Genomic DNA, 57,303 nt, shown 5'->3' with positions numbered 1-57,303 from the left:
TCATGCTGCAAGAGATCGCCGCCGAAGGCGGGCCGATTCCCATGCCCACCTCGGTGGCCAATCATCATGCCCACGAAGACTACGCCGGCATGGGCTGGGGGATGTTGGAGCTGGACATCTCGCCTTATCTGGGCAAGACCGAGAAGGTCAATGTGACCTTGCCCGGTTATGTCATCCAACGTATTGACCGGTATGTGCGCGAGCACAAGGTCAAAAGCCGCTCGTCATTTCTGGCGGACGCGGCTTTGGAGAAGTTGGTGCGTTCCTGAATTGAACCCACAGGTATTGCGTTTATGCGGCTACCGGAGCGGCTTCACGGGACGCGCTCAAAAAGCGCAACAACGCCACCAGCGGGAATGCGCTGCCCACCAGCATCACCCCCAGCCAGCCGCCGTGTTCGTACACGCTGCTGGCAATCGCCGAACCGAACGCACCGCCGATGAAGATACTGGTCATGTACAGCGCGTTCAGGCGGCTGCGGCTGTTGGCGTCGAGGGCGTAGATGGCGCGTTGGCCGAGCACCATGTTCATCTGTACGCAGAAGTCCAGCACCACGCCGGTGACGGCCAGGCCGATCACGCTGTACAGCGGGTGCACAAAGGCTGGCAGGAAGCTCAACGCCGCAAACAGCATGGCCAGCAGCGAGGCGCGGTGGGTGTGGCCGGCATCTGCCAGGCGGCCGGCGATGGGCGCGGCGATAGCGCCCAAGGCACCCACTAGGGCAAACAGCGCGATCTCGCTTTGGCTCAGGCCGTGGTTACGCGCCAGCTCCAGCGGCGCGGCGGTCCAGAACAGACTGAAGGTGGCGAACATGCAGCCCTGGTAGAACGCCCGCTGGCGCAGCACCGGCTGGCTGCGCAACAAGGTGCCCAGTGAGCGCAGCAGTTGGCCATAGCTGGCGCTGTGGTCGGGTTGGCGCTTGGGGATGGTGATCAGCAGTACCACGCTGATAAACGCCATCAACGCAGCAGCGGCCATGAACATTGCACGCCAGCCGAAGTGATCCGCCACCACGCTGGACACCGGCCGCGCCAGCAGGATGCCCAGCAACAGGCCGCCCATGATGCTGCCCACCACACGGCCACGGGACTCGGCCGGGGCCAGGTGCGCGGCCAGCGGGATCAGGATCTGCACCGACACCGAACTGAAACCGATCAGCAACGACACCAGCAGGAACAGGTTCGGCTGCTCGGTAAACGCCGCGCCCAGCAGGCTGGCGATGGCCAATACCGTGGTGGATATCATCAGCTTGCGGTTTTCCAGCAGGTCACCCAGCGGCACCAGAAAGAACAGGCCCAAGGCATAGCCGATTTGCGTCAACGACACGATCAGGCTGGCCATGGCCGGTGTGAGGCCGATGTCCGGCGCGATCAGCTCGATGATCGGTTGCGCGTAGTAAATGTTGGCAACGATGGCGCCGCAGCAAAACGCAAACAGCATCACCATGCTCCGGGTCATGGTGGTTGTAGCGTGGGACGTAGCGTTCATGGTGTTCTCATAAAAGCGAAGGAAAGTGGGGCGAGCCTAAAGACAACACCGTAGCCCGGGTAGGCCGCTGGCAGTGATAACACTCATGCCCGGTAATGATGAGTGAATCGTTAACTTTCTGCGCGAAGGCTGATGATACATTCAGACATAACTGCCGAAACAGGAAAACCATTGCGATGAAGATCACGTTGAACAAGATGCTCCTGGCGTCAACCCTCGCCGCCGCCATGGCCATGGGCCTGGCCCAGGCTGCCGACGCGCCGCGTGTTGGGGTACGGGGTGCCATCACCGCCATCGACGGTGATGCAATGCAGGTCAAGGTCAACAGCGGTGAGGATGTCACCGTGCACCTGACAAAAGACACCCAGGTGCGCGCCGTCACCCTGGCCAAGATCGATGAAATCAAGCCCGGCAGCTACATCGGCTCCGCCGCCATGCCCAGCGCCGACGGCACCCTCACCGCCTTGGAAGTGCACGTGTTCCCACCGGCCATGGCCGGCACCGGCGACGGCCATCGTGCATTCGACCTCAAAGAAGGCAGCAGCATGACCAACGGCACCGTCGGCGACCTGTTGGTGAGCAACGGGCGCACGCTGACCGTGAAGTACAAAGGCGGCGAGCAGAAGATCGTGGTGCCGGAGGATGTGCCGATCGTCAACCTGGAGCCAGGGGATCGCAGCTTGCTCAAGCCGGGGGTGAAGGTGGTGTTGTTTGCGGCGAAGGGGGCGGATGGAACGATTACGGCCCAGGCGATCTCAGCGGGCAAGGATGGCGTGACACCGCCGATGTGACGACCGTTTAGTATCGGCCGATTCCTATGCTGTTTTCGGAGTTGTCTGGCAAGTGCGCTCGATTGGCTTCTCCTAGATTCGACGCCTGCATCATTGCAGGCTGAATCAGGACGGGAAAGTCGCCATGCCTATTTTCAATAGTTGGATGCTGTTGGTTTTAATGCTGGGGATCACGGGCTGCACAACGGCACATACGCAAACGCGGCTCAGTAATGCTGCGTATGTCAAACGGATGGCCGCCGCCAGCGCAACTGCCTGGCCGAAGTTGGCGACAATCGAGCGCTTGAGAAAACAGACCGGCTTCTATGCCCACGCGCAAATCCTGGTTTACGACGGAGTCAATGCCTGGATGGTTGATGCAAACGGCTATCGGCCGGTGTCGGCGGGGCCGGTACAGGCGCTGGGCCTGTCATCACACTACAAGACCTTTGAGAAGCTGTCGTGGGAAGGACGGCCTACCGTTTATATGGGGCTGGGCCAGGCGTTGCCCGAACAAGAGGCGCAACGCATGCTCGGCAATCCAGCCGCTGTGCCTGAGTTGTTTGCACTGGCAACCCACGAAGCCTTTCATTTTTTTGGGCAGGCACAGTGGCAGTTGAATTCGGGGTCACGTGCCGTGCGTTATCCTGCGCAGCCGCAGCCCAGGCAGTACCGGCAGCACTTGATCAGCGCATTGCATGGCGCTTTGCGCGGCGAAGCCGACGCGTTAGGCAAGGCTCGCTATTGGCATGATCGTTGGCAGCTTGAGTTCGCCCAGGAAGCGCAGGAAATCAGCTATTACGACATTGTCGAAGGCACCGCCGAATACATCGAGGGGCTCGCCCGAATCCTGGCGAGTGGCGCGGCGGATGAACCGAAAACCTGGGCGAAGACCCAACTGGAGCGCTTTCCGAGCACCGCCTTCTTGCCGTTGGACGGTGAAAGCTACGCACTGGGCGCTTTGGCCATTTACCTTCTGGATCGGAAGGACCCCGATGGGTGGCAGGCAATCATCGCGGGGCAGACCCCAGCTCAACGTTTACTCGCGTCCGTGCCCGCAATCGTCGATGTTCCAGATCCAGCGCTCAATCAACGTATCGCTGGCGCTGTCACCGAGGGTAATCGGAACCTGGAAAGCGTCATTGACCCGTTGATCACCCAGTTGAACCATCCCGGAACCCGGCGTCTATTGGTGCCGATGGCCTCAATTGTCGGGTCCATCGGCATGGGCGGCAGCTACCAGGTGGAACAGGCGCCTGGAGAGGTCTTCGTGGAATTCATGGCGCAGTTTTCGCCATCGGGAGGGCGCATCACCTTTGAAGGGGCAGCAGTAGCACTGACGATCAGCCAGTCCTGCGGCGAGGAAAGCGGTTTTGTAGTGGTGCCCATCGCGGCTGAGGAATTCCCGGACGGCCAGGTGGAGCGTCTGCAACTGCAAAAGATGGGAATAGAGATTGATGTGCCGTTTCCAGTGAAAGGCACGGGCAGTGAGAATGTCTGGTGTCTCCGTGCCTAAAAGGAAAAGCCCCTGAATGCAGGGGCTTTTAATGTAGCGTCAGGGTTTACTGCCCGCTGTAGATCTGGTCAAACACCCCACCATCATTGAAGTGGGTTTTCTGCACGGTGCGCCAGTCACCAAAGGTCTTCTCCACCGACAGGAAGTCGACTTTCGGGAAACGGTCGGTGTATTTGGCCAGCACCTTCGGGTCACGTGGGCGCAGATAGTTGTTGGCCGCAATTTCCTGGCCTTCTGCCGACCACAGGTACTTCAAGTAGTCTTCGGCTACTGCGCGGGTGCCTTTTTTCTCGACAACCTTATCAACCACGGATACCGGTGGCTCAGCCTCGGCGGAAACGCTTGGGTAGATCACTTCGAACTGATCACGGCCGAATTCACGGGCGATCATTTCGGCTTCGTTTTCAAACGTCACCAGCACGTCGCCGATCTGGTTGGTCATGAACGTGGTGGTTGCTGCGCGGCCGCCCGTATCCAGCACCGGTGCTTGCTTGAACAGTTTGCCAACAAAGGCCTTGGCCTTGTTTTCGTCGCCGCCGTTTTTCAGCACATAGCCCCAGGCCGACAGGTAGGTGTAGCGGCCGTTACCCGAGGTTTTTGGGTTAGGCACAATCACTTGCACGCCATCCTTGAGCAAGTCCGGCCAGTCTTTCAGGGCTTTGGGGTTGCCTTTGCGCACGATGAAGACGGTGGCGGAAGTGAACGGCGCGCTGTTATTCGGTAGGCGCGTCACCCAGTTGTCCGGCACCAGTTTGCCGTTGTCCACCAGGGCGTTGATGTCGGTGGCCATGTTCATGGTGATCACGTCAGCCGGCAGGCCGTCGATCACCGAGCGTGCTTGTTTGCTGGAGCCGCCGAAGGACATCTGCAGGGTCAGCTTGTCGTTCGGGTGCTCGGCTTCCCAGTGCTTCTGGAAGGCGGCGTTGTAGTCCTTGTAGAAATCGCGCATCACGTCGTAGGAGACGTTGAGCAGTGTGACGGGGGCGGCCTGGACGGCGCCCGCCAGGGCAAGGCCGGCGGCCAGTAGAGAGGCACTAACGAGTTTTTTCACTGCTCATTCCTTGTTGTTCGAGAGTCGGTGTAAGGCACAATGCCAGCGACTATAGCCGGGGGCGCATAGTCACTTAAAGATTAAAAAGAACTTTGCTTATTCCACTTTCTTGAAAAGCCCATTGCCACAGCGTGAGCAGAACGCGGCATTGGGCTCATGGGTGTTTTTCTTGCACACCGGGCAGTCATGTTGCAGTTGCTCGCCGCGCATGGCGCTGGCCAGTTCGGCGGTAAAAATCCCGGTAGGCACCGCGATGATCGAGTAACCGGTGATCATCACTAGCGACGAAATCACCTGGCCCAGCGGGGTCTTGGGCACGATATCGCCAAAGCCCACGGTGGTCAGGGTCACGATGGCCCAGTAGATGCCTTTGGGAATGCTGGTAAAGCCATGTTCCGGGCCTTCGATCACGTACATCAGCGTGCCAAATACGGTGACCAACGTGCACACGCTCACCAGGAACACCACGATCTTCTGCTTGCTACCCCGCAGTGCGGCCATCAGGTAGTTGGCCTGCTTGAGATACGGGCTGAGCTTGAGCACGCGGAAGATGCGTAGCATGCGGATGATGCGGATGATCAACAGGTACTGCGCATCGCTGTAATACAGGGCCAGGATGCCGGGCACGATGGCCAGCAAGTCCACCAGCCCATAAAAGCTGAAGGCGTAGCGCAAGGGCTTGGGCGAGCAATACAGGCGCAGGCCGTACTCGATCAAAAAGATGACGGTGAAGCCCCACTCGATATAGGCCAGCACATCGGCATAGTCGCGGTGCACCTGGTCGATGCTGTCGAGCATCACGATCACCAGGCTGGCGAGGATGATCAACAGCAGGATGCCGTCGAAGCGCCGCCCGGCCACCGTGTCGCTTTGGAAAACCATGACGTAGAGCCGCTGGCGCCAGTCGTTGTTGCTGTCCATAAATCCCGCCTGAAACGAATATCGAGCAAGCCTAGGGGGATTCGAAGGGGCTGTCCATGCGGGGATTCCTGAGGATTCGGCGGCCGGCGTGAACCAGCCAGCAGGCGAGGATAAATGGCGCAGTGAGTACGGGCAGATGCAGGGCGGTGAAGCCCGGCGTAAGGATGATCGCCAGCAACATGCCGAGCAGCGGTAGCCAGGGTTGGCGAGGCATTTGGCTCAGGGCCAGAGCCGCCAGCGCTGGGTTGTAACTGTGCAGGCCGAGCAGGGCGCCGGTGGGTTCGCCCAGCAGCAGCGCGACCAACATTCCAGCACTGGCCCCCGCCAGTGCCCATAAGGCGGCGCGTCGGTTGGCCAGCCACAGGCCAACGGCGATCAACGCCCCGGCCAGCGGCTGATCCAGCAGTATGATTTGAGCGAGTCCGGTGAAGGGTGCCATGAGGATCGACAGCGTGTCCGGCTCGGTCAGGGCAAACGTACTGTTTGGTGCCGTGCCCAGCAGCAACCAGCCAAGCCCCACAAACGGCGCGGTGTAGGCGGGCAGGTCATCGGGGCGGCTTGCGTGTTTCAACCATTGGCGCGTGAGCATTGCCGCCAGGCCGCCGCACGCCAGGATCAGCGGTGGCAGCAGCGCCGACCAATCGAAATGCTGGCTGATTAATAAGCCCAGCAGCACGCCGTTGTAGCTGTACAGCCCGGCCTGGCGCTCGGCCTTGGGATAGCCCCGGCGTTGAGCCGTGAGCAGGCCCGCTACGCCACCCAACAACGCCCCGCCGAACAAAGCCGGGGCGCCGATCAGGATGGCCAGCAGGCACAACAGGCCGCACAGCGGCTGGCGCTGCAGAAAGATTTGGCTGAAGCCGTTGAGCAGGGCTTCGGCCCAGTCGGGGCAGGTTGGGTTGTGCATGGATAGCTCCCTGTAGGAGCGGGCTTGCCCGCGAAAAACCTGAGAGCGCCGCGGGCATCCAGGATGCCCGCGTCATCGTTGACGTTCTTCGCGAGCAAGCTCGCTCCTACAGCAGGGTTTCGATACGCAGCGAGTTGGTCGACCCCGGCTGCCCAAACGGCACCCCCGCGGTAATCACCAAGGTATCCCCGCGCTGCGCCATGCCCTGGGCCTGGGCAATCTCCAAGGCGGTGGAGCACACCTCATCCACCTGGCGCAGCCGGTCATTGACCACCGAGTGCACCCCCCACGCCACGCTCAAGCGCCGGGCGGTGGACAGGTTGGGCGTAAGGTTGAGGATCGGCGCCACCGGCCGCTCCCGTGCGGCGCGCAGGCTGGAGCTGCCGGACTCGCTGTAGTTCACCAGCACCGCCACCGGCAATATGCTGCTGATACGGCGGATCGCACAGCTGATGGCGTCCGACACCGTCGCATCCGCCTTGGGCCGGCTCACGTCCAACTGCGCCTGGTAATCCGGGCCGTTTTCCACCTGACGGATGATCTTGCTCATCATCTGCACGGCCTCCAGCGGGTACTCACCCGACGCCGTTTCGGCCGACAGCATCACCGCATCCGCGCCTTCGGCCACCGCGTTGGCGACATCAGTGACTTCGGCACGGGTGGGCGCCGGAGAGAAGCGCATGGACTCCAGCATCTGCGTCGCCACTACCACCGGCTTACCCAGTTGGCGGCAGGTGCTGATGATGTCTTTCTGAATCTGCGGCACGCTCTCGGCCGGCACTTCCACCCCCAAGTCGCCGCGGGCCACCATGATGGCGTCGCTCAGCTCGGCGATTTCCTGCAGGCGCTGCACGGCCGAGGGTTTCTCGATCTTGGCCATCAAAAATGCACGGTCGCCGATCAGTTCGCGGGCTTCGCGAATGTCCTCCGGGCGCTGTACGAATGACAGCGCCACCCAGTCCACTCCCAGCTCCAGGCCAAAGCTCAGGTCGCGCCGATCCTTGGCGGTCAATGGGCTGAGCTCCAACAATGCTTGTGGGACATTCACGCCTTTGCGGTCCGACAATTCGCCGCCATTCAGTACGGTGGTGTCGATGGCATCGGCGTGCTTGGTGATGACCCGCAGACGCAGCTTGCCGTCATCCAGCAGCAGGTCCATGCCCGGCTCCAGCGCCGCGATGATCTCCGGGTGGGGCAGGTTGACCCGGCGTTCATCGCCGGGCGTTTCGTCCAGGTCCAGGCGTAATGCCTGGCCGCGCACCAGTTGCACCTTGCCCTCGGCAAAGCGCCCGACCCGCAGCTTCGGGCCTTGCAGGTCCATCAGGATGCCCAGCGGGTAATTGAGCTGGTGCTCGACCTGGCGAATCCACTGGTAGCGCTGGGCGTGGTCGGCATGGTCGCCGTGGCTGAAATTGAGGCGGAAGATGTTCACCCCGGCCTGCACCAGCTCGCGGATGTCGTCGATGCCGTCGGTGGCCGGGCCCAGGGTGGCGAGGATTTTGACCTTTTTGTCAGGCGTCATGTGGCGGGTTCCCAAGGATCAGAATGGCGCGAAAATCGTTGACGTTGGTGCGCGTCGGCTCGGTGACGATCAGCCCGTCGAGGGCGGCGAAATAGCCGTAGCCGTTGTTGTTGTCCAACTCATCACTGGCCGACAGGCCAAGGGCTTCGGCACGGGCATAACTGCACGGGGTCATGAGGGCGCCGGCGTTGTCTTCGGAGCCGTCGATGCCATCGGTGTCGCCAGCCAGGGCGTACACGCCGGGCAGGCCCTTGAGGCTGTCAGTAAGGCTCAACAAGAACTCGGCGTTGCGCCCGCCACGGCCATTGCCGCGCACGGTCACAGTGGTCTCACCACCGGAGAGAATCACGCACGGCGCCGCCAGCGGCTGGCCGTGCTGCACGATTTGCCGGGCGATGCCGGCGTGCACCTTGGCCACGTCCCGCGCCTCGCCTTCGAGGTCGCCGAGGATCAGTGGGCTGAACCCGGCCTGGCGGACTTTTACTGCGACCGCTTCCAGGGATTGCTGGGGGCGTGCGATCAGTTGGAAGTGGCTGCGGGCGAGCACCGGGTCGCCGGGTTTGACCGTTTCCGAGGCGGGGTTCAGCAACCAACTGCGTACCGAGGCAGGGGCGTCGATGTGGTAGCGCTTGAGGATCGCCAAGGCCTGGGCCGAGGTGCTTGGGTCGCCGACGGTGGGGCCGGAGGCAATTACCGTGGCCTGGTCGCCCGGCACATCGGAAATCGCGTAGGTGTACACCGTGGCCGGCCATGCGGCCTTGGCCAATCGGCCGCCCTTGATCGCCGAGAGGTGCTTGCGTACGCAGTTCATCTCGCCAATGGTGGCGCCGGATTTGAGCAGGGCTTTGTTAATGGTTTGTTTGTCGGCCAGGGTGATGCCTTCGGCCGGCAGTGCCAGCAGGGCCGAGCCACCGCCGGAGAGCAGGAAGATCACGCGGTCGTCTTCGCCGAGGTTGCTGATCAGCGCCAGCACGCGCTGGGCCACGGCCAGTCCGGCGGCGTCGGGCACGGGATGGGCGGCTTCGACCACTTCGGTTTTTTTGCAGGGCGCGCCGTGGCCGTAACGGGTGACCACCAGGCCGGTGACTTCACCTTGCCAGCAGTTTTCCACGACAAGGGCCATGGCGGCGGCAGCCTTGCCGGCGCCGATCACGATCACACGGCCGCTGCGGTCGGCAGGCAGATAAGGTTCAAGGACTTGCCGGGGGTGGGCGGCGTCGATGGCTGTGGCAAACAGCTCGCGAAGCAGGTGTTGCGGATCGACCGACATAAGCGGGCTCCCGGGGGATTCTTGTTATTAGGGATGTGGCAATTGGAATGCGATCAAATGTGGGAGCGGGCTTGCTCGCGAATGCGGTTTGACATTCAACATCCATGCTGACTGACCCACCGCTTTCGCGAGCAAGCCCGCTCCCACATTCGACCGCATTTCAACTTGAGATTTACTTGTCGCGGATGGAGAAGTTGGCCATGTGCTCCAACCCCTTGATCAGCGCCGAGTGGTCCCAATTGCCACCCCCAATCGCCGTGCACGTGCTGAACACCTGCTGTGTACCCGCGGTGTTCGGCAAGTTGATCCCCAGCTCCTTGGCCCCGGCCAGCGCCAGGTTCAAGTCTTTCTGGTGCAGGTTGATGCGGAAGCCTGGATCAAAGGTGCCCTTGATCATGCGTTCGCCATGCACTTCCAGAATCTTCGACGAGGCAAACCCACCCATCAGAGCCTCACGCACCTTGGCCGGGTCGGCGCCGTTCTTGGCGGCGAACAGCAACGCTTCGGCCACCGCTTGGATGTTCAGTGCAACGATGATCTGGTTGGCCACCTTGGCGGTCTGGCCGTCACCGTTGCCGCCCACCAGGGTGATGTTCTTGCCCATGGCCTGGAACAGCGGCAGGGCGCGTTCGAAGGTCTGCGGCTCGCCGCCGATCATGATGCTCAGGGTGCCAGCCTTGGCGCCGACTTCACCGCCGGACACGGGCGCGTCGAGGTATTGCGCGCCAGCCTGGTTGATCTTGGCGGCAAACGCCTTGGTGGCGGTGGGGGAGATCGAACTCATGTCGATCACCACTTTGTTCGGCGACAGGCCAGCGGCCACGCCGTCGGCGCGGAACAGTACGTCGTCGACCTGCGGGGTGTCTGGCACCATCACGATGATGAACTCGGCTTCCTGGGCCACTTGCTGCGGGTTGGCCAAGGCGATGGCGCCAGCGTCGATCAGCGCTTGCGGGGCCTTGCCGTGGTGTTCGGAAAGGAACAGTTGGTGACCTGCTTTTTGCAGGTTGGCGGCCATGGGTTGGCCCATGATGCCGGTGCCGATAAATCCGATTTTAGCCATGATTCAATCCTCTTTTTGTTAGATGGCATTGTGGCTTTTGAGCCAGCCCAGACCCGCTTCGGTGGTGGTCAGCGGCTTGTACTCACAGCCCACCCAACCCTGGTAACCAATACGATCCAAATGCTCGAACAGGAACCGGTAGTTGATCTCGCCCGTGCCCGGCTCATTACGCCCAGGGTTGTCCGCCAACTGGATATGGTTGATCTCATCCAGGTGCGCGGCCATGGTGCGGGCCAGGTCGCCTTCCATGATTTGCATGTGGTAGATGTCGTATTGCAGGAACAGGTTGGCGCTGCCCACCTGCTCGCGGATCGACAGCGCTTGCGCGGTGTTGTTCAGGTAGAAGCCCGGAATGTCGCGGGTGTTGATCATCTCCATCACCAGCTTGATGCCCGCCGCTTGCAACTTGTCGGTGGCGTATTTGAGGTTGGCGACGAAGGTTTTTTCCAGGGTGGCATCGTCCACACCCGCAGGGCGAATCCCCGCCAGGCAGTTGATCTGGGTATTGCCCAGCACTTGTGCGTAGGCAATGGCCAGCTTGACCCCGGAACGGAATTCCTCAACCCGGTCCGGGTGGCACGCCAGGCCGCGTTCGCCGTTGGCCCAGTCGCCAGCGGGCAGGTTGAACAGCACTTGGGTCAGGCCGTTGGCGTCCAGGTGTGCCTTGATTTCAGCTGAGCTGAACTCGTAGGGGAACAGGTACTCCACGCCTTCAAAGCCCGCATCGGCGGCCGCTTTGAAGCGAGCGAGAAAGTCCTGCTCGGTAAACAGCATGGACAGGTTGGCGGCAAAACGCGGCATAGGGTTCTCCTTAATCGAGCAGGGAAATGGCGGTCGGTGCGTCGTTGCCTACCAATGCCAGGTCTTCGAATTCGTTGACGGCGTTGATCTCGGTGCCCATGGAAATATTGGTCACGCGCTCCAGGATGATCTCGACGATCACCGGCACCTTGAACTCTTCGATCATTTCCTGGGCCTTGCGCAATGCCGGCTGGATCTGGCCTGGTTCGAACACCCGCAGGGCCTTGCAACCCAGTCCTTCGGCGACGGCCACATGGTCGACGCCATAGCCGTTCAGTTCCGGTGCGTTGAGGTTGTCGAAGGACAGCTGCACGCAGTAGTCCATTTCAAACCCGCGCTGGGCCTGGCGGATCAGGCCGAGGTAGGAGTTGTTCACCACCACGTGGATGTAGGGCAGCTTGAATTGCGCGCCCACGGCCAGTTCTTCGATCATGAACTGGAAGTCATAGTCGCCCGACAGCGCCACCACCTTGCGGCTCGGGTCGGCCTTGACCACGCCGAGGGCTGCCGGAATGGTCCAACCCAAAGGACCTGCCTGGCCGCAGTTGATCCAGTGGCGCGGCTTGTACACGTGCAGGAATTGCGCGCCGGCAATCTGCGATAGGCCGATGGTGCTGACGTAGCAGGTGTCTTTGCCGAACACCTGGTTCATCTCTTCGTAGACGCGTTGCGGCTTGACCGGCACGTTGTCGAAATGGGTCTTGCGGTGCAGGGTGGCCTTGCGCTGCTGGCAGTCATTGAGCCAGGCGCTGCGGTCCTTGAGCTTGCCGGCGGCTTTCCACTCGCGGGCCACTTCGATGAACATCGTCAGGGCTGAACCGGCGTCGGAGACGATACCCAGGTCCGGGGTGAATACGCGGCCGATCTGGGTTGGTTCGATGTCGACGTGGATGAATTTGCGCCCTTCGGTGTACACCTCCACCGAACCGGTATGGCGGTTGGCCCAGCGGTTGCCGATGCCCAGCACCACGTCCGACTTGAGCATCGTTGCGTTGCCATAACGATGGGACGTTTGCAGGCCGACCATGCCCACCATCTGCGGGTGATCATCGGGGATCGTGCCCCAGCCCATCAGGGTCGGGATCACCGGGATGCCGGTCAATTCGGCGAACTCTACCAGCAGGTCACTGGCATCGGCGTTGATCACGCCGCCGCCGCTGACCAGCAACGGGCGCTCCGCTTGATCGAGCAGGGCCAGGGCTTTTTCCACCTGGATACGGGTGGCCAGGGGCTTGGCCAATGGCAGGGGTTGGTAAGCGTCGATGTCGAATTCGATCTCGGCCATTTGCACGTCGAACGGCAGGTCGATCAGCACCGGGCCTGGGCGGCCGGAGCGCATTTCATAGAAGGCTTTCTGGAACGCGTAGGGCACTTGGCCGGGTTCGAGCACGGTGGTTGCCCACTTGGTCACCGGCTTGACGATGCTGGTGATGTCCACGGCCTGGAAGTCTTCCTTGTGCATACGTGCACGGGGGGCTTGGCCGGTGATGCACAGGATCGGGATCGAATCCGCCGAGGCGCTGTACAGGCCGGTGACCATGTCGGTACCCGCCGGGCCAGAAGTGCCGATGCACACGCCGATATTGCCGGCCTTGGTGCGGGTGTAGCCCTCGGCCATGTGGGAGGCGCCCTCAACGTGGCGAGCAAGGACGTGATCGATGCCACCCACCTTCTGCAAGGCCGAGTACAGCGGGTTGATCGCAGCGCCTGGGATACCGAAGGCGGTGTCCACGCCTTCACGGCGCATTACCAGAACGGCGGCTTCGATTGCTCTCATTTTGCTCATGGTTTTGGTGCCTCTTGCGTTTTGTAATTGTATACAAGTGGTGTCTGGACAAAGTGTATTCACGGCGAGCGGCGTAGGTCAATCCATTTTATTGGCAGGCCTTTGCGTTCGTCTGAAGGCATTTTTTCGACGTATGGAAGCTTTGTGCGAAAATATTGTATACAAAAACAAATGTCATTGTGTTCTATTTGTTTGATCGAGCATCTGATCAAACAGACCTCCACCGCTTTCCCAATAACAAAAGAAGGACGGCACCATGAGCGCTTTAACCTTGAAAATTGCCACCCAACTGGCCAGCCACGCGCTAACCGCAGGCCGCACCATTTCTGCGGCGCCGCTGACCATCGCGGTACTCGACAGCGGCGGCCACCTGGTCACCCTGCAACGTGAAGACGGCGCCAGCCTGCTGCGCCCGCAAATCGCCATCGGCAAGGCCTGGGGCGCGATTGCCCTGGGCAAAGGCTCGCGCTTGCTGGCATTGGACGCGCAGCAGCGGCCGGCGTTTATCGCCGCGCTGAACAGCCTGGGGCAGGGCAGCGTGGTGCCGGCGCCGGGTGGGGTGTTGATCCGGGATCAGCAGGGCGTGGTGCTGGGGGCGATTGGGATCAGCGGGGATACGTCGGATATTGACGAGCAGTGCGCGATCACGGCGATTGAGGGGGTGGGGTTGTTGGCGGATGCGGGGGTTTCGGCTTGATTCTTGGGTGACTGATAGGGCCTCTTCGCGAGCAAGTCGAATCGTCGCACCGCCGCTCCCACAGTTTGACTGCATTCCAAAGTTGGAACTCGGTCAAAATGTGGGAGCGGGCTTGCTCGCGAAAGGGGCAACTCGGTCCCAGCTCTAAACCCAAATAGCGTCCCACAGCGGATAGTCGCCAATGCGCTCCACCAACCCCGCCCGCAGAGGATTGGCCACCACATACCGAGCCATTTTCACCAAGTCATCTTCCTTGCGCACTGCCCGGTCATGAAAGCTGGTTTGCCAAAGACGACCTTTACGGCCCGTAGCGCCGTTCACGGTTCGAGTGCTTTTGGATTTGACCTGGCACATCAGGTCGCCGAGTGAGCCCTTTTGCAGTTCGACCAGCCAGTGGAAATGGTCAGGCATCACCACCCACGCCAGAGAGTTAGCCACTCTTTGATACTGCGCGAGTCTGAATTGCCAGACCACCAGGCGACCCAGATGAAAGTTGCTGAATATCGGCACGCGTTCATGGGTGTTGGTGGTGATCAGGTAGATGCGGTTGGGTTCGCTGAACCGCCCGATGCGCAGGCGGTGTGATGTGGCTAGTTCAGGCATTCCATGGCCTCTCTTCAGTGGGGGTTCTGAGAGGCTAGATCTCGGTGGGTGATGTTGATTGGCAGGCTTTTGGCAGGATGTGTCTGGGAGGACGCTTTCGCGAGCAAGCCCGCTCCCACAGTGGATTGGCGATGTTCATACATTGTGTGTCTGGCACAAAACCCCTGTGGGAGCGGGCTTGCTCGCGAATGGCACAGGCACCGCGGTGTATCAGTCCGGCTCGCACCCCTTCAACACTAACCGGATGATGGTCAACGCCGCCGCTTCATAATCTGCCTCATCCAACTTGGCCTTCCCGGTCACCGCCGAAATCTGCCAGTCAAAATCGGCATAGGTCTGCGTCGCCGCCCAGATGCTGAACATCAGGTGATTGGGGTCAATCGCCGCAATCAGACCACGATCCACCCAGTTCTGGATGCAGTCGATGTTGTGCTTGGCCTGGGCGTTCAGTTGTTCAACCTGCTCGGCGCTCAGGTGCGGCGCGCCGTGCATGATTTCGCTGGCAAACACCTTGGAGGCAAACGGCAGGTCGCGGGAGATGCGGATTTTCGAGCGGATGTAGTTGCTCAATACTTCTTTGGGTTCGCCATCCGGGTTGAACGGCGTGGAGGCGGCGAGGATCGGCTCGATGATACTTTCGAGCACCTCGCGGTAGAGGTTGTCCTTGGACTTGAAGTAGTAATACACGTTGGGCTTTGGCAGCCCGGCCTTGGCGGCGATGTCACTGGTTTTGGTCGCGGCGAAGCCTTTGTCGGCAAACTCCTCGCTCGCCGCCCGCAGGATCTTTTCTTTGTTGCGCTCGCGAATGCTGCTCATAAACCTGGGAGTTCCTTGCCAAGACTGGCGGTTGCGCATGGTAGCACCGGCTATCTGCGGGCCTCAACAATGCACCCGCCAAGCCCTGTGCCGCGCTATGCTCGGTTTATCCCCCCTTACGGAAGACCGGTTCATGGCAGGTAGCAGCTTGTTGGTATTGATCGACGATATCGCGGCAGTACTCGATGACGTTGCGCTGATGACAAAAATGGCCGCGAAGAAGACGGCCGGCGTGCTGGGCGACGACCTCGCACTCAATGCCCAGCAGGTTTCCGGTGTGCGCGCCGAGCGGGAAATTCCTGTGGTGTGGGCGGTGGCCAAGGGCTCGTTCGTCAATAAGTTGATCCTGGTGCCCGCCGCGTTGTTGATCAGTGCGTTTGCGCCCTGGGCCGTCACACCGTTGTTGATGCTTGGCGGCGCCTACCTGTGCTTTGAAGGCTTCGAGAAACTCGCCCACAAATTCCTCCACAGTAAGGACGACGATCAGGCCGAGCACGCGCAGTTGGTCGAAGCGGTGGCCGACCCGGCGACCGACCTGGTGGCCTTCGAAAAGGACAAGATCAAGGGCGCGATCCGCACCGACTTCATCCTCTCCGCCGAAATCATCGCCATCACCCTCGGCACCGTGGCGGATGCACCGCTGATGCAGCAGGTGATCGTGCTTTCGGGTATCGCCATCGTCATGACCGTGGGCGTTTATGGCCTGGTCGCCGGCATCGTCAAGCTGGATGACCTGGGCCTGTGGCTGACCCAGAAGCCCGGCCAGATCGCGCGCAGTATCGGCGCAGCCATCCTGCGGGCGGCACCGTACATGATGAAGAGCCTGTCGGTGATCGGCACGGCGGCGATGTTCCTGGTGGGCGGTGGGATTCTCACCCACGGCGTGCCGGTGGTGCATCACTGGATCGAGACGGTCAGCCAAAGTGCAGGTGGGGTGGCCTGGCTGGTGCCGGTGCTGCTGAATGGGGTGGCGGGGGTTATTGCGGGGGCGGTGGTGCTGGCGGTGGTCAGTCTGGTGAGCAAGCTATGGAAAACCGCGAAGGCTTGATCCCGAGGCAATAAAAAAGGCCATTCAAACGAATGGCCTTTTTTTGTGGCGCTTGTTTACTCGGCAATCTGCAGCTTGCGCGATTCGGTATAGATGTAGCGCACCTTTTCATACTCAAACGGCGAGTTCATCTGACCATAACGGAAGCTGGTCTGATAACGCTTGTCCACCGCGCGCAGCGCCCAGATTTCCGGGTGGTTGGAGCTGACTTCGGACACGTTGAGGAAGTTGATCTGGGTTTCGGCACCGTAGTCGACGATCAGGCCGGTGGTGTCGCGCAGGTTCGACGGACCGAAGACCGGCAACACCAAATACGCGCCACCCGGTACGCCGTAGAAGCCCAGGGTCTGGCCGAAGTCTTCGCTCTGGCGCGGCAGGCCCATGGCGGTGGCCGGGTCCCACAGGCCGGCGATGCCGATGGTGGTGTTGAGCAACAGGCGCCCGGTGGTTTCCAGGGAACGATGCCCCTTGAGTTGCAACAGGCTGTTCAGCAGGTTGGGCACGTCGCCCAGGTTGTTGAAGAAGTTGCTCACGCCGGTGCGTAGGAAGCTTGGGGTCACGTAGGTGTAGCCGTTGACCACGGGCAGGAACACCCATTGATCGAAGCGGTAGTTGAAGTGGTACACGCGACGGTTCCAGGCCTCCAATGGGTCGTAGACGTTGAGGGCGGTGAGCGACGAGCGCTCGAACTCACGCTGGTCCATGCCAGGGTTGAACTTGAGTTTGGACAACGGTTCCTTGAAACCATCGGAGCCCTGCACCACAGGTTCGTGAGCCTTGCTGTTGTCGGCGTTGGCCACGCCCGCGCACATCAAGGCGGCGAGCAGCAGAAGATATTTAGCCACGGAAGAACTCCAGCATGGCGTCGGCGTTGACGCGGTAATTGAGGTTGCCGCAATGGCCGCCCAGCGGGTAGACGGTCAAGCGATCGCCGAAGGTTTTACGCAGGAAGCCCAGGTCGCCAGGGCCAAGGATCACATCGTCGGCATTGTGCATCACCGCGATTTTCGGGCTGTTGTGCAGGTAGTCCTTGAGGGCGTACAGGCTGACCTGGTCAACCAACTGCAACAGGCTGCCGCCATCGGAACGGGCGCGCCACATCGGGATCACTTGTTCGGTGAGGTAGCAGTCGAAGTCGCATTGCAGTGCACGCTTGAGGAACGGCGTGAGGCTGGTGCTTTCGGTAATCGGGTATTTGGGCGGGATGATCAGGCCGCGACGGTTGATCAGGTCCGAGGTAAACGCAATGTCGGCCGCCGAGAAGCGGAACGAGGTGCCGATCAGCATGGCCATCTGTTCGTTGGTCAGGTGCTGCTTGGATTGCTGGAAGTCGTAGAGCAGGGCGTCGTTGAGGTCGATGTAGCCCTTCTGCTGGAAGTAGCGGGTCAGCTTGTTCAACACCAGTTCATAGAACGTGGTGGTGTTGTTGATGCCCTTGACCTCGGTCTGCACCAGCTTGTCGAGGTTGGAGATCGAGGTGTAGAGGTTGACCGGCGGGTTCAGCAGCAGCACTTTCTTGAAGTTGAAGCTGCGGCGGGTCTCGTCCAGTTTGGCCACGAAGGCCGCATCCAGGCCGCCCAGGCTGTAGCCGGTGAGGAAGAAGTCGGTGACTGGCAAGGACGCGTTCTGGGCGCGCACGGCTTGCATCACGCGGTACATGTCTTCGGCGTCTTCCTGGGTGATCCCCGGGGTGGCGAAGCGTGAGGCAGCGCTGATGAAGTCAAAGCTGGTGGGCGACGACAATTGCACCACGTGGTAGCCGGCCTGGTAATACAGCTTTTTCAGGTATTCGTTGATGCTGCTGTCAAACCGCGCACCGGTGCCGGCGATCAGGAAGATCAGCGGCGCGGCGTGGTCTTGCTTGGCGATGCGGTAGGTGAGCTTCTTCACCGGCCAGAAGTTGTCCGGCAGGCTGAACTCGCGCTCGGGGCGCATCGTTAGGGTGTAATCGGACTGGTTGATCTCGTCGTCGCTCGGCAATTTGGGCCGAAGGTCGGGCGGGGTGGTCGCGATGGTCGCTTCAAACGGGTTGGTCAAAGGGTAGCCATAGCTGGCTTGGTCGATGTCGACGGCCAGTGCTGACGCACTCAGAAAAAGGCTGCCCAGCAAGGCAGCACAGCGCAAGGAACGGAGCATGACTTAATCCCTAGGAGGAAACGTGCTTAATGAAGTTCGCAGGCTATGACCACCGCGTCGTTGCCGAAGTGCCATCACTCGGCACGAAATGTCGGAAAATAACGTCGGAATCGGGGTAATAGTAGCCAGACGATACACTTTGCCACGCCTTGGTGAACACTAATTGTGTGTATGCGCCTTGCCAACGGCTGCCGGGGCATTAAGCTGAGCGCCGTTTTTGCCTTTCGGAGTGCCCCATGTCCCGTCGTTTGCCGTTGATTTTGCTGCTTATTGCCCTGCCTTTATGGCTGGCTGCCAGCTATGGCGCGCGTTATGGCTTTATGGAAGACGGCAGCTGGGTGGGGATCTGCGCCGACGAGGCTGGCCGCTGGGAATGCCAACTGCGTTCGAACCTGGGGTTGATGATCCACTTCAAGGTGCTGGGCTGGGCCGCGTTGATCACCTCGGTGCTGGCGTTTATCGTGCCGGGTCGAGCGGGTTGGGGCTTGGCGGTATTGGCGATGGTGTTCGGGTTGCCGGCGCTGGCGTTGTACAACACGACCTTTGCGGTGTTTGCGGTGGTGGTGGCGGGGTTGCGGTTGGTCAGAAAGCCTCGCGGTGCGTAATTATCTATTGTGGCGAGGGAGCTTGCTCCCGCTGGAGTGCGAAGCGCTCCCAGGATTTTGGGGCCGCTTCGCAGCCCAGCGGGAGCAAGCTCCCTCGCCACAGAGGGGGGTTAAGCCTTGCGCGCCCGCAAGCAACGCCACAAAGCTGCAACCATCAACGCGCTGACAACTGCCCAACCCCAAGCCTGCTGGTTCATCAAGCCCTCACGGTACAACTGCGGCGCAATGCCAGCACCGATGATAAAGGCCAGCAGCGCAATCTCCCGACGCGGCCCGGTCACCGGACGAACCAGGTACACCAAGGCCGGCAACACCAGCGCTGCACTCGGAAAGCTGCGATAACGTGGATCAAACACCAACGCCAACATCATCACCGCCCCGGCAAACCCGGCAATCGCCATCAGCCAGCCAGCCCGTTGCTCCAGCCAGTTGAATGCCCGCTCACGCCAGCCTTCGCGAGTGCTCAAGGCCAGGGCGGCGTGGGCGAGCACCAGCAGGTTCAGCACCAGCAGCAAGCCGGCCCATACCCATTCATCGTTGAAGCGCGCCGTCACGCGGGTCAGTTCGGCCCAGGTGCCGATGGAGCAGCCGGCGACTGCGCCCAACAGTGGCAGCGCAAGCGCGGCGCGAGTGCCGCGTACGCGACCGCCTAGGGCCAACGTGCCCAGCAGGATGATCGCGCCGAACCCCAGCCATAGCGGCCAGTACGGCACATTGGTTACAGGCCCGGCGAGGATGGCTTTGTCCTGGCGGTCTGCATCGAACAGGCCCCAGTAACCACCCACTGCACCTTCGCTGGCGCGCTTCCAGGGCTGATCAAAGGCTTCGATCAGGTTGTAGTGCCAGCCATTGGCTTCGGCCATGGCGACGAAACCGCGCATGAACTTGGCTTCGTTGACCCGGCTCGGCACGGCGGTTTCGCGCTGGCGGCCTTCGCTGGGCCAGCCAGTTTCGCCGATCAGGATGTCCTTGGGCGCGAACTTGTTGCCAAAGGTCTGGCGCACTTCACCCACGTGCTTGAGGGCCTGGTCAATGCCGGAGGGCTCATCTTCCCAGTAGGGCAGCAGGTGAATGGTGAGGAAATCCACGGCCGGGGCGATTTCCGGGTGTTGCAGCCAGAATTCCCATACGTCTGCGTAGGTCACCGGTTGCTTGATCTGGCTTTTGACGGTGTGGATCAGCGTCACCAACTGCTTGGCGGTGACTTCTTTGCGCAGCAAGGCTTCGTTGCCGACGATCACAGCAGTCACCACATCCGGGTTGCCGTTGGCCGCGGCGATCAGCTCGTTGATTTCCTTCTCGGTCGCCACCGGATCACTGCTCACCCAGGCGCCGGCCATCACCTTCAAGCCATGCTTGCGTGCCATGTCCGGCAGGGCTTCCAGACCGACCATGGTATAGGTGCGCACGCACTCGAAACGAGTCGCCAGCAAAGCCAGGTCAGCGTCCATGCGCTCTGGGCGTAGCTTGAACGGTTGGTCGAAGGGCGATTGGTCTTTATCGAAGGGTGTGTAGGACGCGCACTGCATTTTGTGACTGGCGCTGGCGACGTCTGGCAGCACCACGGGACGGCCAAGGCCGTACCAGTAACCGACCAGGGCCAGCAGGCCGAGGATCAAGGCAAAGCAATAGGGCAGGGCAGGGAAGCGGGCAGTCGCGGGCATGGTCGGCTTATCTGGGGGGGCAAAGGCGCGCATCTTACCCGGATTTGGCCTGTCCCAGTGGGGCCGCATAATTTTGACATGCAAAGTTCGGGCGGTATTTTGACGTCAAGTCCTACGAAGCGTCCTACTGGCTATGTGATGTCGTTTACGGCTTGTATGAGGTCGCTGACAGAGCAGGTCGAAGGCCCTGTCAGGTTGATGATCAATGCATCAGCACTCCACTGATACCACAGCAGCCGGATCGATGCGCGTGAAGGGGGCGCGGTGCACCACATAACAACAGGTTGACGTCGCTCGGCATCCGTCGGGCGCAGCACTTTCGGGGAAGTACGATGAAGATGCGACGACTCTTGGGCGCAGCTGCCACTCTGGTAGTTGCGATGAGCTCCACACTGGCCAGCGCCGACAGCAAAACCCTGAGCATCGGCTATGTAGACGGCTGGTCCGACAGCGTGGCCACCACCCACGTGGCGGCTGAGGTGATCAAGGCCAAGCTCGGTTATGACGTGAAACTGCAAGCCGTCGCCACCGGGATCATGTGGCAGGGCGTGGCCACCGGCAAGCTCGACGCCATGCTCTCCGCCTGGCTGCCCGTGACCCACGGTGAGTACTGGACCAAGAACAAGGACAAGGTGGTCGACTACGGCCCCAACTTCAAGGATGCGAAGATTGGCCTGATCGTGCCGGAGTACGTCAAGGCCAAGTCCATCGAAGACCTCAAGACCGATACCACCTTCAAGAACAAAATCGTCGGCATCGACGCAGGTTCAGGCGTGATGCTCAAGACCGACGAAGCCATCAAGGCTTACGGCCTGGACTACAAGCTGCAAGCCAGCTCGGGCGCCGCAATGATCGCCGAACTGACCCGCGCTGAAGACAAGCAAGAATCCATTGCGGTCACCGGTTGGGTGCCACACTGGATGTTCGCCAAGTGGAAACTGCGCTTCCTGGATGATCCAAAAGGGATTTATGGTGCTGCTGAAACCGTCAACAGCATTGGCAGCAAAGGCTTGGAGAAGAAAGCGCCGGAAGTGGCGGCCTTCCTGAAGAAATTCCAGTGGGCCTCCAAGGATGAAATCGGCGAAGTCATGCTGGCGATCCAGGAAGGCGCCAAGCCGGATGCGGCGGCCAAGGATTGGGTGGCCAAACACCCTGAGCGTGTAGCTGAGTGGACCGCTAAATAACCATTTACATGTATCAGGCACGCCGCTTACCTAATGTGGGAGCGGGCTTGCTCGCGAATGCAGTGTGTCAGTCGATGCATAAGTTGACTGAACCGCCGGATTCGCGAGCAAGCCCGCTCCCACATTAGTTTCACCCTCTGCAAGTCCTCCTACGGTTTCACAATCCCTCGCTACACTCGATCTAAGACTAAGGTCGTCTGGAACCTGCTCCGCAGCCGCTTACAGTGGATACGTTCCAAAATAATAAAAAAGCTGTGCTGCGAGGATAAAAACAATGAACGACAGCATTTACCTCTCGATTCAAAACAGCCCGCGCTTCAAGGAGCTGGTAAGGAAAAGGGAACGGTTCGCCTGGATTCTCTCGGCGATCATGCTAGGGCTTTACTCCGCTTTCATCCTGTTGATCGCCTACGGGCCACAAGTGCTGGGGGCCAAGATCAGCCCCGGTTCCTCGATTACCTGGGGCATTCCCCTGGGCGTCGGACTGATTGTGTCCGCCTTCATCCTGACCGGCATCTACGTGCGCCGGGCCAACGGCGAATTTGACGACCTGAACAATGCGATTCTCAAGGAGGCTGCGCAATGATCGGTCGTCTACTGGCACTACTCGGCGCTTCGTTCTTTGCTCCGGCCCTTTGGGCAGCGGACGCACTGACCGGTGAAGTGCACAAGCAGCCCCTGAACGTATCGGCCATCGTGATGTTTGTCGCGTTTGTCGGTGCCACCCTGTGCATTACCTACTGGGCTTCCAAGCGCAACAAGTCGGCCGCTGACTACTATGCGGCTGGCGGTAAGATCACCGGTTTCCAGAACGGCCTGGCGATTGCTGGCGACTACATGTCGGCGGCGTCCTTCCTGGGGATTTCCGCGCTGGTGTTCACCTCGGGTTATGACGGCCTGATCTACTCGATCGGCTTTTTGGTGGGTTGGCCAATCATTCTGTTCCTGATCGCTGAGCGCCTGCGTAACCTGGGCAAGTACACCTTTGCCGACGTGGCGTCCTATCGCCTCGGGCAAACCCAGATCCGCAGCCTGTCGGCGTGTGGTTCCCTGGTGGTGGTGGCGTTCTACCTGATCGCGCAGATGGTAGGCGCGGGCAAGCTGATCCAACTGCTGTTTGGCCTGGACTACCACGTTGCGGTCATCCTGGTGGGCATCCTGATGTGCATGTACGTGCTGTTCGGCGGCATGCTGGCGACCACCTGGGTGCAGATCATCAAGGCGGTGCTGTTGCTGTCCGGTGCCTCGTTCATGGCGCTGATGGTGATGAAGCACGTCAACTTCGACTTCAACATGCTGTTCTCCGAGGCGATCAAGGTTCACCCTAAAGGTGAAGCGATCATGAGCCCTGGCGGCCTGGTGAAAGACCCGATCTCGGCATTCTCCCTTGGTCTGGCACTGATGTTCGGTACCGCTGGCCTGCCGCACATCCTGATGCGCTTCTTCACCGTAAGCGACGCCAAGGAAGCGCGTAAGAGCGTGCTGTATGCCACGGGCTTCATTGGTTACTTCTACATCCTGACCTTTATCATCGGCTTCGGCGCGATCCTGCTGGTCAGCACCAACCCGGCGTTCAAAGATGCTGCTGGCGCCTTGCTCGGTGGTAACAACATGGCGGCGGTGCACCTGGCCAACGCGGTGGGTGGCAGTATCTTCCTGGGCTTCATCTCGGCGGTAGCGTTTGCCACCATCCTCGCGGTGGTTGCCGGCCTGACCCTGGCTGGCGCCTCGGCGGTATCCCACGACCTGTATGCCAGCGTGATCAAGAAAGGCAAGGCCAACGAGAAAGATGAGATTCGCGTGTCGAAGATCACCACCGTCGCCTTGGGTGTATTGGCAATCGGCCTGGGTATCCTGTTCGAAAGCCAGAACATCGCGTTCATGGTTGGCTTGGCGTTCTCTATCGCTGCCAGCTGTAACTTCCCGGTGCTGTTGCTTTCCATGTACTGGAAAAACCTCACCACCCGTGGCGCCATGATCGGCGGCTGGCTGGGCTTGGTCAGTGCCGTGGGCCTGATGATCCTTGGTCCGACCATCTGGGTCTCGATCCTGCACCATGAAAAAGCCATATTCCCGTACGAATACCCGGCGCTGTTCTCGATGATCATTGCGTTCGTCGGCATCTGGTTCTTCTCCATCACCGACAAGTCGGCGGCGGCAGAGAAAGAGCGTGCGCTGTACTTCCCGCAGTTTGTGCGTTCGCAGACTGGCCTGGGGGCGAGTGGGGCGGTTAACCACTAAGGTTGTCGCTGGATAAGAAATGCCCCGGTCGAAAGGCCGGGGTATTTTTTTGCCTGAATACTTGGGGGGGGGGTGTAGTGAGCGGGGCAAGCCCGCTCACTACAAGTGCACAAACAAAAACGGCCTCCACTAAGGGAGGCCGTTTTCAGTTGCAGCTAAGCGTAACGCTTACTTGCGATCTTCCAGCTTGGAGATGTCACGCGACTCGTAGCCGGTGTACAGCTGGCGCGGGCGGCCAATCTTGTACGGGCTGGAGAGCATTTCTTTCCAGTGGGAGATCCAGCCCACGGTCCGCGCCAGGGCGAAGATCACGGTGAACATGCTGGTTGGAATGCCGATCGCCTTGAGGATGATCCCCGAGTAGAAGTCGACGTTCGGGTACAGCGAGCGTTCGATGAAGTACGGGTCGGTCAGGGCGATCTCTTCCAGGCGCATGGCCAGTTCGAGTTGCGGATCGTTCTTGATGCCCAGTTCCTTCAACACTTCGTCGCAGGTCTGCTTCATGACGGTGGCGCGTGGGTCGCGGTTCTTGTAGACCCGGTGACCGAAGCCCATCAACTTGAACGGATCGTTCTTGTCCTTGGCCTTGGCGATGAATTTGTCGATGTTGGACACATCGCCGATTTCATCGAGCATGGTCAATACGGCTTCGTTTGCACCGCCGTGGGCAGGGCCCCACAGTGCAGCGATGCCGGCGGCGATACAGGCGAACGGGTTGGCACCCGAAGAACCTGCCAGGCGCACAGTGGAGGTCGATGCGTTCTGCTCGTGGTCGGCGTGGAGGATGAAGATCCGGTCCATGGCCTTGGCGAGCGTCGGGCTGATCGGTTTGATCTCGCACGGGGTGTTGAACATCATGTGCAGGAAGTTTTCCGCGTACGTCAGGTCGTTGCGCGGGTACATCATGGGTTGGCCCATGGAGTACTTGTAAACCATTGCGGCCAGGGTCGGCATCTTGGCAACCAGGCGGATCGCGGAGATTTCGCGATGCTGCGGGTTATTGATGTCGAGGGAGTCGTGATAGAAGGCCGACAGGGCGCCGACCACACCGCACATGACGGCCATCGGGTGGGCGTCGCGACGGAAGCCGTTGAAGAAGGTCTTCAACTGCTCGTGAACCATGGTGTGGTTCTTCACGGTGCTGACGAACTGGGCTTTCTGCTCGGCTGTTGGCAGTTCGCCATTTAGCAGCAGGTAGCAGGTTTCCAGGTAGTCCGATTTCTCGGCCAGTTGCTCGATCGGGTAGCCGCGATGCAGCAAAATGCCATTATCACCATCGATATAGGTGATCTTCGACTCGCAAGAGGCGGTCGACATGAAGCCTGGGTCGAATGTGAAACGGCCCGTGGCCGTCAGGCCCCGTACGTCGATAACATCGGGACCAACGGTGCCGGTTAAAATGGGCAGCTCGACGGGGGCTGCGCCCTCGATGATCAACTGCGCTTTTTTGTCAGCCATGTGGCCTCCTATTTATGCTTCAAATCATCAGACAGACCCCCCACGCAGGGCCCGCACCACTATATTGATATAAATCCAGATGTCAATTTGCCTAAAGTCTTGCCCCAGAAGGCTTTAACCGTACTTTTTCCTCGAAATTAACTGCCATTTACGCCTTTTATCCCTCCAGCGCAATCAGCTATTAGGGTGAGGTGAGCGCGTTGTCATTAGTAACCTAACTGTCTATACTCGGCCACCGACCGCCAAGGGCTTTTGGGCTTGCTTTCATTGGGGGTCGCACTCCCTGGGTGGTGCTACCTGACCAGTGCACTCCCCTACAACTTTGCCCTGATTGTTAGGGGCTCTTCAGTGTGAAAAAAAAGCCGTGAAGAATAGCCAACGACCTGTAAACCTAGACCTAAGGACCATCAAACTCCCCATCACCGGCGTTACGTCGTTCCTGCACCGTGTTTCCGGCATCATCCTGTTCCTGGGCCTGGGCATCATGCTTTATGCATTGAGCAAATCCCTGGGTTCCGAGGAAGGTTACGCCGAGGTGAAGGCATGCTTGACCAGCCCGCTGGCCAAGTTCGTAGCATGGGGCCTCCTGTCCGCTCTGCTGTATCACCTGGTAGCCGGTGTGCGCCACTTGATCATGGATGCGGGTATCGGTGAGACGCTCGAAGGCGGCCGCCTGGGCTCGAAAATCATCATCGCCATTTCCGTGGTGCTGATCGTTCTGGCAGGAGTTTGGATATGGTAACCAGCGTTACGAACCTTTCGCGTTCGGGCCTCTATGACTGGATGGCACAACGTGTGTCTGCGGTCGTTCTCGCGGCTTATTTCATTTTCCTGATCGGATACCTCGTCGCAAATCCAGGCATTGGCTATGAGCAATGGCACGGCCTGTTTGCCCACAATGCGATGCGAATCTTCAGTCTGCTGGCCCTTGTAGCCCTGGGCGCACACGCCTGGGTTGGCATGTGGACCATCGCGACCGACTACCTGACGCCGATGGCGCTGGGCAAGTCCGCGACTGCAGTACGTTTTCTCTTCCAGGCAGTCTGCGGCGTCGCGATGTTCGCTTACTTCGTCTGGGGTGTGCAGATTCTTTGGGGTATCTGATTCATGGCTAACATTCCAACTATTTCATTCGACGCCATCATTATTGGTGGCGGCGGTGCTGGCATGCGCGCTGCGCTGCAGCTGGCCCAAGGCGGTCACAAGACTGCCGTGATCACCAAGGTGTTCCCAACCCGTTCCCACACCGTATCGGCCCAGGGTGGCATCACCTGCGCCATCGCCTCCGCCGACCCGAACGATGACTGGCGCTGGCACATGTACGATACCGTCAAGGGTTCCGACTATATCGGTGACCAGGACGCTATCGAATACATGTGTCAAGAAGGCCCGGCTGCGGTGTTCGAGCTGGACCACATGGGTCTGCCGTTCTCCCGTACCGAACAAGGCCGTATCTACCAGCGTCCATTCGGCGGCCAGTCGAAGGATTACGGTAAAGGCGGGCAGGCTGCCCGTACTTGCGCTGCGTCCGACCGTACTGGTCACGCGCTGTTGCACACCCTTTATCAGGGCAACCTGAAAGCCGGTACTACGTTCCTGAACGAGTACTACGCTGTTGACCTGGTGAAGAACGCCCAAGGCGAATTCGTCGGCGTGATCGCCATCTGCATCGAAACCGGCGAAACCACCTACATCCGCGCCAAGGCCACCGTGTTGGCAACGGGCGGTGCAGGCCGTATCTACGCATCGACCACCAACGCCCTGATCAACACCGGTGACGGCGTTGGCATGGCACTGCGCGCTGGCGTGCCGGTACAAGACATCGAAATGTGGCAGTTCCACCCAACCGGCATCGCCGGCGCCGGTGTACTGGTGACCGAAGGTTGCCGTGGTGAAGGTGGATACCTGATCAACAAGCACGGCGAGCGTTTCATGGAGCGTTATGCTCCGAACGCCAAAGACCTGGCTGGCCGTGACGTTGTTGCGCGTTCGATGGTTAAAGAAATCATCGCCGGCAACGGCTGTGGCCCGAACGGCGACCACGTGATGCTCAAGCTCGACCACCTGGGTGAGGAAGTGCTGCACAGCCGCCTGCCAGGTATTTGCGAGCTGTCCAAGACCTTTGCTCACGTTGACCCGGTACTGGCTCCAGTTCCAGTGGTTCCGACTTGCCACTATATGATGGGCGGCGTGCCGACCAACATTCATGGCCAGGCAATCACCCAGAACGCCGAAGGCCAGGATGAGATCATCCACGGTCTGTTCGCCGTAGGCGAAGTGGCTTGCGTATCGGTGCACGGTGCCAACCGTCTGGGCGGCAACTCGCTGCTCGACCTGGTGGTATTCGGTCGTGCTGCTGGCCTGCACCTGGAAAAAGCGCTGACTGACGGCATCGAATACGATGACGCCACCGACGCCAACATCGAAGCTGCCCTGGCGCGTCTGAATGCTCTGAACGAGCGTACCGATGGCGAAGACGTAGCAACCCTGCGTCGCGAGCTGCAAAGCTGCATGCAGAACTACTTCGGTGTATTCCGTACCGGCGAATACATGCAGAAGGGCATTGCCCAGTTGGCCGACCTGCGCACGCGCATCGCCAACGTCAAGATCAACGATAAGAGCCAGGCGTTCAACACTGCTCGTATCGAAGCTCTTGAGCTGCAAAACCTGCTGGAAGTGGCCGAAGCGACCGCAATCGCTGCCGAGGTTCGTAAAGAATCCCGTGGTGCCCACGCCCGTGAAGACTTTGAAGATCGCGACGACGAAAACTGGTTGTGCCACACCCTGTACTTCCCGGGTGACAAGCGCGTAACCAAGCGTGCCGTGAACTTCTCGCCGAAGACGGTTCCGACGTTTGAACCGAAGATTCGGACTTACTAAGGGTGGCTGCCATGTTGAAAGTCAGTGTTTATCGCTACAACCCTGATCAGGACGCTGCGCCGTTCATGCAGGAGTTCCAGGTCGATACCGGTGGTAAAGACCTGATGGTGCTGGATGTATTGGCACTGATCAAAGAGCAGGACGAAGGCTTCTCGTATCGTCGCTCTTGCCGTGAAGGTGTGTGCGGTTCCGACGGCATGAACATCAACGGCAAAAACGGCCTGGCGTGCATCACGCCGCTGTCTGCCGTGGTTAAAGGCAACAAGCTGATCGTTCGTCCACTGCCAGGTTTGCCGGTTATCCGTGACCTGGTTGTCGATATGAGCATCTTCTACAAGCAATACGAGAAAGTTAAGCCGTTCCTGCAGAACGACACGCCGGCTCCGGCCATCGAACGTCTGCAGTCCCCGGAAGAGCGTGAGAAGCTTGACGGTCTGTACGAGTGCATCCTGTGCGCTTGCTGCTCGACCTCTTGCCCGTCCTTCTGGTGGAACCCGGACAAGTTCCTGGGCCCAGCTGCATTGCTGCAAGCGTACCGCTTCCTGGCAGACAGCCGTGACACCAAGACATCCGAGCGTCTGGCTTCGCTGGATGACCCGTTCAGCGTATTCCGCTGCCGCGGGATCATGAACTGCGTCAACGTATGTCCCAAAGGCCTGAACCCGACTAAGGCCATTGGTCACATCCGTAACATGCTGCTGCAGAGCGGCGTGTAACGACGTTGTAGTAAAAAAGCAGGACCGTTGTGCCCGTAAATGCTACGGCGCAGGCTTCAACCGGCGCCGTAGTTTTAACTTGAGCAGCGACTTACAAAGCCGCAGCTCTTATTTTGAAGAAATGAGACAAGCAGGGGCATTCGGGTTGGTACCCGAACTATCAGCGTGATCCTAAGTGGCTTGTTTTGGTCGCTGCACTTGGCCTTTTGCAAGCAAACTCGGTGTTTTCGCCGGTGGTGTCCCCAAATCGAGGGTGACCAAGCATGCAAGAAAGCGTGATGCAGCGCATGTGGAACAGCGGCTATCTTTCAGGTGGTAACGCTGCCTATGTGGAAGAGCTTTATGAGCTCTACCTGCACGACCCTAACGCTGTGCCAGAAGAATGGCGCACCAAATTTCAGACGTTGTCTTCAGACGGCAACGCTGCCACCGATGTATCGCATGCAACAATTCGCGATCAGTTCGTGCTGCTGGCAAAGAACCAGCGCCGCGCCCAACCGGTTTCCGCCGGCAGCGTGAGCAGTGAGCATGAGAAGAAGCAAGTTGAAGTACTGCGACTGATCCAGGCCTATCGGATGCGCGGCCACCAGGCTGCCCAGCTTGACCCGCTGGGGCTCTGGAAGCGTCCTGCACCTGCTGACCTGTCGATCAATCATTACGGCTTGACCAATGCCGATCTTGATACGACCTTCCGTGCCGGCGACCTGTTCATCGGCAAAGAGGAAGCGAGCCTACGCGAAATTCACGAAGCGTTGCAGCAGACATATTGCCGCACCATTGGCGCTGAGTTCACGCACATCACCGATTCCGAGCAACGCCACTGGTTCCAGCATCGCCTGGAAGGCGTGCGTGGCCGTCCGGTTTTGTCCGCCGACGTACGCAGCCACCTGCTTGAGCGCGTCACCGCTGCCGAAGGCCTGGAAAAATACCTGGGTACCAAATACCCGGGCACCAAGCGTTTTGGCCTGGAAGGCGGCGAAAGCCTGATCCCGATGCTCGACGAGCTGATCCAGCGTTCCGGTTCCTACGGCACCAAGGAAATCGTGATCGGCATGGCTCACCGTGGTCGCTTGAACGTGTTGGTCAACACCTTCGGCAAGAACCCGCGTGAACTGTTCGACGAGTTCGAAGGCAAGAAGAAGGTCGAGCTGGGTTCCGGTGACGTTAAATACCACCAGGGCTTCTCGTCCAACGTAATGACCACCGGCGGTGAAGTTCACCTGGCCATGGCCTTCAACCCATCCCACCTGGAAATCGTTTCTCCAGTGGTCGAGGGTTCGGTCCGTGCTCGCCAGGATCGTCGCAACGACACCACCGGTGAAAAAGTCCTGCCGATTTCCATCCACGGTGACGCGGCATTCGCCGGTCAGGGTGTGGTCCTGGAAACGTTCCAGATGTCGCAGACCCGCGGCTTCAAGACCGGCGGTACCGTTCACATTGTCATCAACAACCAGGTTGGCTTCACCATCAGCAACCCGCTGGATGCGCGCTCCACCGAGTACGCAACCGACGTTGCCAAGATGATCCAGGCGCCGATCCTGCATGTGAATGGCGATGACCCGGAAGCTGTGCTGTTCGTGACCCAACTGGCTGTCGACTACCGCATGCAGTTCAAGCGTGACGTGGTGATCGACCTGGTTTGCTACCGCCGTCGCGGTCACAACGAAGCGGACGAACCAAGCGGCACCCAGCCGTTGATGTACCAGCAGATCACCAAGCAGCGCACCACCCGTGAGCTGTACGCCGAAAGCCTGACCAAGGCCGGCGTGGTTGACGATGCGCGTGTTCAGGCGAAGATCGATGAATACCGCAACGCGCTGGACAACGGTCTGCACGTAGTGAAAAGCCTGGTCAAAGAGCCGAACAAAGAGCTGTTCGTGGACTGGCGTCCGTACCTGGGTCACACCTGGACTGCGCGTCACGATACTTCGTTCGACCTGAAAACCTTGCAGGAACTGTCTGCCAAGCTGCTGGAAATTCCAGAAGGCTTCGTGGTTCAGCGCCAGGTTGCGAAGATCTACGAAGACCGTCAAAAAATGCAAGCCGGCGGCCTGCCGATCAACTGGGGTTACGCCGAAACCATGGCGTACGCGACCCTGGCGTTCGAAGGTCACCCGATCCGCATGACTGGCCAGGACATCGGCCGTGGTACGTTCTCGCACCGTCACGCGGTATTGCACAACCAGAAAGACGCGGGCACCTACATCCCGTTGCAGAACCTGTACGAAGGCCAGCCACGTTTCGACCTGTACGATTCGTTCCTGTCCGAAGAAGCCGTACTGGCGTTCGAATATGGCTACTCCACCACCACGCCTAACGCGCTGGTGATCTGGGAAGCCCAGTTCGGCGACTTCGCCAACGGTGCCCAGGTGGTTATCGACCAGTTCATCACCAGCGGCGAGCACAAGTGGGGCCGTCTGTGCGGTCTGACCATGTTGCTGCCACACGGTTATGAAGGTCAGGGTCCGGAGCACTCTTCGGCCCGTCTGGAGCGTTACCTGCAGCTGTGCGCCGAGCACAACATCCAGGTGTGCGTGCCGACTACCCCGGCCCAGATCTACCACTTGCTGCGTCGTCAGGTGATCCGCCCGCTGCGCAAGCCGCTGGTAGTGCTGACTCCGAAATCGTTGCTGCGTCACAAATTGGCCATCTCGACCCTGGAAGATCTGGCGGACGGTTCGTTCCAGACCGTGATTCCAGAAATCGACACGCTGGACGCGGCCAAAGTGACTCGCCTGGTGCTGTGCAGCGGCAAGGTCTACTACGACTTGCTGGAAAAACGTCGTGCCGAAGGCCGCGAAGACATCGCCATCGTGCGTATCGAGCAGCTTTACCCGTTCCCGGAAGACGACCTGATGGAAGCCATCGCGGCTTACACCAACCTCACCAACGTGGTGTGGTGTCAGGAAGAACCGATGAACCAGGGCGCGTGGTACAGCAGCCAGCATCACCTGCGTCGCAGCATGGGTAACCACAACAAGGCGCTGAACCTGGAGTACGCCGGTCGCGATGCTTCTGCAGCACCTGCCTGTGGTTATGCGTCGATGCACGCCGAGCAGCAGGAAAAACTGCTGCAAGATGCTTTCACTGTTTAACGCCTTCGCGCTGACTGAAACCGAATTTTAAGGACACACAGATAATGGCTATCGAAATCAAAGCCCCGTCATTCCCGGAATCGGTTGCCGATGGCACCGTTGCCACCTGGCACAAGAAACCCGGTGAGGCCGTCAAGCGTGACGACCTGATCGTCGACATCGAGACCGACAAAGTCGTTCTGGAAGTGTTGGCCGAAGCTGACGGCGTGCTGGGCGCAATCGTTGCCGAAGAAGGCGCTACCGTTCTGTCGAACCAGGTCCTGGGCTCGATCGAAGAGGGCAGCGCTGCTGCTGCCGCTCCTGCTGCCGCTGCACCGGCTGCTTCGGCTCCAGCTGCCGCTCCGGCTGCTGGCGCTGAAGATCCAATCGCTGCACCGGCTGCTCGTCAGCTGGCTGAAGAGAACGGTATCAACCTGGCTTCCATCAAGGGCACCGGCAAAGACGGCCGCGTAACCAAGGAAGACGTGGTTGCTGCTGTTGAAGCCAAGAAAAACGCTCCAGCCGCCGCACCTGCCAAGGCTGCTGCCCCGGCTGCCGCTGCGCCTGTGTTCGCCGCTGGCGACCGCACCGAGAAGCGCGTACCGATGACCCGCGTACGTGCCACCGTGGCCAAGCGCCTGGTTGAAGCACAGTCGAACATGGCGATGCTGACTACTTTCAACGAAGTCGACATGACCGAAGTCATGGCCCTGCGTTCGAAGTACAAGGATCTGTTCGAGAAGAGCCATAACGGCGTGCGCCTGGGCTTCATGTCGTTCTTCGTGAAAGCAGCCACCGAAGCGCTGAAACGCTTCCCGGCAGTCAACGCTTCCATCGACGGCGGCGACATCGTTTACCATGGCTACGCAGACGTCGGCGTTGCCGTGTCCAGCGACCGTGGCCTGGTGGTTCCGGTTCTGCGTAACGCCGAGCTGATGAGCCTGGCTGAAATCGAAGGCGGCATCGCCGGCTTCGGCAAGAAAGCCCGTGACGGCAAGCTGACCATCGACGAGATGACCGGCGGTACCTTCACTATCACCAACGGTGGTACCTTCGGTTCGATGATGTCGACGCCGATCGTCAACCCGCCGCAAGCTGCGATCCTGGGCATGCACAACATCATCCAGCGCCCGATGGCCATCAACGGTCAAGTCGTGATCCGCCCAATGATGTACCTGGCACTGTCTTACGATCACCGCCTGATCGATGGTAAAGAAGCCGTGACGTTCCTGGTGACCATCAAGAACCTGCTGGAAGACCCGGCGCGTCTGCTGCTGGACATCTAAAAGACGCAGCAACACGTTGCGAGCTACAGGCTGTAGGAAAAAGCAGCCTGGTTTGCAACGTGTCGCTTGAAGCTTGTCGCTGAATAGAGGAACTATTTTCATGTCGCAGAAATTTGACGTTGTAGTGATTGGTGCAGGTCCTGGCGGCTACGTTGCCGCCATCAAGGCTGCACAACTGGGCCTCTCGACTGCTTGCATCGAAAAATACACCGACAAGGAAGGCAAACTGGCACTGGGCGGTACTTGCCTGAACGTTGGTTGCATTCCTTCCAAGGCGCTGCTGGACAGCTCCTGGAAATTCCACGAAGCCCAAGACGGCTTCGCGATCCACGGCATCAACCATGCTGGCGTGACCATGGACGTGCCAGCAATGGTCGGCCGTAAAGCCAACATCGTTAAAGGCCTGACTTCCGGCGTTGCCACCTTGTTCAAGGCCAACGGCGTGACTTCCCTGCAAGGCCACGGCAAGCTGCTGGCTGGCAAGAAAGTTGAAATCACCAAGCCAGACGGTTCGGTTGAAGTCATCGAAGCTGAAAACGTGATCCTGGCGCCAGGTTCGCGCCCAATCGACATTCCGCCTGCTCCTGTTGACCAGAACGTGATCGTCGATTCGACCGGCGCCCTGGAATTCCAATCGGTTCCAAAACGTCTGGGCGTGATCGGCGCTGGCGTGATCGGCCTGGAGCTGGGTTCGGTATGGTCCCGCCTGGGTTCGGAAGTTACCGTTCTGGAAGCCCTGGACACGTTCCTGCTGGCTGCCGACACTGCCGTTTCCAAAGAAGCGCTGAAAACCCTGACCAAACAAGGTCTGGACATCAAGCTGGGCGCTCGTGTGACCGGTTCGAAAGTCAACGGCGAAGAAGTTGTCGTTAACTACACCGACAAAGATGGCGAAAAAACCATCACGTTCGACAAGCTGATCGTAGCCGTGGGTCGCCGTCCAGTGACCACCGACCTGCTGGCAGCTGACAGCGGCGTGAGCATCGACGAGCGTGGTTTTGTCCACGTTGACGATCACTGCGCAACCTCCGTACCTGGCGTATACGCCATCGGCGACGTGGTTCGCGGCATGATGCTGGCGCACAAGGCTTCCGAAGAAGGCATCATGGTTGTCGAGCGCATCAAGGGTCACAAAACCCAGATGAACTACGACCTGATCCCATCGGTTATCTACACCCACCCGGAAATTGCATGGGTCGGTAAGAACGAACAGCAGTTGAAAGCTGAAGGCGTTGAAGTTAACGTCGGCACCTTCCCGTTTGCCGCTTCTGGCCGTGCCATGGCAGCGAACGACACCGGTGGTTTTGTCAAAGTCATCGCTGATGCCAAGACTGACCGCGTATTGGGCGTCCACGTGATTGGCCCGAGCGCTGCAGAACTGGTTCAGCAAGGCGCGATCGGTATGGAATTCGGCACCAGTGCCGAAGACCTGGGCATGATGGTCTTCTCCCATCCGACCCTGTCCGAAGCGTTGCACGAAGCCGCGTTGGCAGTGAATGGCGGCGCCATCCACATCGCCAACCGCAAGAAGCGCTAAGCGAGATAATAAGAAACCACGGCGGAGTTGCCCGTCGTGAGCCTTGCGAGCAAGACTCACCGCGGAATATCCGCTGGACGCAGTCTTGCGCAGCTTTACGGGCCATAAGCCCCGCAGGTTGCGCAAGCAGCAGTCACAGGTGGCGCGGCACTCATAATGAGCGCAGCGCCGAATGCGCAGTACCTAACGAAGACGGTAAAAAGCATGAATCTTCACGAGTATCAGGGTAAGCAGCTGTTCGCTGAATACGGCCTGCCAGTATCCAAGGGCTACGCAGTAGACACCCCGGAAGCAGCAGCAGAAGCTTGCGACAAAATCGGTGGTACCGAATGGGTTGTCAAAGCCCAGGTCCACGCTGGTGGTCGCGGTAAAGCGGGCGGCGTTAAGCTGGTTCGCAGCAAAGAAGACGCCAAGGCCTTCGCACAGCAGTGGCTGGGCAAGCGTCTGGTGACTTACCAGACTGATGCCAATGGCCAGCCAGTCACCAAGATCCTGGTTGAATCGTGCACTGATATCGCTAAAGAGCTGTACCTGGGCGCTGTCGTTGACCGTTCGAGCCGTCGCATCGTGTTCATGGCTTCCACCGAAGGTGGCGTGGACATTGAGAAGATCGCCGAAGAAACCCCAGAAAAAATTCTGAAAGCCACCATCGATCCACTGGTTGGCGCTCAGCCATTCCAGGGTCGCGAGCTGGCTTTCCAGCTGGGCCTGGAAGGCAAGCAAGTTGCCCAGTTCGCCAAGATCTTCGTAGGTCTGGCCAAACTGTTCCAGGATCACGATCTGGCCCTGCTGGAAGTGAACCCGCTGGTGATCAAGGCTGATGGCGATCTGCACTGCCTGGACGCCAAGATCAACATCGACGCCAACGCCATGTATCGTCAGCCTAAGCTGAAGACTTTCCACGATCCGTCGCAAGACGATCCGCGCGAAGCGCACGCTGCCAAGTTCGAACTGAACTACGTAGCCCTGGAAGGTAACATCGGTTGCATGGTCAACGGTGCTGGCCTGGCCATGGGTACCATGGACATCGTCAACCTGCATGGCGGCAAACCAGCCAACTTCCTCGACGTGGGCGGTGGTGCTACCAAAGAACGCGTAACCGAAGCCTTCAAGATCATCCTGTCCGACTCCAACGTCGCTGCAGTACTGGTCAACATCTTCGGCGGCATCGTTCGTTGCGACATGATTGCCGAAGGCATCATCGGTGCAGTGAAAGAAGTTGGCGTTAAAATCCCGGTTGTTGTTCGCCTTGAAGGTAACAACGCTGAACTGGGCGCTAAAGTACTGGCAGAAAGCGGTTTGAACATCATCGCGGCTACCAGCCTGACCGACGCTGCTCAACAAGTTGTCAAAGCTGCGGAGGGCAAATAATGAGCGTCCTGATCAATAAAGACACCAAAGTTATCTGCCAGGGTATTACCGGTTCGCAAGGTAGTTTCCACACCCAGCAAGCCATCGAATACGGCACCAAGATGGTTGGCGGCGTAACTCCAGGCAAAGGCGGCACCGAGCACCTGGGCCTGCCAGTGTTCAACACCGTGAAAGACGCTGTAGCTGCCACTGGCGCCACCGCCAGCGTGATCTACGTTCCAGCTCCTTTCTGCAAGGACTCGATCCTGGAAGCAGCCTTCGGCGGCATCAAGCTGATCGTTTGCATCACCGAAGGCATTCCTACCCTGGACATGCTGGACGCTAAAGTTAAGTGCGACGAGCTGGGTGTTACCCTGATCGGCCCTAACTGCCCAGGCGTAATCACCCCAGGCGAATGCAAGATCGGCATCATGCCAGGTCACATTCACTTGCCAGGCAAAGTCGGTATCGTTTCCCGTTCCGGCACCCTGACCTACGAAGCTGTTAAGCAGACTACTGACGCCGGTTTCGGTCAGTCGACTTGCGTCGGCATCGGCGGTGACCCGATCCCAGGCTCGAACTTCATCGACATCCTGAAACTGTTCCAGGAAGACCCGAAGACCGAAGCGATCGTGATGATCGGTGAGATCGGCGGTTCGGCTGAAGAAGAAGCGGCTGCCTACATCAAGGCACACGTGACCAAGCCGGTTGTTTCCTACATCGCTGGTGTGACTGCCCCTGCTGGCAAGCGCATGGGCCATGCTGGCGCAATCATCTCTGGCGGCAAGGGCACTGCAGACGAGAAGTTTGCTGCCCTGGAAGACGCAGGCGTTAAAACCGTGCGTTCGCTGGCAGACATCGGCAAGGCTTTGTCCGAGCTGACCGGTTGGGCTGTCAAGTAAGCCTCGCGCTTAGCTGACGCTTTACCAAGCAAAGGCCACCTTCGGGTGGCCTTTGTGCATTTAGGATCTGGTGAAGATCAAAATGTGGGAGCGGGCTTGCTCGCGAATGCAGTGTGTCAGTCGATGCATAAGTTGACTGACACACTGCATTCGCGAGCAAGCCCGCTCCCACATTTTTTGTCCGTATTGTCAAATTAGGTATGAAAACGCGACATGAAGAGGTCGCTTATCGGACAGTTCGCCCCGCAACAGTGCGTTCGTCAGCCAATTTCTGTACCCTAGCCGCCTCTTTATGCGTGTGCCTCCCAAAAGGAAGCCCCGCGCTAGACCGGTCGGCCCCCATCAGGGCTGGCAGTATTTCCCTCATCCACAGGGAATCCCTCTCTAAATTCCGATTCAGTAGTGTGGTATTTCCCGAAATGAAAGTGTTGAAAAGCCAGGATATCCTGGCGTTGGGCTTTATGACCTTTGCCCTGTTCGTGGGCGCTGGCAACATCATCTTCCCGCCTATCGTTGGTTTGCAGTCCGGGCCTCATGTCTGGATGGCAGCGTTGGGCTTTTTGATCACCGCAGTGGGTTTGCCGGTGGTGACTGTTGTCGCCCTGGCCAAGGTCGGCGGCGGTATGGACGCGTTGAGCAGCCCGATCGGCAAGATCGCCGGTGGCCTGCTCGCGGCGGCGGCGTATCTGGCGGTAGGGCCGCTGTTCGCCACCCCGCGTACCGCGACCGTATCCTTTGAAGTGGGCCTGGCACCGCTGACCGGCGAAAGCCCGTTGGCGCTGTTCCTGTACAGCTCGGTGTATTTCCTGGTGGTGTTCTTCGTCTCCCTGTATCCGGGTCGACTGCTGGACACCGTGGGTCGCTTCCTTGCCCCATTGAAGATCATTGCGCTGGCCGTGCTCGGCATCGCCGCGTTTGCCCTGCCGGCCGGTGAAGTGGGCGTCGCCACCCCGGAATACGTCGCCGCCCCGTTCTCCCAAGGTTTTATCAATGGTTACCTGACCATGGATACCCTGGGCGCACTGGTGTTTGGCATCGTGATCGTCAACGCGATCCGCTCCCGTGGCGTCGAGTCGCCAAAGCTGATCACCCGCTATGCGATCATTGCCGGCCTGATTGCCGGAGTGGGCCTGGCACTGGTGTATGTCAGCCTGTTCCGCCTGGGTGCGGGCAGCCATGAAGTTGCCGCCGGTGCCGCCAATGGCGCTGCCGTTCTGCACGCCTATGTGCAACATACCTTCGGTTCGCTGGGCAGCGGTTTCCTGGCCGTGCTGATCTCCCTGGCGTGCCTGGTGACTGCGGTGGGCCTGACCTGCGCCTGCGCCGAGTACTTCAGTAAAATCCTGCCACTGTCATACAAGACATTGGTGGTGATTCTGGCGCTGTTCTCGCTGTTCGTGTCCAACCTGGGCCTGACCAAGCTGATTGCCTTCTCGATTCCGGTCCTCACCGCGATCTACCCGCCGTGCATCGTGCTGGTGGCCTTGAGCTTCTGCAAAGACTTTTGGCAGGAACAGGGCCGCATCGTGGGCCCGGTGATGTTGGTGTCGTTTATCTTTGGCGGCATCGATGCACTCAAAGGTGCAGGTCTGGCAGGCTGGATGCCGGCGCAGCTGACCAACCTGCCGCTGAGCGAGCAAGGCCTGGCCTGGCTGGTGCCGTCGGTGATGGTGCTGGTGGTGGCCGTGGTGATCGACCGTATGCTGGGCAAGCGCAGCGAAGCGATTGCATAAAAGCGCGGGCCATCCGCAAAAAAAGCCCCAGACCACAAGGTCCGGGGTTTTTTTTGTGTGCTTTTTGGCACAGCCAATAAAGTGCTAGCGCAAAAGGTGCAGAGGGGGAGGCGCCGGGTTGGTTAATCTTTACTGAAATCGATGATCCATTTGACCGCTTTCTCGTCCAGCACCCCGACGCCTCCTTCGGCCACGGTAAAGCTACCGTTTGGGTGGACTTTAACGCTTGTGCCCCCCGCTACTTCGAAAGACACTCCCTTCTGGTTGATCAAGTCCAGCAGCGGTTGTCGGCCAGTGTTGGGGTTTTTTTGGCCCAGAGTGACTGCCAGTCCCGTCTTGGACTGAGATAAGTCGCCGCCCACCAAAATGACCTTTCCGCCGTTTTTCAACGACTCGTGTAGCTCCCTTATCACCTCGAATCCTGAGCGGTTGTTCAAGTTGGAACTGAGGTTGCTGCCGTTCAAGTGCATCAGTGTTCGGGTGCCGTAGGTCTTGCCATTCCAGTCCGACAGGACGGCCAGCGCAGAACAATCGGAAAGGCTTTCGGTAGAAAGTATGCCGTGCTCTGTGTGAAGGGTTTGAGACTCTTGCATGAGTACGGACGTCGTCTGAGATGGGGCCGTGACCGGGTTTGTCAGCTTAGTGCCTCCTGGCAAGCCGGTAGGGCCCCACTCTCCGCTACCCAGGCGTTGCAGCGTGATTGCGCGCTTTCCGGTGCTTGGGTCAATGATGTTGACGTAGCCCGATTCGAATTTGAGTACTGGGCTGATCTGATAGGTCCTGCTTACGTTTGATTCATCGGTGTAACGGATCAGCCACTTGTCACCGACTTGCTTCGGCCCATGGCTTTTGAGCAACTCGCTCGCCCCCCACTTGTGATCCACGGCATAGGCGGCCAGGTTTCCACGGTTCGGTACGGTAGTGGCGTGTGTGGCTAGGGGCGAGGAGATCCCCGTTGAGGTGCCTGGAACCGGCACGGTGGGCGCCCGCGGAGGAACGATGGCTTGTCGTGTCGCGCTGGATGCGGGGAATCTGAGTACTGGGCGCAGCGGTGCATTCTTGAGTATCGGTATGCCCGAAGCCGCCAAGGCGAAGTCGTTATACGCCGCGGCCCACTTGCCTGGCTGGGTAATCAGCTTGGGCAGGCTTCGTCCAGGTACCCGCATGGTTTTCAAGGCCGCCTTGGAAAGCCTGTAACCCGCTGAGACACCTGCACCCACTGGGATAAGACTCAGCAGCAACAGGGACATGTCTGTGGCGAACATCAGTTTGGCGTGTGTGGAGCGTGCGGACACTGATGCGTTGGTGTTCATTCGGGCCGAGGCCCTGCTTCGGAGTAAGCCAAGTTCTTGCCGGTAAAGATGGTCGCTGACGCCCCCCTTGATCGGCTTGAGCACGACACCCGCTTCGTAGTCTGCCGCCGCTTTCTTGAGTAGCGAATTGATACCCGGCACAAACAGGTCGTCGAATTTGGCGTATTTATCTTCCGGTGCTACCCGCTGGCTGATGTAGGTTTGCCACTCGGGTTTATTCAATGTTGCGTTAAGTTGGTCCTGGTCGACAAACTCTCTGTAAGGGCGCCCATCGGGTGCATCCGGACTGTACAGGACCAGGGACGGGTGGTTGCTGGGTTTGATAACGAGCATGCCTTGAACGGGTTTGCCGTCCAGTTCGACGCTGTGGGACACGATGGATGCGCCATTCACTTTTGGCCACGTGGTGGCGTCGTCATGTCCAAGTGTTGCGCTGATCCACTGCTCGGCGAACTTTTGTTTGTTCAGGTAAGCGTCTGGATCCAGGCTGGTGATAAAGGCTTCCTTGGCCATCTTTGCCCTTTGGTGGTCTTTCCAGGCGTTGTGCAGGACGTTGGCTTCGCCAGAGGTGGCATTGGGGTTGAGCTTGTCTTTGAGCAGGTCGAGGTATTGCTGGCCTACATCGGTTTGGCTGATCAGGCTCTCAAGAAACGGCTTATCCAGCGTCAGGACGTCCCCGTCGCCGGTGGTCAGGGTTGCCACCCACGTTGTCGTAGCGGGTTCTGCTGTCCAGGGCGCTGTGTTCTTGAGTGCTAGTTCGGTGAGTGACGCTCTGAAGAACTCCGTTTTCGGCGGGGCGAAATGGGCACCATTCAAACCCAGGGGCTTGCCTTTGTGTTGTATTTTTATCTGGACGGTCAGTTTGTCAGGGTCTATTTCCTGCTTCGGATATCGACCTTGCAGCTTGGTTTTCAGCGCCTTGCTCAACACCTGTTTGGCAAACGCAAGGAGCGGGGGGACTTGTTCCACCAGGGGATGCAAGCGCGTGTAGTGCTTCTGCTCGGCCTCGCTTAGCGCCCGGTATTGAGCTTCTTGCTCGTGGGACAGGGTTTTGAGCCATTGAGGCTGGAGTTTATTCAGGAGTTGTTCGTTGCGTGCGAGCATGGCATTGCTGCCATCGAAATACGGTGACAGGTCGGCGCCGTCATTGATCTTGGCGACAGTTTCAGGAAGCAATAACTGGGGTGTAGAAGTCGTTGCGTTTTCGGCGAAGGCCAACTGCATGGTTTCATTGACCTCTTGCGCCTGACGCTGCAACAGCAAGGTGAAGGTCTGCGCCAATACATCGCCTGAAACCGGGGCAAACCCCCGCAGCAAGTCATCGCCCCACTGAGTGGCCCGACTGTGCTCTACCGACAACGGCAGGCCCTTAAGGAGTTGGGCGGCTTTTTCCTCGTCATTGTTGATCCTTTGCGCCAGAGCATTGCGTGCCTCTCCTGGGCTGTCGAACTCTTCAAAGCCCTCGCCGGGCGTATAAAGTACGACAGGGCCGAACGAGTCCTCCAGGCCAATACTCCTGGTGTCAGCCGGCTTGTAGGGCGATCCGGCCGTTGATCCGTCGCTGCTGCTGATAAGAAAACAGCCGGCCAAAAGCGCGCCATTGGGAGTGTTGTCGTCGACCCTGATGGGATAAACCCCTGGCCGGGCACCAGAAGGGAATTCACGCTCGCGCGCTTCAAGGGTTGGGTGCTGAAAGGCGGCATCGATAAGTTTTTTGCCGGCCTGGCTCAGGGTTCCATCTTCAAACCGCAGCGCTGCCTCGGTTGCGAGCATTTGCCTGTGTAAGTCGAGCAATTGTTCTTGTCGGGGGGGCTGCTTGGTGGCGCCTTTGGGCGCTCTTTTCCAGTAGCTGGTGAGCGCCTCTGGGAAGCGGGTTGCAATATCATGTGCGAGGGTGAGCAACGAGCGCTGATTTTCAAGTTTTTTCGGGGCCCCGCCTACTGTGTCGTTAATGTAAAAGCGGGTTTGCGTATCACTGCTGTGTGGTTCAACGTTTCGCTGGCCTGTGACTGCATTTCGATTGATCTGGGCGATTTTGCTCGGCAATGCCTCGGACAACGTTTGCGTGGAAATCAATTTAGGTTCGGCTGGCGGCTGATTGCGATAGGTATTGACCTGGATGGCACTTGGATCGATTGATTTGAGCTGGGGAAAGGTTCTTCGCAGTTGAGTCTGAATAAAACGTTGGAAGCTCACCTGATGACTGAGTAATTCATTGATTTTTTTGTTCAGCGCCTGATGCTTCTCAATCAATTGGGACTGTGGGGACGTGGTTGTTGGCGCCTGCGTGTTCACCTCGACTGGCATTATTGCGCGTACATTTGGTGTTACTAGATCATTGTGGTCCCGCCGTGCCGGACTCGGTTGAACAGGCTCTGATGAAGGCGGTTGTGCTGAGCCAGGCGCTGGGTTTATGGGGGCGGGAGCAGTCTGTGGCGCGATATTCGTCTTTAACGCGATAGGCGTTAGGGGCATTAGCGTTCCTCTGAATAAGCATGGAAATTCCTTTTTTCAATAGTGGCTGAGGCCTCGTGTTATAGGCGTCACGTGAGTGACGGGAAGCTTTTGATTGGTTCCAGGGGTGGACGGTGCGTGCGTACATCTAGACGCTTGGATGAAATGCGTGACAATTTAACGGGCTTTTCGTAGCAGGCCTCTCTGGCTACACGGCGGCTTCGCTGGCAAGATCCCGCGCGCTTCGTACATTCCATCGCCATTCAAAAGAGCCCACATGTCGTTTGTTGAAACCAATCAAGTCCACCTACTCGCCGCCTTCTGGTTCGCCCTGTGCTGGGGCGGTTACACCCGCTACGCCACTTGGAAAGCCCGCGACACCGCCTGCCTGGCCAGCGTGCTGCACCTGTATCGCGAAGACTGGATGCGCCGCATGTTGCTGCGGGACAACCGCATCGCCGACGCCAGCGTGATCGGCAACCTTGAGCGCAACGCCTCGTTCTTTGCCTCCAGCACCTTGATCATCCTTGCGGGCATTCTCACCGTACTCGGCGCGTCGGAGCGGGCGGTGTCGTTGCTGGCAGATATCCCGATGGTGCAACAAGCGTCCCAGGGGATGTCGGAGATCAAGCTGCTGTGCCTGGCGCTGGTGTTCGTCTATGCGTTCTTCACGTTCAGCTGGTGCATGCGCCAGTACAATTTCGCCGCGGTGCTAGTGGGCTCGGCTCCCATGATTGGCGAGCGGCATGTATCGGAGCAGGAGCGCAATGCCTTTGCCCTGCGGGCAGCGCGGGTGATTTCCATGGCGGCCAACCAGTTCAACTTTGGCCTGCGCTCTTACTACTTCGGCATGACCATGCTGGCGTGGTTTGTCAGCCCATGGTTGTTCATGTTGATGAGTGGCGGGGTAGTGGTGGTGCTGTATCGCCGCGAATTTCATTCCGACGTACTGCAAGTGATGGTCTATACGCCAACCGATATGCCGTTGCCCGAGCCCGTCAAAGAATCTGCTTAATCCATTCAGTGTATGAGTGCTCAGACTAAAAACAGCAGACAAAGTAAAGCCCGCTATCTAAGCGGGCTTTCTTTTTACAGCAGAGCTATTTCAAGCTGCGGTCTCAAGAACCGGTAGCAGGGGTAGCAGGTGCTGCTTCTTTTGCGGCGGCTTCGTTCGATTCAGCCTGAGCTTTGGCAGCATCGGCGTTTTCTTTCGCCGCGTCGTTCACCTTATCCTGAGCCTTCGCCATGTCTTTCTGAGCTTGCTCGGAATGTGCAGCGGCATCTTGGGCTTTGTCTTCGGATTTCTTGTCGCAGGCAGCCAGGCCGAGGGCAGCGGCGAGCATCATGGAAATAGCTAAAGTCTTACGCATGGGTTGTTTCTCCTTATTGAAGATATCTACTGGCCTTTCGAGCATGGCGGTTCGGCTTTAGTTCCTTTTATTCTGTAGATATATAAACCACTGACTTAAAGGAACTTTTTACCGCACCGCAGATTTTGCCGATCAACACTAATAAGAGTCTGGAACGAATGACCGAAAACCCCTTGTTAGAGCGTGCGATGCGTTTTGTTTCGGCCTTGCGCCATTGTCAGGTACTGGGTATCGGCGCCCATGATGCGAGTGCGGAGGGCATTACCTTGATCATGCCCTACGCCCCGCAACTTGTAGGTGACCCCCATACCGGTGTAATCCACGGCGGCGCCTTGACCTCCCTGATGGACACCGCGTGTGGCATGGCCACCCTGTGCGTATTACCGGAGTTCGAGGTGTGCCCGACCCTCGACCTGCGCATCGACTACATGCACCCGGCCGAGCCGCATAAGCCGGTGTACGGTTTTGCCCAATGTTATCGAGTGACCACCGATGTGATCTTCACCCGTGGCTTTGCCTACCAGGGTGACCCGCAACAGCCCATCGCCCATGTGGTGGGCACGTTCATGCGCATGGGCAAGCGCCTTAAGGGCACACAGGGGTTGGGGAGCACGATCAAAGGTGAACCGGCATGACGCATCGATTCAAGACGCGCCTGGAACAGGCCCACGCTCGGGGTAACTATGATGAGCTGCTGGACCTGATCCCCTACGCCAAGCTGATCGGTATCGAATGCACACGCCTGGGGGATGAATTGCTGTTTCGCCTGCCGGCCAGCAAGGACAATATTGGTAACCCGATATTGCCGGCGCTCCATGGTGGCGTGATTGCCGGCTTTATGGAACTGTCGGCCGCGCTGCACCTGCTGGTGTTCACAGGCGCGCCTGGCCTGCCCAAGATCATCGATTTTTCCCTGGATTACCTACGCGCAGGCCAGTTTCGTGACACTTATGCCAAATGCCAGGTATGGCGCCAGGGGCGGCGGGTGGCAAACGTGGCGATAACCGCGTGGCAGAGCACTGCGGCCGAGCCGATTGCCACGGCCCGTGCGCATTTCAAAATCGAGGATCCAAGCGGCCCTTGAAATCCTGGTCTTAGCCCCCAACTTTGATGACAACCCGCCGCCAACCCTTACGGGGGCGGCCACTGCCATCCAATTGGAGTTTGATGACCATGAGCGTGGAAACTCAAAAGGAAACCCTGGGCTTCCAGACCGAGGTGAAGCAACTGCTGCACCTCATGATCCATTCGCTGTATTCCAACAAGGAAATCTTCCTTCGCGAATTGATCTCGAACGCCTCTGACGCTGTCGACAAATTACGTTTCGAAGCCCTGTCCAAGCCTGAGTTGCTGGAAGGTGGCGCCGAACTGAAAATCCGCGTGAGCTTCGACAAAGACGCCAACACCGTCACCCTCGAAGACAACGGTATCGGCATGAGCCGTGAAGACGCGATTACCCACCTGGGTACCATCGCCAAATCCGGCACCGCTGACTTCATGAAAAACCTGTCGGGCGACCAGAAGAAAGACTCGCACCTGATCGGCCAGTTCGGTGTGGGCTTCTACTCGGCCTTTATCGTCGCCGACAAGGTTGAAGTGTTCAGCCGTCGCGCCGGCCAGCCTGCCAGCGAAGGTGTGCACTGGTCTTCCAAAGGTGAGGGCGAGTTTGAAATCGCCACCATCGACAAGGCTGACCGTGGCACTCGCATCGTGTTGCACCTCAAAGAAGGTGAAAGCGAATTCGCCGACGGTTACCGCCTGCGTAACATCATCAAGAAATACTCCGACCACATCGCTTTGCCGATCGAACTGCCAAAAGAACAGGCAGCCGTTGAAGGCGAGGAGCAGCCTGCGCTGGAATGGGAAACCGTCAACCGCGCCAGCGCTCTGTGGACCCGTCCGCGTACCGAGATCAAGGACGAGGAATACCAGGAGTTCTACAAACACATCGGTCACGATTACGAAAACCCGCTGAGCTGGAGCCACAACAAGGTCGAAGGCAAGCTGGAATACAGCTCGTTGCTCTACGTGCCGGCGCGTGCTCCGTTTGACCTGTACCAGCGTGAAGCGCCGAAGGGCCTCAAGCTTTACGTGCAGCGCGTGTTCGTGATGGACCAGGCAGAATCCTTCCTGCCGCTTTACCTGCGTTTTATCAAGGGTGTGGTCGACTCCAACGACCTGTCGCTGAACGTGTCGCGGGAAATCCTGCAGAAAGACCCGATCATCGACTCGATGAAGTCGGCGCTGACTAAGCGCGTACTCGACATGCTGGAAAAACTGGCGAAGAACGAGCCTGAGCAATACAAAGGCTTCTGGAAAAACTTCGGCCAGGTGATGAAAGAAGGCCCTGCCGAAGATTTCGCCAACAAGGAAAAGATCGCCGGCCTGCTGCGTTTTGCCTCTACCCTGGGTGACGACGGCGAGCAAGTGGTGGCCCTGGCCGAGTACCTGGCACGCGCCAAGGAAGGCCAAGACAAGATCTACTACCTGACCGGCGAAACCTACGCTCAGGTCAAGAACAGCCCGCACCTGGAAGTCTTCCGCAAGAAAGGCATCGAAGTGCTGCTGCTCACCGACCGTATCGACGAGTGGCTGATGAGCTACCTCAACGAATTCGACGGCAAGTCCTTCGTTGACGTGGCCCGTGGTGACCTGGACCTGGGTAACCTGGACTCCGAAGAAGAGAAGAAAGAAGCCGAAGAAGTCGCCAAGGCCAAAGAAGGCCTGGTTGAGCGGATCAAGGCGTCCTTGGGCGATGCGGTCAGTGAAGTGCGGGTTTCCCACCGCCTGACCGATTCCCCAGCGATTTTGGCCATCGGCGAGCAGGACCTGGGCATGCAGATGCGCCAGATCCTTGAAGCCAGCGGCCAGAAGGTTCCGGACTCCAAGCCGATCTTCGAATTCAACCCGGCTCACCCGCTGATCGAGAAACTCGATGGCGAGCAGAATGAGGGTCGCTTTGGCGACCTGTCGCACATCCTCTTCGACCAAGCGGCCCTGGCCGCTGGCGACAGCCTGAAAGACCCGGCCGCCTACGTGCGCCGCCTGAACAAGCTGTTGGTTGAACTGTCGGTCTGACACCGTTGTAGAAAAGCCCGCTTCGGCGGGCTTTTTCGTTCTGGCCCCCCTGTAGGAGCGAGCTTGCGCGCGAAGGTCGTCAACGCTAACGCGGGCATGCTGGTTCAACGCGTCGACTGGACGTTTTTCGCGAGCAAGCTCGCTCCTACAGGTGGGATGATGTGCACCTCAACTGGAGTAAATGATGAGCCAAGTCACTGTGCGTTCCGTGGTCTATCAGATTGATGGCCAGTCCTATGAAAGCCGCCTGGCGTTCGATGCCAACCACAAGGGCCCGCTGCCTGGCCTGTTGATGGCGCCGAACTGGATGGGGGTGAGTGCGGGTGCCGAAGAGATCGCCAAGAGCGTGGCCAGCAAAGGCTATGTGGTGCTGATCGCCGACCTGTATGGGCAAATCGTACGCCCGTCGAATGGCGATGAAGCCGGCGCGGCGATGATGCCGTTGAAGAATGACAACCCTAAGCTGCTCAAGCTTATGCAGGCGGCCTTTGAGCAACTGCAAGGCCAGGCCGAGGTGGATACCGCGAAGCTGGCGACCTTTGGTTTCTGCTTTGGCGGCTTCTGCTCGCTGGAGCTGGCACGTACCGGCGCGCCGTTGAAGGCCGCCGTTTCGTTCCACGGCACCATCGACACCCAGAACCCGGCAGGCGCGAAAAACGTCAAGGGTTCAGTGCTGGTGCTGCACGGTGCATCCGACCCATTGGTGCCGAGAGAGCAGTTGCCTGCGTTTGAAGAAGAAATGAACGCTGCCGGTGTGGATTGGCAATTGCACAGCTTTGGCGGTGCCGTGCATTCGTTTACCGACCCCCACGCCAATGTGCCGGGCAAGATGATGTACGACGCCAACACCGCCAAGCGGGCGTTCAAGGCGATGCATGATTTGTTGGATGAAGTGTTCGGGGGCTAAAGCTTTAGCGTCTGTTATGGCCTCTTCGCGAGCAAGCCCGCTCCCACATTCGACCGTATTTGTTCAGAATAAACGCGGTTGAATGTGGGAGCGGGCTTGCTCGCGAATGCTATCTCACAGGCAACTCAATCCTGTCTGTTTCACCCGGCACCTTCGGCCAATCCCCCGCCGCCCAGCGCTGCCGCGCTTGTTCGATCACCGCCGGATCGCTCGCCACAAAATTCCAATTGATCCTTCGCGGCCCATCCAGCGGCGCCCCGCCGAACACCACCAGATGGCAATCGGTTTCGGCAAACAGCGCCATCTCCTGTCCCGCCGGCAAGACCACCAGACTGTGGACTTCCAGCGGCTCGCCATCCAACTGCGCCTCACCGTCCAGCACATACACCGCGCGTTCCTCATGCTCATCGGGGATCAGCAGCGTCGTGGCCGTTTGCATGTGCACTTCGGCATATAACGTAGGTGACAGCACCGGCACCGAAGACTTAAGGCAGAAACCATCACCGGCAATCAGGCGGATCTGCACCCCCAGGTTGTCACTGACCGGCAGGCTCGCCGCTGGGTGATGGCTGTAGTGCCCAGGCCCCGCTTCGTGATCCTGGGGCGAGGCCAGCCACACTTGCAGGCCGTGCAGGCTGAATCCGCTGGCCTTGAGCGCCTCGGGCGTACGCTCGACGTGGGCAATCGCGCTGCCGGCGGTCATCCAGCTCACGTCACCGGCCTCAACCACCTGGTCGGAGCCGAGGCTGTCCTTGTGCTGTAAGGCGCCTTCGAACAGGTAGGTGAGGGTGGAGAGGCCGATATGCGGGTGTTGGCGGATATTCATGCCGCTGCCCGGCGCATAGTGGGTGAGCAGCATATGGTCGAAAAACACAAAGGGCCCAACGCTGCGGCATTCTCGCGAGGGCAGTGGGCGCAGGATCGGTTGGCCTTCGACCTCTTCGGGGCGAGGGCGGATCACGGTGAGGGTGGTCATGGTGCGTCCCTGTCTGAGCGGGTTGACGGGTGCTGAGCATAACCCGCTCGACGGGAGGTTGGTGCTATTGGCTGAAGGCGCCTTCCGACAGTTTGGTTTCGATGGTGACGTCGGCGGTGGTCATCAGCTTGTGTACTGGGCAGCGATCGGCGACGCGGTGCAGCTCATCGCGCTGTGCGTCGGTTAGCACGCCTTTGAGGGTCAGCTTGACGTTGAGCTTGTATTTGCCTTTTTGCTCCTCGGTGCTGTCGTGGGTGACTTCCACGGTCACGCCGGTGAGGGGGATGTCCTTCTTCTGGGCGTACAGTTTGACGGTCAGCGCCTTGCACGAAGCCAGGGCGGCGTCGAAATAGTCATGGGGGGAGGGCGCCGAGTCGTCGCCACCCAGGCTCTTGGGCAGGTCGGTGAACAGCTCGTGGTGGTTGATATTCACGCTGTGGCGGAAGTTGTCGTGGTTCAGGGTGTTCACGGTAACGGGCATGGCGAACCTCACAAGGGGGCAGGATGAAGGTTATGCAGTTATAGAGCATGGGTGCGATCGGGTGTTCCATGTTTTCTACAATCAGTTTCGTCGCGATTGTGTTAGGGGTTTATATCGCGTTTTCGTCTTACGCAAAGTGGCGCACGGGCCGATACCTTTCAGGAGCCAGCTGCAAATGGATGCAGCGCATTTGGAAGGAGCCAAGGCATGAGTATCAGAAGTTTGAACATCGCCCCGCGCGCAGGGTTAGGGTTTGGCGTGCTGGCGTTGATGGTGTTCGCCCTGGGCGGCTTTGCGCTGTTGCAGATGGCCAATATGCGCCAGCAGTCGGACCAGGTGGAAAACAACTGGCTGCCCAGCGTGATGGCAGTGGGGGAAATGAGCCAGGACCTGTTGCGGGTGCGCGCACTCACGCTGCGCTTGCTGGTCAACCGCGATCCCCAGGCGCTGGCGCAGAATGAGCAAAAGCTCGGCGACCTCAAAAACGGCCTGCACAACGCCCAAAGCCTCTACGAAGCGTTGATCGTGCTGCCGGAGGAGCGCGCGCTGTTCGACCGCTTCAAGGCCCAGGAGCAGCAATACCTGCAACGCCAGGAGCAGGTCATGGGGTTTTCCAAGGCCAATCAGCTCGAAGACGCCATCAAGGTAGTCAACGGAGAGATGAACCAGCTCGCCGATGAAATGGCCACCACCCTGCACGACCTGGTCAACCTCAACAAAGCCAATGCCAATCAAGCCGCGAACCTGGCACAGAGCGTGTTCAGCCAGTCGCGCAGTTGGGTGGTGGGCATGATCATATTGACGGCACTGATCACCATTGGCTTGGCGGTGTGGCTGACCCGCAGCATCGTGCTGCCCTTGGCTCAATCGCTCAAAGTCGCCCAGGGCGTGGCCAGTGGTGATCTGACCGGTGAGATTAGCATCACCGGCAAGGATGAGCCTGCGCGCTTGCAGCAAGCGCTCAAGGGCATGCAGGAGAACCTGCGCGATACCATCCGGCAGATCGCTGAATCCTCGAACCAATTGGCCTCTGCCTCCGAAGAGCTCAGTTGTGTCACCGAAGATGCCACCCGTGGCCTGTACCAGCAGAACCAGGAAATCGAACAGGCGGCCACGGCGGTCAACCAGATGACGGCAGCGGTGGAGGAGGTGGCGAGCAATGCCGTGGCCACCTCTCAGGCTTCGCGTGAATCCGACCGTATTGCCCAGCAGGGGCGTGACCAAGTGCAGCAGACCGTGGTGTCGATCCAGGCGCTGGCCTTGGATGTGACGGCCAATGCCAATCAGGTCGGGGACTTGGCGCAGAAGGTGTATGGCATCAGCAAGGTGTTGGACGTGATTCGCTCGATTGCCGAACAGACCAACCTGCTGGCGTTGAACGCGGCCATTGAAGCGGCGCGCGCCGGGGATGCCGGGCGCGGCTTTGCGGTGGTGGCTGATGAAGTGCGGGCCCTGGCCCATCGCACCCAGCAGTCAACCCAGGAAATCGAGTTGATGATCAGCGGGATTCAACAGGGGACTGATCAGGCGGTCAGCTCGATGCAGCAGAGCAACACGCGGGCACATGCCACGCTGGAGATCGCCAAGTCGGCAGGCACCGCGCTGGAGGCGATTGCGTCGGCGTTTACCTTGATCAATGAGCGCAACCTGGTGATCGCCAGTGCGTCGGAGCAACAGGCGGCGGTGGCGCGGGAGGTGGATCGAAATTTGATGAACATTCGCGATTTGGCTCATCAGACGTCGACCGGGGCGAACCAGACCAGTGCGGCGAGCCAGGAGTTGTCGCGGTTGGCGGTGGGGCTCAATAGCATGGTGGCGCGGTTTTCGGTGTAGGGCTTGGAATTGGGTTGGCCCTTTCGCGAGCAAGCCCGCTCCCACACTTGACCGAGTACATCCTTTGGAATGCGGTCAAATGTGGGAGCGGGCTTGCTCGCGAAGCAGGCGACTCGGTCTCAAATCCATCCGCCCATAAAAAAGCCCCGAACCAGTCGGGGCTTTTTCATGCGATCAAGCTACAGGCCTTACTTGCCCTGCCAGCGTTTCAGTACCAGGGTGGCGTTAGTGCCACCGAAGCCGAAGCTGTTGCTCATCACGGTGTCGATCTTGGCGTTTTCAACGGTCTTGAGCTGGATCGGCATGTCAGCGACAGCTGGGTCCAGTTCATCGATGTTGGCCGAGCCGGCGATGAAGTTGCCTTCCATCATCAGCAGGCAGTAGATCGCTTCGTGAACGCCAGCGGCGCCCAGGGAGTGACCCGACAGGCTCTTGGTGGAGCTGATGGCTGGGGCCTTGGCGCCGAATACCGCACGCACGCCTTCCATTTCCTTGGCGTCGCCGACCGGAGTCGAGGTGCCGTGGGTGTTCAGGTAGTCGATTGGGGTATTCACGGTGGACATTGCCATCTGCATGCAGCGGATAGCGCCTTCACCGCTTGGTGCAACCATGTCGTAGCCATCGGACGTCGCGCCGTAGCCAACGATTTCCGCGTAGATCTTGGCACCACGGGCCAGAGCGTGTTCCAGCTCCTCGACCACCACCATGCCGCCACCGCCGGCGATGACGAAACCGTCACGCTTGGCGTCGTAGGCGCGGGAGGCTTTTTCCGGGGTCTCGTTGTACTGGGTGGACAGTGCGCCCATGGCGTCGAACAGGAACGACTGGCTCCAATGTTCTTCTTCACCGCCGCCGGCGAACACGATGTCCTGCTTGCCCAGTTGGATCTGCTCAACCGCAGTACCGATGCAGTGAGCACTGGTGGCGCAAGCCGAGGAGATCGAGTAGTTCACGCCCTTGATGGCAAATGGCGTGGCCAGGCAGGCCGAAACGGTGCTGCCCATGGTCCGCGTTACACGGTACGGGCCAACGCGCTTCACGCCTTTTTCGCGCAGGATGTCCAGCGCTTCCATCTGGTTCAGGGTGGATGCGCCGCCGGAGCCGGCGATCAGGCCGGTGCGTACGTTGGAAACCTGCTCTTCGCTCAGGCCGGAGTCGGCGATGGCGTCTTTCATGGCCAGGTAGGCGTAGGCGGCAGCGTGGCCGACGAAGCGGTAGATCTTGCGATCAATCAGTTCTTCGAGGGGCAGGTCGATGGAGCCGGAAACCTGGCTACGCAGACCCATTTCGGCATATTCCGGGTTGAAGCGGATGCCAGGGCGACTTGCACGCAGGTTAGCGGTGACGGTCTCTTTGTCATTGCCCAGGCAAGAAACGATGCCCAGACCAGTGATAACGACGCGGCGCATGCGGATAACCCTTAAAAGTTGTCAGTGGAAGTGAATACGCCGACCCGAAGGCCTTCGGCAGTATAGATCTCGCGACCGTCGACGCTCACCGAACCATCGGCGATGGCCAGGTTCAACTTGCCCTTGAGGACGCGCTTGATCTGAATGTTGTAGGTGACTTTCTTGGCGGTCGGCAGGACCTGGCCAAAGAACTTCACTTCGCCCGAACCCAGGGCGCGACCGCGGCCCGGCAGGCCTTGCCAGCCGAGGAAGAAGCCGACCAGTTGCCACATGGCGTCGAGGCCCAGGCAGCCTGGCATCACAGGGTCGCCTTCGAAATGGCAGGCGAAGAACCACAGGTCCGGGGTGATATCCAGCTCGGCGACCAATTCACCTTTGCCGTACTTGCCACCCTCTTCGCTGATATGGGTGATGCGATCCACCATCAGCATATTTGGGGCGGGCAGTTGCGCGTTACCTGGGCCGAACAGCTCACCGCGACTGCAGCGCAGCAGGTCTTCCCGAGTAAAGGCGTTTTGTTTGGTCATGCGAGCTCCTCAATAATCCCATGCGGCAGGGTAGGGTAAATCTTCCCGAACCGACTGAAGCGTTCATGCCTCATGTCAGCAGCCTACACATAGACTATTGCGTTGTAGTGAAAGTCACAGCGGCAAGGCACTGAATGTACACTTGTTCACTGAAATTTTAAACCGGGCCTGTTTATCGGCCCGTTCGGGTGCCTAAGACTGCCGCACTTTCGCCTTTCACGCCAGTCGGAGTTGGCTGATGGCGCGGCGCTATTGCACCCAGCGCTGCAGAATTTGCTGCAAATCGGTGCGTTTGAACGGCTTGGCCAGGTAATCATTCATGCCCGCTGCCAGGCAGGCTTCGCGGTCGCCCTGCAAGGCATTGGCGGTCAGCGCGATGATCGGCAGGTCGGCGCAGCCGGGCAATTGGCGAATCTGCCGGGTGGCTTCGTAGCCGTCGATCAGTGGCAGGCGGCAATCCATAAGGATTGCCGTGAAAATCAGGCTCTCGGCGCTGCGGATCGCTTCGGCGCCATCAGTGGCCAGGCTCACTTCAAAGCCCAGGCTGCGCAGCATGGCTTCGACGACCGTGCGGTTGACCGGGTTGTCTTCCACCAGCAATACATGGCGACCATTGCCCGCGCTGCCTTTGCCCTCGGCGTCCAGGGTGATCGTCGGCACGACGTGCTGGTCAATGGCCAGCGGAATCTCCAGGGTAAACACCGAACCCCGGCCTTCTTCGCTCTGGGCGCGCAGCGTGCCGCCCATGCGTTCGGCCAGAGTGCGGGCGATGGGCAAGCCCAGGCCAGTGCCGCCGTAACGTCTTGAAATGGAACTGTCGGCCTGCTGGAACGCGTCGAACATCAATTCCAGGCGCTCGGCAGAAATACCGATGCCGCTATCGCGCACGGTGCAGGTGAACCACACCAGTTCATGGTCCAGGGTCTGCCACTGGGGCTCGACGGTGACGGTGCCGTGCTCGGTAAATTTGAGCGCATTGCCGATCAGGTTCACCAGGATCTGCCGGATGCGGGTGGGGTCACCCTGGACCCGCAACGTCTCCAGGCCCGACGGTATCGACAGCTTGAGCGCCAGGCCACGTTGTTGCGCGCTGTGCTGGAAGGCTTGGGCGCAGCTGTTGATCAGGTCGGCCAGGTTGAACGGAATATGCTCCAGCTCCAGCGCTGCGCGTTCGATGCGCGAGAAGTCGAGGATGTCGTTGATCACCTTGAGCAAATGCTCGGTGGATTCGGAGGCCAGTGCCGCGTATTCGGTCTGCTCCTCGGTCATCTCGGTGGTTTCCAGCAATTGCAGCATGCCCAGCACGCCGTTCATCGGGGTGCGCAACTCGTGGCTCATCATTGCCAGGAAATCGGACTTGGCGTTGTTGGCGCGCTCGGCCTCTTCGCGGGTCTGGATCAGTTGGGCCATGGCTTGGTGTTGTTCGCGGCTGGCCTGGTTGAGGCCTTCGGCGAGGTTGTTGATATGCCGCGACAGGTCGCCCAGCTCCGAGTCATCTACGATCGGCAGCGGCGTCTTGTAGTCGCCCTGTTGGATCGCCTTTACCGCGTTGCCCATGGCGCTGATGGGTTGCGACAGGCTGGCCGCCAGGCGCCGGGCCAGTAAAAAGGTGAACAGCAGGGCAAACAGCGCGAGGATGCCGGCCTTGAACAGGATCTCCTGCTGGCGCTGGCTGAACGCGTCGTTGGACATGCCGACGATCACCCGGCCCAGGTACTCGGCGCGGGGAGCCTTGGGTTCGTTGAGGTTGTCCTGGAAAAAGTCATTGCCCAGTTGGATGTGTTGCAGGCGGATCGGCGCTTGGAACACTTTGACCGACAGCGAGCGGTCATGTTTTTCCGACGGCTGTTCGACGTAGACCAGAATGTTCTCGCTGCTGTCCTGAATCTCCAGGAAACGCACGTGAGGCGTGGCCAGGGTGGCGCGCAGCAGGCTTTCGAGCACATCGTTGTTGCCGGAGATCACCCCGTATTCGGTGGCGGGGGCCAGTTGGTTGGCGATCAATTGGCCGGTGTGGTCCAACTCCTGGCGCAAATCCTGGATGCGCACGAAGGTGAAGAAGCTGATCAACAACAAGGTCAACAACAGCGCCGGGCCCAAGGTGATGAGCTGGGTGCGGGTGTTGATATCCCAACGTCGACGCAAGGTCATGGGCGTTTTTCTCCTTCGGCCAATCGGGCGGCGACGCTGGCTTCGTCTACCTGTTCGATCCCCAGTGAGCGTGCAACTTGCGGGTTGCCCACCACTTTGAAGTGTTCCGGGTACAACGAGCGCGGCCAGTTGGCGGGCGGGTGGTCCAACAGGCGATCCAGCACGGCCAGCCAGTCGGCCTGGTCGCTGTAGGTGCTGGCCAGGCTGCCGGCCCGCACGAATCCTGCATTGGGCCCCACCAGGGGCAATTGCTGGGCGTAGCTGCTCAGCAACAGGTTCTTCGCGGTTTTCGGGTTGTACAACTGGGGGTCATCGAGGCCGAGCAAGACGTCGCTGTTCCTGAACAGGCTTTGCAGCGGGCGGCTGTCATTAATGCTGTCCCAGCGCTGGGGCACGATTTCCAAGCCCATGGGGCCGGCAAATTGGCGCAGTTCAGGCAGCAGGAACTCACTCTCTGCACCGTAGAGCACACCGATGCGCTGCGCCTGGGGCAGGATGTGGGCGATCAGGCGCAGTTGGCGGTCCAGTGGCGGGTCGCTCCAGAGCAGGCTGATGTGTGCGTGCGGGGTGTTCCCCAGGCGCTGCTGGGCCTGGAGCCGGCTGATACGCAATACCAGGGTCGGTGGGCCCTGGGTGTCTTGCAGGCGCCAGTCCAGGCCCGGCAGGTCCAGCAGGATCAGGCGCGTCGTCGCTGGCAGACGGCTTGGCGCCGGCAAGTTCTTGAGGGCGGTGAAGGTCACGCGGTCCTCGGGACGTTGCTCGGCCAGGGCCAGAGTAAAGGCCTGCACCCCGGCACCGTCTTCGGCGGCGGTCAGCAGGATCTCGGCGCTCCATGCCGGTGTGGCCAGCAACAGGCACACCAGCAGCCCGGCGCGTCGCCAGAGGGTGTAGATAAAGAAGAAGGTCATCCGTGACGGGGCGCCCATGTCAGAACTCTAACTCCGCGCTGAAATAGAGTACGTGGCGATGGTCATAATTGTTATCGGCCCAGGTGGTGGGCTGGTGATCGAGACGTTGTTGCAACATGCCGGCCAGCTCCACGTTGGCTTTGCCCAGGGCAATGCGCTTGGCCACCCGCAGGTCGACCCGTTCGAAGCGATATTGGTTGAGCGCGTCGTCGCCATAGTAGAACAACGCGCTGGACCAGCCTTGCCCCCATTCACGCAGCCAGCCGGCCGAGCCACTGTTGCGCGCGGTCTGCAGTTTGTCCAGAGGATTGCTGGTGGTGGCGTCGACGTAAGCATAGGTGAGCCGCAGGCGGTCGGCGTTGCTCACACGCCAGTCGAACTGGGATTCGGCACCGGTGAACCGCGAGCTGTTGGCGTTGCTGGCAATGTACTGGTTATTGCGCAGGGGTGAGCTGATCATGTCGGTGATTTCGTCATAGAACAGCTTCACGTCCATGTTCAACCCGAGGTCGGCAAAGAAGCCGTTGTAGCCCAGTTCCCGGGATTTCATCAGCTCTTTGTCGAGGTTGCCCGGGCCACGGGTCTTCACGAAATACTGCCCGGAGGTCTGCCCATAGGCCGGGGAGCTGAGGTTGGTGACGCGGTAGCTCCAGTTGACGTTGTTCTCGAACATGTCCGGCGAGCGGATCGCCTCGGAGTACACCGCGCGCAGGCCGTGGCGTGGGTTGATCAAGTAGTTAACCGCCACCCGTGGCGTCAGCGAGCTGCCGCTCAGGCGGGTGTCTTCGAACATGGCGCCGCCCTGCAGCAGCCAGTGTTCGGTGGCGCGCCATTCCAACTGGCCGAACAGGCGCCAGGTGTTGTCGTCCAG

49 protein-coding genes and 1 pseudogene (2 of these 50 only partly in view) are annotated in these 57,303 nt (G+C 59.5%); 26 read left to right on the top strand and 24 right to left on the bottom strand.

Translation table 11 applies throughout. The features are described 5' to 3' along the window. A protein-coding gene (locus tag ACLD1Y_RS05480; RefSeq protein WP_016978509.1) for a type II toxin-antitoxin system HicB family antitoxin crosses the window boundary here: on the top strand, positions 1-269 show its 3' portion. Its footprint begins 136 nt before the window's first position; the window shows 269 of its 405 coding nt (coding positions 137-405); its start codon lies off the left edge, out of view; the stop codon is at positions 267-269. 22 nt (positions 270-291) lie between these two features. On the opposite strand, the gene ACLD1Y_RS05475 is transcribed toward ACLD1Y_RS05480, so the two are convergent. Continuing rightward, entirely contained in the window at positions 292-1,488 is a 1,197-nt protein-coding gene (locus tag ACLD1Y_RS05475; RefSeq protein ID WP_429476155.1) for an MFS transporter, read from the bottom strand. 176 nt (positions 1,489-1,664) lie between these two features. Between ACLD1Y_RS05475 and ACLD1Y_RS05470 the strand changes: the two genes are divergently transcribed. After that, positions 1,665-2,279 carry a DUF5666 domain-containing protein gene (locus ACLD1Y_RS05470; protein ID WP_429476153.1) on the top strand — a complete coding sequence of 205 codons (615 nt, stop codon included), beginning with the start codon at positions 1,665-1,667 and terminating at the stop codon, positions 2,277-2,279. 124 nt (positions 2,280-2,403) lie between these two features. Continuing rightward, on the top strand, positions 2,404-3,774 hold the full coding sequence (locus ACLD1Y_RS05465; protein WP_429476151.1) for a hypothetical protein: 1,371 nt from the start codon (positions 2,404-2,406) through the stop codon (positions 3,772-3,774). A 46-nt stretch (positions 3,775-3,820) separates the two neighbouring features. Here the strand turns inward: ACLD1Y_RS05465 and ACLD1Y_RS05460 are convergent, their stop codons facing one another. The 8 genes from ACLD1Y_RS05460 to gcl form a co-directional block, all read right to left on the bottom strand. Next, positions 3,821-4,825 carry a sulfate ABC transporter substrate-binding protein gene (locus tag ACLD1Y_RS05460; RefSeq protein ID WP_429476149.1) on the bottom strand — a complete coding sequence of 335 codons (1,005 nt, stop codon included), beginning with the start codon at positions 4,823-4,825 and terminating at the stop codon, positions 3,821-3,823. Positions 4,826-4,921: 96 nt separating this feature from the next. Further along, a complete protein-coding gene (locus ACLD1Y_RS05455; protein WP_429476147.1) occupies positions 4,922-5,746 on the bottom strand; it encodes an ion transporter in 825 nt (274 codons plus the stop codon). 31 nt (positions 5,747-5,777) lie between these two features. Next, positions 5,778-6,653 carry an urea transporter gene (locus ACLD1Y_RS05450; RefSeq protein ID WP_429476145.1) on the bottom strand — a complete coding sequence of 292 codons (876 nt, stop codon included), beginning with the start codon at positions 6,651-6,653 and terminating at the stop codon, positions 5,778-5,780. Positions 6,654-6,759: 106 nt separating this feature from the next. Then, a complete protein-coding gene (gene pyk, locus ACLD1Y_RS05445; RefSeq protein ID WP_429476143.1) occupies positions 6,760-8,175 on the bottom strand; it encodes a pyruvate kinase in 1,416 nt (471 codons plus the stop codon). Then, positions 8,165-9,445 (bottom strand): glycerate kinase type-2 family protein, encoded by a 1,281-nt coding sequence (locus tag ACLD1Y_RS05440; protein ID WP_429476141.1) that lies wholly within the window; start codon positions 9,443-9,445, stop codon positions 8,165-8,167. The genes pyk and ACLD1Y_RS05440 overlap by 11 nt, the downstream gene beginning before the upstream one ends. 172 nt (positions 9,446-9,617) lie before the next feature. After that, the gene (locus tag ACLD1Y_RS05435) at positions 9,618-10,508 is read right to left on the bottom strand and encodes a 2-hydroxy-3-oxopropionate reductase (RefSeq protein ID WP_429476139.1); all 891 of its coding nucleotides are present in this window, start codon (positions 10,506-10,508) and stop codon (positions 9,618-9,620) included. Between the two features lie 18 nt (positions 10,509-10,526). Then, positions 10,527-11,309 carry a hydroxypyruvate isomerase gene (gene hyi, locus ACLD1Y_RS05430; protein ID WP_429476137.1) on the bottom strand — a complete coding sequence of 261 codons (783 nt, stop codon included), beginning with the start codon at positions 11,307-11,309 and terminating at the stop codon, positions 10,527-10,529. Between the two features lie 10 nt (positions 11,310-11,319). Then, complete coding sequence (gene gcl, locus ACLD1Y_RS05425; protein ID WP_429476135.1) at positions 11,320-13,095, bottom strand: glyoxylate carboligase; 1,776 nt, start codon at positions 13,093-13,095, stop codon at positions 11,320-11,322. Between the two features lie 256 nt (positions 13,096-13,351). On the opposite strand from gcl, the gene ACLD1Y_RS05420 reads away from it, so the two are divergent. Then, positions 13,352-13,792 (top strand): GlcG/HbpS family heme-binding protein, encoded by a 441-nt coding sequence (locus ACLD1Y_RS05420; protein WP_429476133.1) that lies wholly within the window; start codon positions 13,352-13,354, stop codon positions 13,790-13,792. 144 nt (positions 13,793-13,936) lie between these two features. On the opposite strand, the gene ACLD1Y_RS05415 is transcribed toward ACLD1Y_RS05420, so the two are convergent. Further along, positions 13,937-14,395 (bottom strand): REP-associated tyrosine transposase, encoded by a 459-nt coding sequence (locus tag ACLD1Y_RS05415; RefSeq protein ID WP_429476131.1) that lies wholly within the window; start codon positions 14,393-14,395, stop codon positions 13,937-13,939. A gap of 210 nt (positions 14,396-14,605) precedes the next feature. Further along, the gene (locus tag ACLD1Y_RS05410) at positions 14,606-15,211 is read right to left on the bottom strand and encodes a TetR/AcrR family transcriptional regulator (RefSeq protein ID WP_429476129.1); all 606 of its coding nucleotides are present in this window, start codon (positions 15,209-15,211) and stop codon (positions 14,606-14,608) included. A gap of 133 nt (positions 15,212-15,344) precedes the next feature. On the opposite strand from ACLD1Y_RS05410, the gene ACLD1Y_RS05405 reads away from it, so the two are divergent. Continuing rightward, a complete protein-coding gene (locus ACLD1Y_RS05405) occupies positions 15,345-16,259 on the top strand; it encodes a DUF808 domain-containing protein (RefSeq protein ID WP_429476127.1) in 915 nt (304 codons plus the stop codon). A gap of 56 nt (positions 16,260-16,315) precedes the next feature. On the opposite strand, the gene ACLD1Y_RS05400 is transcribed toward ACLD1Y_RS05405, so the two are convergent. After that, a complete protein-coding gene (locus ACLD1Y_RS05400; RefSeq protein ID WP_429476125.1) occupies positions 16,316-17,104 on the bottom strand; it encodes an MlaA family lipoprotein in 789 nt (262 codons plus the stop codon). Continuing rightward, a complete protein-coding gene (locus tag ACLD1Y_RS05395) occupies positions 17,097-18,395 on the bottom strand; it encodes a serine/threonine protein kinase (RefSeq protein ID WP_429476124.1) in 1,299 nt (432 codons plus the stop codon). The genes ACLD1Y_RS05400 and ACLD1Y_RS05395 overlap by 8 nt, the downstream gene beginning before the upstream one ends. A 236-nt stretch (positions 18,396-18,631) precedes the next feature. On the opposite strand from ACLD1Y_RS05395, the gene ACLD1Y_RS05390 reads away from it, so the two are divergent. Continuing rightward, positions 18,632-19,000 carry a hypothetical protein gene (locus tag ACLD1Y_RS05390; protein ID WP_429476122.1) on the top strand — a complete coding sequence of 123 codons (369 nt, stop codon included), beginning with the start codon at positions 18,632-18,634 and terminating at the stop codon, positions 18,998-19,000. Between the two features lie 110 nt (positions 19,001-19,110). Here ACLD1Y_RS05390 and ACLD1Y_RS05385 read toward each other — a convergent pair whose 3' ends face one another. Then, positions 19,111-20,664, bottom strand: a complete 1,554-nt coding sequence (locus ACLD1Y_RS05385; protein WP_429476120.1) for a glycosyl hydrolase family 17 protein — start codon at positions 20,662-20,664, stop codon at positions 19,111-19,113. Positions 20,665-20,996: 332 nt separating this feature from the next. On the opposite strand from ACLD1Y_RS05385, the gene ACLD1Y_RS05380 reads away from it, so the two are divergent. The 3 genes from ACLD1Y_RS05380 (at position 20,997) to ACLD1Y_RS05370 (ending at position 24,089) form a co-directional block, all read left to right on the top strand. Beyond that, positions 20,997-21,848: a glycine betaine ABC transporter substrate-binding protein gene (locus tag ACLD1Y_RS05380; RefSeq protein WP_429476118.1), complete on the top strand. Its 852-nt coding sequence runs from the start codon at positions 20,997-20,999 to the stop codon at positions 21,846-21,848. A 274-nt stretch (positions 21,849-22,122) separates the two neighbouring features. Continuing rightward, positions 22,123-22,434: a DUF485 domain-containing protein gene (locus ACLD1Y_RS05375; protein ID WP_003190001.1), complete on the top strand. Its 312-nt coding sequence runs from the start codon at positions 22,123-22,125 to the stop codon at positions 22,432-22,434. Further along, positions 22,431-24,089 carry a cation acetate symporter gene (locus tag ACLD1Y_RS05370; protein ID WP_429476116.1) on the top strand — a complete coding sequence of 553 codons (1,659 nt, stop codon included), beginning with the start codon at positions 22,431-22,433 and terminating at the stop codon, positions 24,087-24,089. The genes ACLD1Y_RS05375 and ACLD1Y_RS05370 overlap by 4 nt, the downstream gene beginning before the upstream one ends. Positions 24,090-24,257: 168 nt before the next feature. On the opposite strand, the gene gltA is transcribed toward ACLD1Y_RS05370, so the two are convergent. Further along, the gene (gene gltA, locus ACLD1Y_RS05365) at positions 24,258-25,547 is read right to left on the bottom strand and encodes a citrate synthase (RefSeq protein ID WP_429476114.1); all 1,290 of its coding nucleotides are present in this window, start codon (positions 25,545-25,547) and stop codon (positions 24,258-24,260) included. A gap of 331 nt (positions 25,548-25,878) precedes the next feature. Between gltA and sdhC the strand changes: the two genes are divergently transcribed. The 10 genes from sdhC (at position 25,879) to brnQ (ending at position 39,025) form a co-directional block, all read left to right on the top strand. Beyond that, positions 25,879-26,289, top strand: coding sequence for a succinate dehydrogenase, cytochrome b556 subunit (gene sdhC / locus ACLD1Y_RS05360; RefSeq protein ID WP_177429371.1), 411 nt, complete (start codon positions 25,879-25,881; stop codon positions 26,287-26,289). Then, complete coding sequence (sdhD, locus tag ACLD1Y_RS05355; RefSeq protein ID WP_071486444.1) at positions 26,283-26,651, top strand: succinate dehydrogenase, hydrophobic membrane anchor protein; 369 nt, start codon at positions 26,283-26,285, stop codon at positions 26,649-26,651. Before sdhC ends, sdhD begins: the two co-directional genes overlap by 7 nt. Before the next feature lie 3 nt (positions 26,652-26,654). After that, entirely contained in the window at positions 26,655-28,427 is a 1,773-nt protein-coding gene (gene sdhA / locus ACLD1Y_RS05350; RefSeq protein WP_429476111.1) for a succinate dehydrogenase flavoprotein subunit, read from the top strand. 11 nt (positions 28,428-28,438) lie between these two features. Continuing rightward, positions 28,439-29,143, top strand: a complete 705-nt coding sequence (locus ACLD1Y_RS05345) for a succinate dehydrogenase iron-sulfur subunit (RefSeq protein ID WP_003172807.1) — start codon at positions 28,439-28,441, stop codon at positions 29,141-29,143. A 263-nt stretch (positions 29,144-29,406) separates the two neighbouring features. Beyond that, positions 29,407-32,238, top strand: a complete 2,832-nt coding sequence (locus tag ACLD1Y_RS05340) for a 2-oxoglutarate dehydrogenase E1 component (protein ID WP_429476108.1) — start codon at positions 29,407-29,409, stop codon at positions 32,236-32,238. Positions 32,239-32,282: 44 nt separating this feature from the next. Beyond that, positions 32,283-33,503 (top strand): 2-oxoglutarate dehydrogenase complex dihydrolipoyllysine-residue succinyltransferase, encoded by a 1,221-nt coding sequence (odhB, locus tag ACLD1Y_RS05335; protein ID WP_135287894.1) that lies wholly within the window; start codon positions 32,283-32,285, stop codon positions 33,501-33,503. Between the two features lie 100 nt (positions 33,504-33,603). Then, entirely contained in the window at positions 33,604-35,040 is a 1,437-nt protein-coding gene (lpdA, locus tag ACLD1Y_RS05330; protein WP_429476107.1) for a dihydrolipoyl dehydrogenase, read from the top strand. 204 nt (positions 35,041-35,244) lie between these two features. Continuing rightward, positions 35,245-36,411 carry an ADP-forming succinate--CoA ligase subunit beta gene (gene sucC / locus ACLD1Y_RS05325; RefSeq protein WP_003210567.1) on the top strand — a complete coding sequence of 389 codons (1,167 nt, stop codon included), beginning with the start codon at positions 35,245-35,247 and terminating at the stop codon, positions 36,409-36,411. Beyond that, on the top strand, positions 36,411-37,292 hold the full coding sequence (sucD, locus tag ACLD1Y_RS05320) for a succinate--CoA ligase subunit alpha (RefSeq protein WP_010166265.1): 882 nt from the start codon (positions 36,411-36,413) through the stop codon (positions 37,290-37,292). Before sucC ends, sucD begins: the two co-directional genes overlap by 1 nt. A 419-nt stretch (positions 37,293-37,711) precedes the next feature. Continuing rightward, complete coding sequence (gene brnQ, locus ACLD1Y_RS05315; RefSeq protein WP_429476105.1) at positions 37,712-39,025, top strand: branched-chain amino acid transport system II carrier protein; 1,314 nt, start codon at positions 37,712-37,714, stop codon at positions 39,023-39,025. Positions 39,026-39,147: 122 nt separating this feature from the next. Here brnQ and ACLD1Y_RS05310 read toward each other — a convergent pair whose 3' ends face one another. Beyond that, a complete protein-coding gene (locus ACLD1Y_RS05310; protein WP_429476103.1) occupies positions 39,148-42,645 on the bottom strand; it encodes a dermonecrotic toxin domain-containing protein in 3,498 nt (1,165 codons plus the stop codon). A 424-nt stretch (positions 42,646-43,069) separates the two neighbouring features. On the opposite strand from ACLD1Y_RS05310, the gene ACLD1Y_RS05305 reads away from it, so the two are divergent. Next, a complete protein-coding gene (locus ACLD1Y_RS05305; RefSeq protein WP_429476101.1) occupies positions 43,070-43,807 on the top strand; it encodes a DUF599 domain-containing protein in 738 nt (245 codons plus the stop codon). 103 nt (positions 43,808-43,910) lie between these two features. Here ACLD1Y_RS05305 and ACLD1Y_RS05300 read toward each other — a convergent pair whose 3' ends face one another. Beyond that, on the bottom strand, positions 43,911-44,162 hold the full coding sequence (locus ACLD1Y_RS05300) for a hypothetical protein (protein ID WP_010211724.1): 252 nt from the start codon (positions 44,160-44,162) through the stop codon (positions 43,911-43,913). A 158-nt stretch (positions 44,163-44,320) separates the two neighbouring features. Here ACLD1Y_RS05300 and ACLD1Y_RS05295 point away from each other — a divergent pair, with 158 nt between their 5' ends. The 4 genes from ACLD1Y_RS05295 (at position 44,321) to ACLD1Y_RS05280 (ending at position 48,147) form a co-directional block, all read left to right on the top strand. Beyond that, complete coding sequence (locus tag ACLD1Y_RS05295; RefSeq protein WP_429476099.1) at positions 44,321-44,797, top strand: PaaI family thioesterase; 477 nt, start codon at positions 44,321-44,323, stop codon at positions 44,795-44,797. Next, positions 44,794-45,246 (top strand): PaaI family thioesterase, encoded by a 453-nt coding sequence (locus ACLD1Y_RS05290; protein WP_429476098.1) that lies wholly within the window; start codon positions 44,794-44,796, stop codon positions 45,244-45,246. The genes ACLD1Y_RS05295 and ACLD1Y_RS05290 overlap by 4 nt, the downstream gene beginning before the upstream one ends. 89 nt (positions 45,247-45,335) lie before the next feature. Next, positions 45,336-47,240: a molecular chaperone HtpG gene (gene htpG, locus ACLD1Y_RS05285; RefSeq protein WP_429476096.1), complete on the top strand. Its 1,905-nt coding sequence runs from the start codon at positions 45,336-45,338 to the stop codon at positions 47,238-47,240. Between the two features lie 184 nt (positions 47,241-47,424). After that, positions 47,425-48,147 (top strand): dienelactone hydrolase family protein, encoded by a 723-nt coding sequence (locus ACLD1Y_RS05280; RefSeq protein ID WP_429476094.1) that lies wholly within the window; start codon positions 47,425-47,427, stop codon positions 48,145-48,147. 109 nt (positions 48,148-48,256) lie between these two features. Here the strand turns inward: ACLD1Y_RS05280 and ACLD1Y_RS05275 are convergent, their stop codons facing one another. Then, positions 48,257-49,123 (bottom strand): pirin family protein, encoded by an 867-nt coding sequence (locus ACLD1Y_RS05275; protein WP_429476092.1) that lies wholly within the window; start codon positions 49,121-49,123, stop codon positions 48,257-48,259. Positions 49,124-49,187: 64 nt separating this feature from the next. After that, positions 49,188-49,604 (bottom strand): OsmC family protein, encoded by a 417-nt coding sequence (locus ACLD1Y_RS05270; RefSeq protein ID WP_429476090.1) that lies wholly within the window; start codon positions 49,602-49,604, stop codon positions 49,188-49,190. Between the two features lie 207 nt (positions 49,605-49,811). On the opposite strand from ACLD1Y_RS05270, the pseudogene ACLD1Y_RS05265 reads away from it, so the two are divergent. Together ACLD1Y_RS05265 and ACLD1Y_RS05260 are read left to right on the top strand one after the other, a co-directional pair. Continuing rightward, positions 49,812-50,582: pseudogene (locus ACLD1Y_RS05265) on the top strand (MCP four helix bundle domain-containing protein); the annotation flags it as partial. Then, positions 50,574-51,437, top strand: coding sequence for a methyl-accepting chemotaxis protein (locus tag ACLD1Y_RS05260; RefSeq protein ID WP_429476568.1), 864 nt, complete (start codon positions 50,574-50,576; stop codon positions 51,435-51,437). The pseudogene ACLD1Y_RS05265 and the gene ACLD1Y_RS05260, both read left to right, overlap by 9 nt. A gap of 188 nt (positions 51,438-51,625) precedes the next feature. Here ACLD1Y_RS05260 and fabB read toward each other — a convergent pair whose 3' ends face one another. The 5 genes from fabB to ACLD1Y_RS05235 all read right to left on the bottom strand — a co-directional run. After that, complete coding sequence (gene fabB / locus ACLD1Y_RS05255) at positions 51,626-52,846, bottom strand: beta-ketoacyl-ACP synthase I (RefSeq protein ID WP_429476088.1); 1,221 nt, start codon at positions 52,844-52,846, stop codon at positions 51,626-51,628. Between the two features lie 11 nt (positions 52,847-52,857). After that, positions 52,858-53,373, bottom strand: coding sequence for a 3-hydroxyacyl-[acyl-carrier-protein] dehydratase FabA (gene fabA / locus ACLD1Y_RS05250; RefSeq protein ID WP_010211704.1), 516 nt, complete (start codon positions 53,371-53,373; stop codon positions 52,858-52,860). A 249-nt stretch (positions 53,374-53,622) separates the two neighbouring features. Beyond that, on the bottom strand, positions 53,623-55,524 hold the full coding sequence (locus ACLD1Y_RS05245) for an ATP-binding protein (RefSeq protein ID WP_429476085.1): 1,902 nt from the start codon (positions 55,522-55,524) through the stop codon (positions 53,623-53,625). Beyond that, positions 55,521-56,450, bottom strand: a complete 930-nt coding sequence (locus tag ACLD1Y_RS05240; protein ID WP_429476083.1) for an ABC transporter substrate-binding protein — start codon at positions 56,448-56,450, stop codon at positions 55,521-55,523. Before ACLD1Y_RS05240 ends, ACLD1Y_RS05245 begins: the two co-directional genes overlap by 4 nt. A gap of 1 nt (position 56,451) precedes the next feature. Beyond that, a protein-coding gene (locus ACLD1Y_RS05235) for a TonB-dependent receptor plug domain-containing protein (RefSeq protein ID WP_429476081.1) crosses the window boundary here: on the bottom strand, positions 56,452-57,303 show its final stretch. It continues 1,269 nt past the right edge of the window; 852 of the gene's 2,121 nt are visible here — the last part of the coding sequence; its start codon lies beyond the right edge, outside the window; the stop codon is at positions 56,452-56,454.

The organism is Pseudomonas sp. 18175 (genome assembly GCF_050432925.1).
Taxonomy (GTDB): domain Bacteria; phylum Pseudomonadota; class Gammaproteobacteria; order Pseudomonadales; family Pseudomonadaceae; genus Aquipseudomonas.
This window is presented reverse-complemented; position numbering and strand designations above follow the sequence as displayed.

Coding starts and splice junctions, on each gene's coding strand:
- ACLD1Y_RS05435 (WP_429476139.1), bottom strand. CDS start 10,508: ATGGCTAAAATCGGATTTATCGGCACCGGCATCATGGGCCAACCCATG.
- ACLD1Y_RS05340 (WP_429476108.1), top strand. CDS start 29,407: ATGCAAGAAAGCGTGATGCAGCGCATGTGGAACAGCGGCTATCTTTCA.
- ACLD1Y_RS05270 (WP_429476090.1), bottom strand. CDS start 49,604: ATGCCCGTTACCGTGAACACCCTGAACCACGACAACTTCCGCCACAGC.
- gcl (WP_429476135.1), bottom strand. CDS start 13,095: ATGAGCAAAATGAGAGCAATCGAAGCCGCCGTTCTGGTAATGCGCCGT.
- ACLD1Y_RS05470 (WP_429476153.1), top strand. CDS start 1,665: ATGAAGATCACGTTGAACAAGATGCTCCTGGCGTCAACCCTCGCCGCC.
- ACLD1Y_RS05390 (WP_429476122.1), top strand. CDS start 18,632: ATGTCCCGTCGTTTGCCGTTGATTTTGCTGCTTATTGCCCTGCCTTTA.
- ACLD1Y_RS05240 (WP_429476083.1), bottom strand. CDS start 56,450: ATGGGCGCCCCGTCACGGATGACCTTCTTCTTTATCTACACCCTCTGG.
- sucC (WP_003210567.1), top strand. CDS start 35,245: ATGAATCTTCACGAGTATCAGGGTAAGCAGCTGTTCGCTGAATACGGC.
- ACLD1Y_RS05300 (WP_010211724.1), bottom strand. CDS start 44,162: ATGCGTAAGACTTTAGCTATTTCCATGATGCTCGCCGCTGCCCTCGGC.
- htpG (WP_429476096.1), top strand. CDS start 45,336: ATGAGCGTGGAAACTCAAAAGGAAACCCTGGGCTTCCAGACCGAGGTG.
- sucD (WP_010166265.1), top strand. CDS start 36,411: ATGAGCGTCCTGATCAATAAAGACACCAAAGTTATCTGCCAGGGTATT.
- sdhD (WP_071486444.1), top strand. CDS start 26,283: ATGGTAACCAGCGTTACGAACCTTTCGCGTTCGGGCCTCTATGACTGG.
- ACLD1Y_RS05385 (WP_429476120.1), bottom strand. CDS start 20,664: ATGCCCGCGACTGCCCGCTTCCCTGCCCTGCCCTATTGCTTTGCCTTG.
- ACLD1Y_RS05415 (WP_429476131.1), bottom strand. CDS start 14,395: ATGCCTGAACTAGCCACATCACACCGCCTGCGCATCGGGCGGTTCAGC.
- ACLD1Y_RS05440 (WP_429476141.1), bottom strand. CDS start 9,445: ATGTCGGTCGATCCGCAACACCTGCTTCGCGAGCTGTTTGCCACAGCC.
- ACLD1Y_RS05370 (WP_429476116.1), top strand. CDS start 22,431: ATGATCGGTCGTCTACTGGCACTACTCGGCGCTTCGTTCTTTGCTCCG.
- ACLD1Y_RS05450 (WP_429476145.1), bottom strand. CDS start 6,653: ATGCACAACCCAACCTGCCCCGACTGGGCCGAAGCCCTGCTCAACGGC.
- ACLD1Y_RS05280 (WP_429476094.1), top strand. CDS start 47,425: ATGAGCCAAGTCACTGTGCGTTCCGTGGTCTATCAGATTGATGGCCAG.
- ACLD1Y_RS05465 (WP_429476151.1), top strand. CDS start 2,404: ATGCCTATTTTCAATAGTTGGATGCTGTTGGTTTTAATGCTGGGGATC.
- ACLD1Y_RS05295 (WP_429476099.1), top strand. CDS start 44,321: ATGACCGAAAACCCCTTGTTAGAGCGTGCGATGCGTTTTGTTTCGGCC.
- ACLD1Y_RS05420 (WP_429476133.1), top strand. CDS start 13,352: ATGAGCGCTTTAACCTTGAAAATTGCCACCCAACTGGCCAGCCACGCG.
- pyk (WP_429476143.1), bottom strand. CDS start 8,175: ATGACGCCTGACAAAAAGGTCAAAATCCTCGCCACCCTGGGCCCGGCC.
- fabA (WP_010211704.1), bottom strand. CDS start 53,373: ATGACCAAACAAAACGCCTTTACTCGGGAAGACCTGCTGCGCTGCAGT.
- brnQ (WP_429476105.1), top strand. CDS start 37,712: ATGAAAGTGTTGAAAAGCCAGGATATCCTGGCGTTGGGCTTTATGACC.
- ACLD1Y_RS05375 (WP_003190001.1), top strand. CDS start 22,123: ATGAACGACAGCATTTACCTCTCGATTCAAAACAGCCCGCGCTTCAAG.
- odhB (WP_135287894.1), top strand. CDS start 32,283: ATGGCTATCGAAATCAAAGCCCCGTCATTCCCGGAATCGGTTGCCGAT.
- ACLD1Y_RS05395 (WP_429476124.1), bottom strand. CDS start 18,395: ATGCTCCGTTCCTTGCGCTGTGCTGCCTTGCTGGGCAGCCTTTTTCTG.
- fabB (WP_429476088.1), bottom strand. CDS start 52,846: ATGCGCCGCGTCGTTATCACTGGTCTGGGCATCGTTTCTTGCCTGGGC.
- ACLD1Y_RS05310 (WP_429476103.1), bottom strand. CDS start 42,645: ATGCCAGTCGAGGTGAACACGCAGGCGCCAACAACCACGTCCCCACAG.
- hyi (WP_429476137.1), bottom strand. CDS start 11,309: ATGCCGCGTTTTGCCGCCAACCTGTCCATGCTGTTTACCGAGCAGGAC.
- ACLD1Y_RS05405 (WP_429476127.1), top strand. CDS start 15,345: ATGGCAGGTAGCAGCTTGTTGGTATTGATCGACGATATCGCGGCAGTA.
- sdhA (WP_429476111.1), top strand. CDS start 26,655: ATGGCTAACATTCCAACTATTTCATTCGACGCCATCATTATTGGTGGC.
- ACLD1Y_RS05380 (WP_429476118.1), top strand. CDS start 20,997: ATGAAGATGCGACGACTCTTGGGCGCAGCTGCCACTCTGGTAGTTGCG.
- ACLD1Y_RS05345 (WP_003172807.1), top strand. CDS start 28,439: ATGTTGAAAGTCAGTGTTTATCGCTACAACCCTGATCAGGACGCTGCG.
- gltA (WP_429476114.1), bottom strand. CDS start 25,547: ATGGCTGACAAAAAAGCGCAGTTGATCATCGAGGGCGCAGCCCCCGTC.
- ACLD1Y_RS05290 (WP_429476098.1), top strand. CDS start 44,794: ATGACGCATCGATTCAAGACGCGCCTGGAACAGGCCCACGCTCGGGGT.
- ACLD1Y_RS05475 (WP_429476155.1), bottom strand. CDS start 1,488: ATGAACGCTACGTCCCACGCTACAACCACCATGACCCGGAGCATGGTG.
- ACLD1Y_RS05245 (WP_429476085.1), bottom strand. CDS start 55,524: ATGACCTTGCGTCGACGTTGGGATATCAACACCCGCACCCAGCTCATC.
- lpdA (WP_429476107.1), top strand. CDS start 33,604: ATGTCGCAGAAATTTGACGTTGTAGTGATTGGTGCAGGTCCTGGCGGC.
- ACLD1Y_RS05260 (WP_429476568.1), top strand. CDS start 50,574: ATGCAGGAGAACCTGCGCGATACCATCCGGCAGATCGCTGAATCCTCG.
- ACLD1Y_RS05275 (WP_429476092.1), bottom strand. CDS start 49,123: ATGACCACCCTCACCGTGATCCGCCCTCGCCCCGAAGAGGTCGAAGGC.
- ACLD1Y_RS05410 (WP_429476129.1), bottom strand. CDS start 15,211: ATGAGCAGCATTCGCGAGCGCAACAAAGAAAAGATCCTGCGGGCGGCG.
- ACLD1Y_RS05305 (WP_429476101.1), top strand. CDS start 43,070: ATGTCGTTTGTTGAAACCAATCAAGTCCACCTACTCGCCGCCTTCTGG.
- ACLD1Y_RS05455 (WP_429476147.1), bottom strand. CDS start 5,746: ATGGACAGCAACAACGACTGGCGCCAGCGGCTCTACGTCATGGTTTTC.